Here is a 57,671-nt window from a genome sequence, read left to right as displayed (position 1 = left end):
CGGTTTACGATTTTGCCCCGACCATTATTCTCGGCCCCGGCGAAGCCGCCATGGCACACCAGACCGATGAGTACTGCTACGTGGACCGGATTCCCCAGGCGGTGGAGGTTTTCAAGGAACTGGCCAAGCAGTGGAATCAACAGTGAGTAGCGCCAATCAACTGTCACTGATTGAGGCCGTCCGCGCGATCTCCAGCGGACGGCTCACCAGCGAAGCCCTGCTGGCGAGCTGTCTCGAGCGTATCGATGAACGGGAAACCCAGGTGGGCGCCTGGAGGCATCTTGACCGGGCTAACGCAGAGGCATCGGCACGGCACCCCGGTGCCGGGCCACTCTGCGGCATCCCAGTCGGCATCAAGGATCTGATCGATACCGTCGATATGCCCACCGGATATGGCTCACCGATCTATAGCGATCATTTCCCATGCCGCGATGCCGCTTGCGTTTCGGAGCTTCGTAACGCAGGCGCTATCCTGCTGGGGAAAACAGTCTCGACCGAGTTTGCCTACTTCCAGCCCGGAAAAACGGCGAATCCTCAGGACCTGAAGAGAACGCCCGGCGGCTCGTCCAGCGGTTCTGCCGCAGCAGTCGCGGACTTTCATGTGCCTGCAGCGCTTGGCACCCAGACAGCGGGGTCGATCATCCGCCCCGCTTCGTTCTGCGGTGTCGTGGGTTACAAACCCAGCTACGGACTTTTGCCACTCACCGGAATTCGCGCCCTCGCGCCCTCCATGGATCACCTGGGCACTTTAACGCGAACCGTTGAGGACGCAGGTTTTCTGGCGGCTATTCTGGGCCGCAGGCCAGAGCTTGATATCCAGTCGGAGGACGACGATTGGGTACCGAAAATCGGCTTCTGTGAGACGCCGCAGTGGCAGCAGGCCGAGCCATCTACCCAGGCTCTTCTTCGTGATGCGGCGCAGTCATTGCGCAGCGCGGGAGCAGTCGTGCAAGAGTTCAACCTGCCCGAGGAGTTTTCAGACCTTGGCGAAGCACACCAGCTGGCCATGGACTATGAGGTCAGCGTTACCGGTCTGTTTGAAGTGACCAACCACGCCGACCAGGTCAGCGCGAGATTTCGTGAACGCTTTGCAGCGGGACAAGCCACGGCAACCCGCGACTACGACTCGGCACTGCAAAAAGCACAGCGGGCCAGAGCCGCTCTCACCATGGCGATGGACGCTGCCAGCAGCGGTTGTGATGTGCTGATCTGCCCCAGCGCACCAGGAGAGGCCCCTGAAGGGCTGGACGCCACCGGCGATCCGGTTTTCAACCGTATCTGGACCTTCTCAGGCGTTCCCTGCATTAACGTTCCGGGTCTGAAGGGCCCCAATAACCTGCCGGTAGGCTTGCAGGTTGTGGGGCGTTTTGGCGATGACACACGGCTTTTGAAAGCGGCACGCTGGATTCATAACCAGCTTGGCTGAAGCTTTTAGCCGGGTTTAACCAACTCAGAACCAGTGAGAGGGCAGCGCCTCTCAACGCTGGTTCTGAGCCTCTGCCGCCGCCTCGGGGGTCTCATCCGAGCCGCCCCGCTGCTGATAGATCACTGCACAGATAATCATCGCCAGGCCAATAAAGGTGGCCGGGGCGATCGGCTCGTTGAGGAAATAGCGGATGAACACCAGCGACAGGAAAGGTGACAGGAAGATCAGGTTGCTGACGCGGCTCACATGCACCGCCGAGCGCATGGCGCCCAGCCAGAGCATAAAGGTCACCCCCATCTCGAACAGACCCACATAGACCGCCCCAGCCAGCGCCTTAGGCTCAGGTAGATGCAGCTCGCCCTGCCAGACCATCAGCGCCCACACCAACGGCGTACCGACCATAAAGCAGGCCAGCAGAGACGCGGTGGCTGGCGCGGTGGCGCGGGTGTTGAGTATCCAGTACATCGCCCAGAACAGGGTACTGAGCATCGCCAGCAGTACGCCCTCGATACTATCGAAGTCCAGCGCCAGCAGGTTGCCGCGGGTGGCGATAATCAGCGCCCCGAAGTAACCGCCGGCCAGGGCGATCATATCCCTCGGGCGCAGCGACTGCTTCAGGAAAGGCACCGCCAGCAGCGACAGCGTCAGCGCCCAGGTGTAGTTGATGGTCTGCGCCTGCTGCGCCGGCAACAGATCGTAGGCGCGGAACAGCACCAGATAATAAACCGCCGGATTGATGACACCGAGCAGCACCGCATAGGCCGGTTGCTCGCGAAAAAAGGTGAACAGCGCGCCCCACTGCTTCTGCCAGCTGACCACCGCCATCAGAAACAGCATGGAAAAGAGGCTCGCCCAGGCCAGCAGTTGCAAAGGCGTCAGCAACGCCAGGGACAGCTTGAACGCGGTCGCGACGGTGGACCATAAAAAGACAGCGAGTCCGGCGAGCAGCATCGCTCGGGGCTGATTTTTCTCAGACATGAATTGAGCTCTGGGCTGAAAACTGGGGTGCAGTTCAGTTTCAGGCGGTCGCGGAAATCGACCGCCGGGACTGCGCAATAGATTCCAGCATCATACGTCCACTGGACATGAGTGCAACCTGGGCGAAATTATCGGCGGCAGACTGCGCCTGATTGGGGATGTGGGCCTGGGTATCCACATGACTGACCAGGTAGGCGAACTCACCGCGTTGACAGTTATTCACCGAACCATTGAGGCGCCCCACCACTTCACTGGTATAAAACTCATTGGGGTTGGGGTAGCTCAACGGTTTAGACTCGGGAAGTTCGAAACCACCCTCAGCTGTAACCGGCTGACGCAGCGGCGTATACGCCTCCTGATTCGAGGCGATCAGACTCAGCAGCATCGCGAAACGGGCGCCATTGGAGGACTGTACCGCCTGAGGCAGATCCGCCGTATAGGTCTCTATCCGTTGCTGAATATGTTCTGTCTGCATCATCGCTCCCAAGCCACCATTTCTCTATCGGCCGGACGGGGTTATCCTTTAATTCTTTTATTAATTCAGGAAGTTGCAATGTCCCGCTGGCGTCCACCCGCGCCCCGCAGCGCGCCCTATATCACCCAGGAAGGCTACGACCGCCTCAGCGCCGAGCTGAAGTACCTGTGGAAGGAAAAACGTCCTGAGGTGACCCAGGCGGTGAAGGAAGCTGCAGCCCAGGGCGACCGCTCGGAGAACGCCGAATATATCTACGGCAAGAAGCAACTGCGCGAGATCGACCGCCGGGTTCGCTACCTCTCCAAGCGGCTCGACAATATCAACGTGGTGAACCGGATACCGGAAGACCAGGGCACCGTGTTCTTCGGCGCCTGGGTTACCCTGGAGGATGAAGAAGGTGAGACTCGCGAACACCGCATCGTCGGCGCCGATGAGATCGGCGATAAACCTGGTTACATCAGCGTGGACGCGCCCCTGGCGCGACAGATGCTGAAGAAACAGGTAGGCGATGAGATCTGGCTGAAAAAGCCGGACGGCTCAGAAGAGTGGTTTGAAATTATCGAGATCAGCTACCGCTGATCCCTGATTATTAAGCGCAGTGCCGGCGTAGCTGTTCCAGCAATACCTTCATACGGGATTCTAGCTGGGACAGTGCCGGCCGCACATCTTCCGCCCGTCGGGCGCCCTGCTCAACTTCCAGCGCAAGCTGCACGGTGGATTCGGCCCCGAAGGTACCCAGCAGCCCCTTGAGGGTATGCGCAGCGGCTGATAGCTCTGCAGTATCGCCCGCCGCATGGCTGCGCTGCATGGCCGCCATATGATCGGGGGCTTCCTCGAGAAACATCTCCAGCACCGAAACCAGAAGTTCTTCATCGCCTCCGGTCAGTTCCAGCGCCTGTGTCCAGTCATAGTAAAGCGTCTGACTCATAACGGTTCCCGCATCGGTGTTCTATCTGAATGCCTGATCCCAATTTCCGCGAGTATAAATTATATACAGGAAATAGGGTTACTTATTTGCGACAAAAACCTAATATAGCGCCCGCTAATCGGGTCAATTTCCCCTTTTAAAAAGGGTTAATAGCAGACTTCGTACAAGCTAAGATAGTAATAAAAAACGCCCACCTCCATCCTGAGGATGGTGCACCAAGAGGATACCAAGATGAAACTGTTCACCGCGCTGGTACTCACCCTGACCTTTGGCATGGCTGCTAGCCTGGCTAACGCCGGTACACTGGAATCCCCTCAGGGTTCCGTCATTCTGACCGTATCAGGTGCTATTGAGAACACCAACGGCGACGGTGTGGCCCGTTTCGACAAGGCGATGCTCGAAGCCCTGCAGCAGCGTACCACCGAAACCGCCACCCCCTGGCATGAGGGCGTGGTGAGCTTCGAGGGACCTCTGGGAAGCGCCCTGCTTGACGCTGTGGGCGCCAGCGGCGAAACCATGCAGGTCACCGCCATCAACGACTATTCAGCCGAAGTACCGGTATCCGATTTCTACGATCATGAGGTCATTCTGGCCCTCAAAGCCGACGGTAAGTACATGCGCGTTCGCGACAAAGGCCCGCTGTTCATCATCTACCCCTTTGATGAAAAGCCAGAGCTGAGCTCCGAGATTATCCACAACCGCTCGGTATGGCAGATCAAAGCGATCGACATCAAGTAAACGCCTGACGCATACTTGATAACGCCGATGAGACTGAAGCTTCCACAGCTCGGCCTGTTAGGACGAAGCAAAGCGATATGGCTGCTCTCGGCCCTGTCGCTGGCTTTCCTGACGGTCGTGCTGGTGCTTTATGTCACCCTGATCAAACGCGAGACCGAACTGCTGGCCTCGATCCGCGAGGATATGCTCTGGGCCGCCTATCAGATTGACCGTGAAACCCAGCGTTTCCAGCGCGAGCTTCATGTCTTCACCTTTACCCCCGATGACAGCGACCAGTTTGACAGCGTTCTGCTGCGTTTCGATATCCTTTACAGCCGCATGGACCTGTTACAAAAAGGACAGCTGCAGAAGCTGTTCGCGGAGGATCCTGCCAGCGCCGACCTGATCAATAGCTTCATCCCGCTGGTACAGGCGATAGACGGACAGATAACCGAGATTCAGAACAATCCCGCCTCCAGGGAGTTTGTGCTGCAGAGGGCCAGCTCACTGGAGCCGGTCGCCGAAAAGCTGCTGCTGAAAACGCTGGAGCGACGCGCCGCCGACAAGACCTACGAGCGCGACTACACCCTCAGCATGTTCAACTGGCTTGCCCTGCTGATAGGCCTGATGCTGATCACGATGGTCAGCATCATCGTGATGGTGTTCCGCCGCCACACCGAAGCGCTGCGCCAGCGCAAACACGCCGAACATCTCGCCAGGCGCCTGCGCCGCACCGCTGAAAGGGCGGAAAAAGCCAACCGCACCAAGTCGGAATTCCTGGCGATGATGAGCCATGAGATCCGCACACCGATGAACGGCATTACCGGCATGACCAGCCTGCTGGAGCATACTCAACTTAGCCAGGAACAGCGCGAGTACAGCGAAACAATCCGGAAATCGGCTAACGCGCTGCTGGGCATCATCAATGACGTGCTCGATATTTCGAAACTCGAAGCAGGCCGGTTCGATCTCAGCGTCGAGCCTTTCGACCTGAGTCAATTAGTCCAAGATATTGCCCGGCTGCTGCGCCCCCGCACCAGTGAAAAACAGCTTGAGCTCAGCACCCACCTCAGTCCCAAGCTCAACCGTTTCTACCAGGGCGATCCCAGCCGGATACGGCAAATTCTGCTTAACCTGGTTGGTAACGCCATCAAGTTCACCGAAAAAGGCCAGGTGCTGCTGGAAGTCAGCCAGGGCGAACGGGGCCTGCTGTTCGCAGTCACCGATACCGGTATCGGCATCCCCGAATGCTCCAAAGACAAGCTGTTCGGCATGTTTACCCAGGTTGATACCTCGACCTCGCGAAACTATGGCGGCACCGGGCTCGGGCTGGCGATCAGCAAACGTCTGGTCGAACTGATGGATGGCCAGATCGGCTTTATCAGCGAAGAGGGCAAGGGCAGCCGCTTCTGGTTTGAAGTGCCACTGAAAGAGGCGCAGAGAGAGGAGGTAGAACCGGCACAACTGCCCACCAGCCAGCCGGTCGATGAAACCCAGCCCCTTAAAATACTGGTCGCTGAGGATAACCGGGTGAATCAGGCGGTGATCAAGGGTCTGCTGAGCCGCTGCGGCCATCAGGTGGAGCTGGCGGGTAATGGCCTGGAAGCGCTTAAAAAGGCGCAACAGGACCCGTACGACCTGATACTGATGGATATCCAGATGCCGGAGATGGACGGCCTGGAGGCCACTCGCAGGCTGCGCAGCATCGATTCCTGCGCGACCCTGCCGATCATCGGGCTTAGCGCCAACGCCATGCAGGATGACCATCACAAAGCCCTGGAAGCCGGCATGAACGATTATCTGACCAAGCCTGTGGATATCCGCAAGGTGAAGGATGCGATCGCGCGCAATGTCGTGCCGACAACACTGAATCAGGACTGAGGTCACTCAGATCTAAGCACAGCAGGCAAAACAAACAGGGCGGGGTAAATTCAGAAACAGCGGGAAGAATAACAGGATGGGGAAAGTGGTGGGTCGTATAGGATTCGAACCTATGACCAATTGGTTAAAAGCCAACTGCTCTACCAACTGAGCTAACGACCCATGGATAAGAGTTGAGAGTGGTGGGTCGTATAGGATTCGAACCTATGACCAATTGGTTAAAAGCCAACTGCTCTACCAACTGAGCTAACGACCCGCTCAAACTCTTTTTTACCTTTTCACTTTCCAACTCTCTAATTGCTAGAGAGTCAGGGGTTGGCTCCTCGAGCTGGACTCGAACCAGCGACCAATAGATTAACAGTCTACTGCTCTACCAACTGAGCTATCGAGGAATAACCCTTTGCTTATCTTTCAATAAGCCCGCTTGCTAGAAGCGCATCCTTAAATGGCGGAGGGACAGGGATTCGAACCCTGGGAGCCTCGCGACTCGTCGGTTTTCAAGACCGGTGCTTTCAACCACTCAGCCATCCCTCCGTAAGGATGGGCGCAAATATTACCTTCAAAATTTTGAGTGTCAACAGCTTATCTCAACTTTCTGTAACTCATTGTTTAAAGTGATCAATGAGTGTTCAGTTGTTCTCTCGCCAGGTCGTGTAAAAGGGCCGGTTTAGCGTAGTAATAGCCCTGAATCAGGTCACAGTGGTTCTTCCTCAGGAATGCCACCTGCTGCTCATTCTCGGCACCTTCCGCCACCACCTTGAGGCCCAGAGCGTGGGCCATGACGATCACTGTCTCAACAATGGTCTGGTCATCGGTGTCCTGGCCGATATCGGCCACGAAGGAGCGATCGATCTTCAGATAATCGATCGGCATACGCTTGAGATAGGACAAAGAGGAGTAACCGGTGCCGAAATCATCGATGGCAACCTCGATCCCCAGCTTCTTCATCTGCTGCAGCTGGGCATGGGCGCGACTAAAATCTTCCACCAGTGCGCTCTCGGTCACCTCGATACAGAGGCGGCGCGGGTCTACCGCCCCGGAGGCTACCGCGGCGTTTATCTGGCGCAGCCAGCTTTCACTGCGGAACTGTCGCGGTGACAGGTTGATACTGATCTTGGCAGCGTTCAGCGGCGCCTGGCGGCAATCCTCGGCCACCTGCCCGATCAGCCACTCGGTGAGATCTTCGATCAGCTCCGATTCCTCCGCCACAGCGATAAACTCCACCGGCGAGACAAAACCGATCTCGTTGCTGTACCAGCGCATCAAGGCTTCGTAGATCTTCACCTCACCGCTGACCGGATCCACCTCTGGCTGATAGGCCAGGCTCAACTCTCCCCTCGCCCGCGCGAGACGCAGGCCATTTTTGATCTGGATACGGCGCCGGTTACGGTCATCGATCTCGCTATCGAAGAAGGCGTGACATCCACGCCCACTCTCCTTGGCGTGGTACATCGCCGCATCCGCATTACGCATCAGCAGATCGCTTTCTTCACCGTCTGCCGGCGCCACCGCGATACCGATACTGCAGCCGATGAACAGCTCATGGCCATCAACCAGATAGGGCTCGCTGATCGCTGCTATGAGCTTGTTGGCGATCACCGCAAGGCCTTCGGTCTGATCCACGTGAGGCACCAGTACCGTGAACTCATCACCTCCCAGGCGGCAGGCGAGGTCCACTTCGCGCAGTTGATCACGCAGCCGGTCCGCCACCAGCTCCAGCAGACTATCGCCGCACTCATGGCCGAAAGAGTCGTTAACCTCCTTGAACCTGTCCAGATCGATAAACAGCACGGCAAACTGCTCGTCGTAGCGCTTCATCCGCTCCAGCGCTTCCTGCAGGTGGCGTTTGAACGAGGCGCGGTTGTAGAGGCCTGTCAGGGCATCGTTGTAGGCAAGCTGCTGCAGTGACTCCTCGGCCGCTTTTTCCGAACTGATATCCTGGTAGATGGCAAAGAAGCCATCCTGGCGGTTATGGCGATCGCGGATAGCGCTGACCGAGAGTCTTGCCGGGTAGGTGGAGCCATCGCTGCGACGGCAGCTCAATTCCCCCTGCCAGCTTCCTTTCACGGCAATGGCTGCCTCGACCCGCTCTTTCACCCCGGCACCGCTCAGCGAGCTGTCGACAAGCTCCATGCGGCGGCCGATCAACTCCTCCTTGCTGCTGCCATTCATCCTGGCAAAGGAGTCATTGACCTCCACGATACGCTGCTCCCGGTCGGAGATAACGATCCCTTCGGAGGTGTTCTCGAAGATGCGCCGGGAGATGTTGACCAGTTGCTCGTTGGTCTCCTGCTCGGTGATATCCAAGGAAACTGTACAGACCGAACGGACCTCCCCGCGCAACAGCGGAAATTTGACCATGAACCAGGTGGTTTCACGCCCCTCGAACTCCGTGGTCAGATGCAGCTGCATAGGGCCACCGCGGGCCAGCACCTGCCGGTTCAGTTCGCGGTGTCGTCGGGTGATGCCTGTGTTAAACGTGGCATCCAGGTCGAGCCCGTTCTTTGCGGGGTCCACCTTGTAGAACGCCTGGAAGCGCCGGTTGGCGTAAACAAAATGCCCATCTTCGCTAACGATGCTGACCAGCGCCGGAATATGCCGCATCACCTCATCAAACAGGGCATTCTGTTTTTTCAGCTCTTCCCGGCTGCTGCGGATTGATGTCGCCAGGCGGTTAAGTGCGTTGGCTATCTGGCCAAGTTCGTCGCCACCGCCGAGCTTGACCTCCCGGTCATAATCACCCGCTTCCATCGCCTCGATGCTACCCATGATCCGCGCCAGACGGCGGTTGATGTAGCGTTCACCGGCGTACCAGACCAGGGGCGCGCTGAGCAGAATGAAGCCCGCGATCCAGAGAAAGAAATTATCGATCCGGCCCAGCAGGTTATTCCCCAGTAAGCGCGTGTCCACCTCAATCACCACCGTGCCACGGGCCATCTGACGCGGCTTGTCTGCATCCGGCAGGGAAACGGGCGCGGCGCCGTAAATGGTGTCTTCTTCCGGTGAATCGTAAAAACTCAGGCTGCCGGAACTCTGGATCTGCTGGATAAAACTATCCGGGAGATGGAGGAAAAGCTGATCAAAGGTCTGGCCCCGGTCCGCCAGGCTAGAGGAGGCAAGTACCCTGTTTTCGTTATCGAGCACCACCAGATGCTTGACGTAGCGGCGCATGCTGGCGGCGGCAATCTCACGCTGCACCCCCTCCTCGTCGCCACGCAGCAGCATGTATTCCAGGGTTCCCTGCAGCCGGTTGACGGAATAGCTGATCTCGGTACGGGCGTTATTGTCGGTGAGATAAAGCAGGTAGGGACGTGCCACAAAGAGCACAAATAACAATGCCAGCGAGCCACCGATCAGAATCAGCAGCGGCAGCAACAGTCGTAGTGGAGGGTAGGCCAACTTCAATCCCATAGATCCTGGTCTGCTACGATGTCATCCAGATTGACGTCTTGGCTGAGTAATCCCTCTTTGCTCATGATGCTCTCCAGCCGCTCCGCCTGGGCACGAATCTCGCCCTTGTCATACAGCATGTCGCGTACCTGCGACCGACCTGGAATGGAGAGACCTTCCAGCGCTGCGGCGATCTGCAGCTCGGAAAGCCCCAGGCGCCCGCTCATCACGCCATAGGCCTGTTGCGGTTGCTGCTGAAGAAACCCAACGCCCTGATACCAGGCATCGACAAGGTGCCTGACAGACTCCTTACGGTCTTTCAGTATAGCACCGCGCACAACGAGCAGGTCGATGATTTCATTGGGGATATCCCTGCTGCTGAAGACCTCGCTGGCCCCCTTGGCCATCAGTTTTGAGCGCACCGGCTCAAAGGTAACTACGGCATCGACCTCGCCCTTCAGGAAGGCATTTTCATGCATATCCACCGACAGGGTGACAAGCTGGATATCGGACTCTCTCATCCCCGATACCGCCAGCGCCCGGGACAGGAAATAAGCTCCCAGCGCCGTCGAGTCAACACCGACCCTCTGCCCTTTCAGTTGCGCCATGGTGATCGCTTTAGAAGCCAGTATCGCATCGGCGCCATAGGAGGTGTCGGTCACCAGCAGTATCTGCAGATCGTCCACATCCTGGGCCAGCAGCAATACCTCATCGAGGGTCAGCGCCGCCAAATCCAGCGCGCCGTTGCGAAATCCGCGCATCACCTCACCGGCGGACATCAACTCCACAAGGCCGATCTGTTCTTCATCCAGGTAACCCTGAGAGCGTGCCAGAAACAGCGGCTCGTAACCGGGCCAGAGCACAGCCCCCAGCCGCAGTGGTTCGGCATCATCAGCGCAGCCCGACAACACCAGCATGATCAACAGAGGCGCCAGTAAACGGCGAAGAGTGCTCATCCGGAATTCCGTATTGTTTAACGCTGTAGATGGCCCGCTCGAATAAAACAGCGGCCAGGAACTTAAGTTAAATCTACCCCAGGCCAGGGGCTCCGGCCAGAGCTTCGTCCCCAATTCAGAACAAAGTTCTAATATAAAGATATGCACAGCATCCACTTTATCCCCTGACAAAGCCCAGGTAGATCTGGATATCCCGAGTTATCTACACCTGGATAACAGTGTCTCCAGGCGGATATTCACAGCTTCATAGCCTGTTATGACCTTCGTGTGAATCAATCCCCAGTTGCAAACAGAATCTGTGCACAACAGTGAGGATAAGTTTTGGACAGCACGAGGAATCAACAACCAAAGACCCGTAGTTACTGGCCTGAAGAAAAGCGGTTATTTATCATACAGCTTGGGAAAAGTTTTGCTGAGGGGGAAAATGTCAACCGCCAAATCGGTTCAATTTCGCTGTTTACAACCTCTTACCTTGTTGATCTATCCCCTTTATCCCCAAGGATTACTCACAGCAAAATCCAAGAAAGGTTATCCCCAGTGTAAAACCGGATATGAGGAGGTCGCCAAAGCCTGTTTACACTGCAGAAGATGAGCAAAGAATAGACGAATAAGCGGGTTATCCACCGGTATCAGTCACGCACGGCGAAACGACGAGAGGTCCAGTAGTGGCTGCGCCAATAGGGATTATCCAGAGAGGAGATGATGACGCCGCGGCTGGTGGAGGCGTGAAGAAACTCCCCTCCCCCCATATAGATGCCGACATGGCGGGTCCGCCAGCCGGTCTTGAAAAACACCAGATCCGCCACCTGCAACTCATCGCGATCGATGCTGTAGCCAAGGTCTGCCTGATGCTCGGTGGTGCGGGGAAGATCCATACCGTAAAGGTCATCAAAGACGCGGGAGACAAACCCGGAGCAGTCGACGCCGCGCCGGCTCATGCCGCCAAGACGGTAGGGCGTGCCTTTCCAGGCAAGGTACTGCTGTTCAAGATCGGCACGCAGGGAGTATTCCGACGCCGGCAGATCAGGCGAGTAATAGCGCGGCCCGTTACTGCTGCAACCGGCCAGCAACGCCAGAATCAAGGCGGCAATGTAGACTCGCATCAGACTCTCCCTGAGGTCCGTAGATTTAACTTTAATAACGGACGTCTAAGCTTTTGTATTCAAAAGTGCAGGGGAACGCAAGTTTGCACTCTTAGTGTCTATCATCGCCGGCGCGGCACCTCCTGCCTTGGAACGCATATTTCTCCCCGGTTAGCTCGCTAAGCATTGGATAACTCTTTCTTTAATAGTTCCCTGTTTGGATGCCAGGTTAGAGGTGCCTGGATTGACCGACCGACGAATGCCGGGATCCCTCATATCCGCTTCCTTGCCTAGGCCGGTTTCAGCTTCTGCCGACGGCTCTGGGCCAAAGGGGATGGATTGCTGCGCACTGGCAGCCATAAGAGATAGAGCCCCGTTATCAACAAGGCATGAGAAACGCATAGCCCCGACCCAACGAACACCACCTGCATAGAGGTGGTTTAAGAGCGACAACAAAAAACAGCGCCACCCGGGCGCTGTTTTCTATAGAAGGAGTAGCCTGCTCGTATTAGCGCGCCATCCAGTGTTCCAGCTCGTCGGCTCCGCCCACATGCTCGCCATCGATAAAGATCTGCGGCACGGTGCCACGGCCACTGATCGCCGTCAGCGTCGAATAGGTGATGCCGTGCTGGCCCAGTTCGATCTCTTCATAGGCCATACCCTTCTCTTTAAGCAGTTTCTTGGCACGCATGCAGTGCGGGCAACCCGGCTTGGTGATCATCGATACCCGATTCGGCAGCTCCGCCTTGGGGTTGATGTAGTCGAGCATGGTATCGGCATCAGAAACCTCGAACGGATCACCCGGCACATCCGGCTCGATGAACATCTTCTCGATCACACCATCCTTGACCAGCATGGAGTAACGCCAGCTACGCTTGCCGAAGCCAAGGTCGCGTTTTTCAACCAGCATCCCCATACCTTCAGAGAACTCACCGTTACCATCCGGCAGCATATCGATGTTGGCAGCGCTCTGATCTCCCGCCCAGGCGGCCATCACGAACGGATCGTTCACCGACAGGCAGATGATGCTGTCCACACCCTCACGTTTGAACACCGGCGCCAGTTCGTTATAGCGCGGCAGGTGAGTGCTTGAGCAGGTCGGTGTATAGGCGCCAGGCAGCGCGAACAGGATCACGGTCTTGCCGGCAAACAGCTCTTCGGTGGTGACATTAACCCACTCGTTGTTAACGCGGGTGGGGAAAGTGACTTCTGGGACGCGCTGACCTTCACGATTTTCCAACATCTGCTTCTCCTCGGATTCAATGATTTGCAACTGGATTCAGATTACCCATGGAGGTGATCAGGGAAAAATTAATTATAGATAAACCTACGATAGTTTTGAGCTATCACTATAAAGAAGCCGTTAAACTTATCCCCGTTATCTGTGGATAAGCACTGGAAGAGTACGGGGGCAACTCCGCCAAGCGCGCAAACCCGGCGCCTTGGCAAACTCTGTTCATCCATTGATCGGCGTTACGCCGCTTTTCTGCTAGGATTCGTCTTTACATACACAAAGCGCAGAGCCTCCTTCAGCGCTATCCCATTTTGCGGAGAAATACCCCCCCGTGTTCGATGAGTTATCTCTTCATGAGCGCCTGATGAAGGCGATCGATGCCCTGGGTTTCACCAAGCCCACCGAAGTGCAGGCCACTGCACTGCCCCCCGCACTCGAAGGCAAGGACCTGATGGTCAGTGCCGAGACCGGTAGCGGCAAAACTCTGGCGTTTCTGCTGCCGATTCTGCAGCGCTGCGTTGAAGTTTCAGCGCCGCGCAGCGGGACTCGAGGCCTGATCCTGACGCCGACCCGCGAGCTCGCCGAACAGGTTACGACCATGTGCGAAAAGCTCGCCGCTTTTACGCGCGTCACAGCCCTGTCGGTCTGCGGTGGCGAGAACTATGACAATCAGGCGGCCAAAATCCGCAAGAACCCGGAGATCATCGTCGGCACCCCGGGACGCATCAAGGAGCACCTGGAGCGCAGGACCCTGGATTTTGACGATCTCGAATTCCTGGTTCTCGATGAAGCGGACCGGATGCTCGACATGGGCTTCCGCGAAGAGGTGCTGTTCGTCACCGACGCCTGCCGCCCAGAGCGTCAGAGCATGCTGTTCTCCGCGACCCTGACCCATCGTGGCGTGGGCGATATTCTTGACCGCGTGCTGCGCGATCCGGAAACGATTCAGCTCAGCACCGCCCAGACGGAACTGACCCACATCCGTCAGCAGGTTATCCTGGCGGACGACGCCAAGCTCAAGGAGCGCCAACTTGAGTGGCTGCTGAAGAACGAGCAGTACGACAAGGCGATCGTCTTCACCAACTACCGCGCCCTGAGCGAGTCACTGAATTCCAAGCTGCAGACCAAGGGACTGCGCGTGGGTGTGCTGCATGGTGAACTCAGTCAGCCGGAACGTACCCGCGTACTCAACCTGCTGCGCGAGGGCCGCATCAATATCCTGATCACCACCGATGTGGCGGCACGTGGCCTGGATATCGAAGGGATCGACCTGGTCGTTAACTTCGACCTGGCCCGCAGCGGCGACGAACACGTGCACCGCGTCGGCCGCACCGGTCGCAGCGGCCGCGAAGGCCTGGCGATCAGCCTGATCGCTCCGAACGAATGGAACCTGAAAGCCAGCATCGAACGCTATCTGCGGGTTAAATTCGAATCCCGCACGCTGAAGGGCATCGAAGGCAGCTACCGAGGCCCGAAAAAGCTCAAGAGCAACGGCAAGGCCGCCGGTACGCGCAAGAAGAAGGACAGCAAAAAGGCTGGGGATAAGCCGAAAGAGAAGAAACGCGCCCGGGATAAAAAGCAGATCGGCAAACGCCGCGCCGAGCCCGCAGCACCGACTCCGATCAGCAATGACGGCTTTGCTCCGCTGAAGAAGAAGTAATTTCAGCAGCCATGCCGCAACACCAAGCCCTGCCTGAAAAGGCGGGGCTTTTTGTTACCTGTCTACAGGTTCGAAAGCCCATCACGGCAGCAACACTTTGATGCAAAAAACAGCACAATGTCGACAATTTTGTTGCATATTTAGACTAATAGACTAGGCAACAGCCCTAGAGCCTGGACCCCAGCCCTTTATAATCGCACTTCTAATAACTACCCCTTCGTCGACATCAATAACTCCAACTCCACAATTGTCGACAATCCATAAGATCTGAGGAAAGTCCTATGTCTTCCGAATCACGCATTCGTTGCGCGGCTCTGCGCGATCGCGTCATGAGCGCCGAAGCTGCGGCCGAGCTGATCCCTGCGGGTATCAATGTGGGCATGAGCGGTTTTACCGGCGCGGGTTATCCCAAGGCTGTTCCTGGCGCCCTGGCCGAGCGTATCCGTAAACTGAACGCCGCCGGCGAACCGCCGTTCCGAATCAGCGTCTGGACCGGCGCATCCACCGCGCCGGAACTGGACGGTGTGCTGGCCGAAGTGGACGGTATCGAAATGCGCCTGCCGTTTCAGAGCGATCCAATCTGCCGCGACCGCATCAACACCGGCAAGATGGATTACGTGGATATCCACCTTTCTGAAGTGTCCCAGTACGCCTGGTCCGGCTTCCTTGGCAAGATGGATCTGGCAGTAATCGAAGTGGCCGGAATCCGCGAAGACGGCAGCCTGATCCCCTCCTCATCCGTGGGCAACAACAAGACCTGGATCGAGCAGGCGGACAAGATCATCCTCGAGGTCAACAGCAAGCAGAACGCCAAGCTGGAAGGGATGCACGACGTTTACTACGGCACCGCGCTGCCGCCGAACCGCAAGCCGATCATGATCACCGATCCGGCCGACCGTATCGGCGAGCCTTACCTGGCCTGCCCGATGGATAAAGTGATCGCCGTGGTGGAAACCTCCGCCCCTGATCGCAACACCCCGTTCAAGGCACCGGACGAGACTTCCCGTAAGATCGCGGAGCACATTCTCAACTTCTTCCACCGCGAGATCGAGCTGGGTCGCCTGCCGAAAGAGCTGCTGCCGATTCAATCTGGTGTGGGTAACATCCCCAACGCTGTGCTCGAAGGGCTGGACGCAGGTCCGTTCAAGAACCTGACCGCCTTCACCGAGGTGATCCAGGACGGCATGCTGAAAATGCTCAAATCCGGCACCCTGGCGACCGCATCGGCCACCGCGTTTTCACTGAGCCCGGAAGGAATCGCCGAGTTCGATAACAACATCGACCTCTACCGCGACAAGATCATTCTGCGCCAGCAGGATATCAGCAACCATCCGGAGCTGGCCCGCCGCCTGGGCGTGATCGCCATGAATGGCCTGATCGAGGCGGATATCTACGGCAACATCAACTCTACCCATGTGATGGGTACGCGGATGATGAACGGTATCGGCGGTTCCGGCGACTTCGCCCGTAACGGTTATCTGTCGATCTTCGTATCACCGTCCACCGCTAAAGATGGCGCTATCTCCGCTATCGTGCCTATGGTTTCCCATGTGGACCACACCGAGCACGATGTAAAGATCGTCGTCACCGAACAGGGTCTGGCGGACCTTCGCGGCCTGTCACCGCGCCAGCGCGCCCACGAGATCATCAACAACTGCGCTCACCCGGACTTCCGCCCGGCGCTGATGGACTACTACGAACGCGCTCTGCACTCCGGCCGCGGCATGCACACCCCGCACCTGCTGGAAGAAGCACTGAGCTGGCACGTGCGTTACGAAACTCAGGGGCAGATGTAACACGTCCCGTCAGGCTGCCAGCCGTTCCGGTATCGAGGCGGACCGGCTATCTCCTGACACTGGGTTGCTGAGCGGACCCTGATCGCGGCGCCACTTTGAAGTCAGGCTGGAGGCCTGTCGAAAAGCGGTAACCAAAACCCCGGCCCTGCCAGGCTTACGGGCTGGTTCGCTATCAAGGCGGACTTTTGAAGGCGTAGTGGTGCTACGTCGAGAAAGTCCAACGCAGAGAGCGGGACAACCATCTCCTGACACTGGGTTGCTGAGCGGACCCTGATCGCGGCGCCACTTTGAAGGCAGGCTGGTGGCCTGTCGAGAAGCGGTAACCAGCAACCCGGCCCTGGCAGGCTTACGGGCTGGTTCGCTATCAAGGCGGGCTTTTGAAGGCGTAGTGGTGCTACGTCGAGAAAGTCCAACGCAGAGAGCGGGACAGCCCGTAAGCCTGACAAGAGTTTGCTCTAAGCCTTGAGCGCTCTCTATGAGCGCCATTTTTTTCTACGCTTAATATAGAAAAAAAGAGCCAGGCAAGGAGCCCCACCCATGATCGATCAACCGATTGTCCAACTGCTCACCGCTCTGGCCCTCGGGCTGCTGATCGGCCTGGAACGCGGCTGGCATGAACGCATGATGCGCGCCGGTGGCCGCGTTGCCGGTATTCGCACCTTCGCGCTGGTGGCGGTAGCCGGTCAGGTGGCCGGTATGCTCGGCACCCTGCTGACTCCCTGGATTCCGGTCGCAGCTCTGTTGGGGCTGTCGCTGCTACTGGCTCTGGGTTACCGGCTCAACAGCGACGAAGATCGGGATTTTGGCACCACTACCGTCATCGCGGCGCTGCTCACCTTTCTGCTTGGCCTGCTGGTCTCCATCGGCGAATCCACACTGGCGGTGGGTGCTGCGGTGATCGTCACCGTGCTGTTGCACTTCAAGGAAACCCTGCACGGCTGGATCTACGGCCTTAACGCCGAAGAGCTGCGCGGCATCCTGCAGTTGGGACTGATCTCGGCGGTGCTGCTACCGGTGCTGCCCAACGAAACCTTCGGCCCCTGGGACACGCTGAACCCCTACGAAATCTGGCTGATGGTGGTGCTGATCTCCGCTATCAGCCTGGCGGGATACTTCGCCATGCGCCTGGCGGGTGCCGGTAAGGGAATCATGATTACCAGCGCCTTTGGTGGCATCGCCTCCAGCACCGCTACCACGCTAAGCCTGGCCCGCATGAGCCAGCAACTGCCGATGTATCGGCTGCTGGCCGGCGGTATTCTGCTGGCCAGCGCCATCATGTACCCACGTATTCTGCTGCTGGTGGCGGTATTGAATGTGGAGCTAGTACAGCAGCTGTCGATTCCTCTGGGCGGCATGAGCCTGACCAGCTTCGCCATGGCACTCTGGCTCTGGCGTAAAACCGAAGCCGACGGCGAATTCGACAGCAGCCAGTTGAACCAGAAGCCGTTTCAGATCGGCCCCGCGCTGAAATTCGGCGCACTGCTGGCAGTCATCATGCTGGCTGCAGAGGGGATCAGAGCGGAGATGGGCGAGCAGGGGCTGTGGATAGTTTCCCTGGTAGCCGGGCTCACCGACGTGGACGCCATTACCCTCACGCTGACCCGTATGACCGATAACGGCATCGGCCAGCAGATTGCTATCGTCGGTATCACCCTGGCAGCGATCAGCAATACGCTGGTGAAGGGGATTCTCGCCGGCGCGGCCGGTGGCGCTACGCTATTGAAGACGCTGGTACCAGGGCTGGGTCTTAGCATGCTGGTCGGCGGCCTTCTGCTACTGATCTGAGCCTGGCCCAATGTGCAATTCACCCTGCGCTTGATCTGCGTAAACTGCATCACAGAAATGTCACCCGCACCCGGTTAACTGATCTACGCTTTGTCTGTAGGTCGTTGAACAGGATGGGATAAGGGATGGCTGCGAAAGATCTGAAACCGCTGGGAGTGGAGCAACTTTACCACCGCTGTGATCTGAGCCGGTTTGGCTTCAGATCCACGGCCGATCTGTCGCCGGACTTCTCCGCGCTGGGCCAGGAACGGGCCATGGACGCAATCAATTTTGCCGTCGGCATGCCCCATCCCGGCTACAACCTGTTTGTCAGCGGATCCACCGGCATAGGCCGTCGTGAGCTGGTGGCTCGCACCATCAATGAGCGTGCCGCAAAGGGCGAGGCGCCACTGGACTGGGTCTATGTGCATAACTTCGAGCGCAGCCATGAACCCTGCATGCTCAGCCTGCCCCAAGGGCTGGGCCGTGCACTGTCACGGGATATGCAAAAGCTGGTTGAGCAGCTACTGATACAGATTCCCGCCACCTTCAAAAGCGACGACTATCGCAACCGCGTTCAGGAGCTCACCGACGAGTTTGAACAGCGCGAGGAAAACGCCTTCAAGGGCCTGGGCGAGAAAGCCCATGAAGAACAGATCACCCTGATGCGTACCCCTTCCGGTTATACCCTTGGCCCTCTCAGAGAAGGCAAGCTGATGACGCCGGATCAGTTCAAGGCGCTGCCGAACGAGGAGAAAGAGCGGATCAAGGCAGCGCTGGAACGCCTCAACGCAGAGCTGACCAGCCTGGTGCGGGATCTTCCCAAGCTACAGCAGGAGCAACGCGAGGCGATCAAGGCGCTGGAGGATGAGATCACGCACTCGATCATCGACCCGGCGCTGTCGGTGCTGCGTGAAAAATATGGCGCCCAGACCGAGGTGCTGACGTTTCTCGATCAGGTGCATCAGGACATGATCGAAAACGTGGACGACTTTTTCGCACCGGAGAAGGACGACAACGCCAAGACACCGTTACACAAACTCGCCAAGAGCGACGCCTTCCGCCGCTACCATATCAACCTGCTGGTCAGTCACGACAACGACGGCGGCTCGCCTGTGGTGGTCGAAGATATTCCCAGTTACCAGAACCTGGTGGGGCGGATCGAGTACCGCTCCTCTTTCGGTACCCTGAGCACCGACTTCAGCCTGATCCAGCCGGGCGCCCTGCACCGTGCCAACGGCGGCTATCTGATCGTCGACGCGCAGAAGCTGCTCACCTATCCCTTCGCCTGGGAGGGCCTGAAACGGGCGCTGCGCAATCACGAGATCCGCATCGACCCGCTGGAAAAGATGTACGGCATCAGCGGCACCCGCTCACTGGAGGCGGAACCGATACCGCTGAAGGTCAAAGTAATTCTGATCGGTGAGCGGCGTCTTTATTACCTGCTCAAAGCCTACGATCCGGAGTTCAGTTCGCTGTTCAAGATCTACGCTGACTTCAACGAACAGCTGGACCGCTCCCGGGAGAATGTCGAGAGCTACCTCGGTCTTATCACCCAACTGGTGCAGGAGGAGGCGCTGGCACCCTTCACGCTTACGGGCCTGGAGCGAATCGTCGAACAAAGCTCCCGCCGCGTCGACGACAGCGCCAAGCTGTCGCTGAACCGCGGTCAACTCGTCGATCTGCTGCGTGAGGCCAGTTACTGCGCCACCCAGGTCGGCGCCAGCGAAGTTGATGCAGCCCATGTCAGTCGCGCCCTGAAACTGGCGCGCACCCGCAGCGCCCAGTATTCCGAACTGATGCAGGAGCAGATCGAGCGCGGTACCGTAATGCTTGCCTCCAGTGGCGCCGCAGTGGGCCAGGGCAACGGCCTGACGGTATTCCAGCTGGGCGACCAGCGCTTCGGCAAACCGGCGCGAATCAGCGCCACCGCGCGCCTGGGCAGCGGCAAACTGATCGATATCGAGCGTGAAACCGAGCTCGGTGGGCCAATCCACACCAAGGGCGTGATGATCCTGGCCAACTGCATCGGTGCGCGCTACGCCCGCAACGCGCCCCTGTCGCTGCATGCCAGCCTGGTGTTCGAGCAGTCCTACGGTATGGTCGATGGCGACAGCGCCTCCGCCATGGAACTCTGCGTACTGCTTTCCGCCATTTCCGGCCTGCCGATCAAGCAATCCTTTGCCGTCACCGGCTCGATCAACCAGCAGGGCGAGATCCAGGCGATCGGCGGCGTGAATGAGAAGATAGAGGGCTTCTTTGAGCTTTGCCGTAACCGCGGCCTCAGCGGCGACCAGGGCGTGATCATTCCCAAAACCAATGTGGATCACCTGATTCTCGATCAGGAGGTGGTTACAGCCTGTGCCGACGGTCAGTTCAACATCTACGCGGTCAGCACGCTGGACGAGCTGATCAGCCTGCTATTCGGTCGTGAACCGGGCAAGGCCGATGATGACGGCCGTTACCCGCCCGCCAGCGTCAACGGCCGGGTACAGCAGCAGCTGCTCGACTGGACCGAACAAGCGCGCAAGCTGAGTGGCAAAAGTGAACAATAACAGGCCCCGGCGGACGAGGAGGAAGGCATGATCCGGCAACTGCTGATTCGGCTCGACACCCGCCTGCCGGACCCTAAAGAACTGACCGACTGGGTGGCGCTGGCCCAGGCTCTGGATGCTGACCTGCTGGCACAGCTGGAAGAGGATGAAGCGCTCAGCACCCTGGCAGGGCTGCCGTTCAGCACCGAGATCTGTCGCGCCAGCGCGACCACCCGCCCTTTGAATACCGCCAATCTCGACCGCCGGACAGAACGCAATATCAGGGTGCTTAATCAACTGCTGGCGGAGATTGCCCGCAATCAGCCGCTGAACTGGCAGGTTACGCGGATCAGTCACCAGAGTTCAGTTCGCCCGGCCGCCGACACCGCTCTGCTGCAGCTTCGCAGCGGCCAGCCACTGTTTAAGGCCGGCGTGCTCGCCAAGTCAGCGAGCCAGCCGCATATTGCGGTTATCCACAACGGAGATGAAGCCTCGGAGCACGCCCTGGAGAGCGCCCGCAGAATCGCCTCCCAGCTGGCGTTGCCGATCGTCCTTCTCGCCCTGCCCGCCTCCCCCTGGCATCAGACACACGGTCTGCCTGCCGGGGTTGCCGTACGCACCGATCTGGCGGTGCCGCAACGGGAGCAACTGCTACCCCTACTGCGCGCCTGGCAGGTCAGCCTGCTGGTGCTGCCCGCCAGCCTGCTCAATGAGGATGAAAGCCTGCCGCCGGTGGCCACCTTGATCACTCCCTGATCGACCCAGATCAGGACAACAGTTCGAACTAGCCGGTAAGATCCGAGAACCACCACAACCGGAACGCTCCCTTGCCTGAGCTACTTTTGCCTGAATACGATCTGCCCCGGGCACCGAAAAGCGCCCTGCTGTCGCTGAATCGCTGCAACCTGCCGGCGCGGGTGATCGCCAGCCTGGAATACCAGCAAAAACCGGCGCCGCTGGAGCTCGATGGCGTGCGCGCACTCTACGCCGATCTGCTGGAACACCTGGCACAGGAGGAAAGCCCCGAACCCCGCCTCCAGGCCTTTCGCAACTATATGACATTGAGATTCCGCCTGCCGGCCGATGACCTGCCAGAATCGGATCTGGCGGAGCCCCAGCCCAGGCCGAAGGCGAACTATAACCGCCTGCTGCGAGGCTGGTTTTTCGACTCCGACAGCCGCGAAGGTGCTGTCTGGAAGGGCTGGGTGGAATCACGCTTCGGGCTGCTGACCCGGTTTCACAAGGAGCCGATCCCGGGACCGGAAAGCGATGCCTACGACCGTTTCATGGAGGAGCGGATACGCGGCATCTATAACACCAACGCCCTGGATACCCAGCTCGACCTGCTCTACACCTTTTGCCAGCATGAACTGGTGCGGCAGTATCCTGGACGCACTCATCTGCGGCTTTACCGTGGCAGCGTCGGCAAACTGTTCGGCGAGCTTTCAGATAACCAACCGCTGAAGCTGTTCAACAATTTAAGCTCGTTCAGCCTCGACCCCGAAGAGGCGCTGCGCTTTGGCCATAAGATTCTTGAGGTGGAAGTTCCGCTGACCAAAATCGTCTGCTTCGACAGTCTGTTACCCGGACAGCTGCACGGCGAAAAGGAGTACATGGTTCTCGGTGGCCTTTACCGGGTGGCACCTTATCGGGGCGTCACCAGCGCGGAACAGCACCAGTAAGATTAAGCGACTGTTTCCGGTAACGAAAAAACATCAGGTAACAGACGTTACAAAAAGAAACATTTATATCCCGACCCTTTTACTCAGGGAATTTCCCCTCCGTTCCCGGCATTAAAAGCTATCTTTTCTGGAAATACCCACCAAACTAAAAAAGTGCGCCTAAGGCCCAAAAACAGTGCATTTCTGCCTAGACTGGATGAAACAGAAAACGGCTTTCTGGCTGAAACAGCTGTATCACGTTGGTTCATATCAAACTGGTACGCAGATTGCCTTTCAACTAGATCGTAAGTACACCATAGCTGCAGCAACGCGCTTCCACGGATAGCAAAGCAATGTAAGGGGTTACTCAGTGTCAGGTTCCGACGTCAACGACAAATACGTTCGCTTCATCAATGTGAAGAAGAGCTACGACCAGAAGAATCTGGTGGTGAAGAACTTCAACCTGGATATCCGTAAAGGTGAATTCGTCACCCTGCTGGGCCCCTCAGGTTCAGGTAAGACCACCTGCCTGATGATGCTGGCCGGCTTCGAGGACGTCACCAGCGGCGCCATCGAGATCAACGGCAAATCGGTTCAGGATGTGGCGCCCTACCACCGCAATATCGGCATGGTGTTTCAGCACTACGCGCTGTTCCCGCACATGACCATCGCCGAGAACCTGGCTTATCCGTTGAAGGTGCGCAAGCTGCCGACATCCGAGGTTAACCAGAAGGTCAAGGACGCCCTGGCACTGGTGGAGCTTGATGCCTTTGGCAAACGCTATCCTGGACAGCTCTCTGGCGGCCAGAAACAGCGTGTCGCCCTGGCCCGCTCGCTGATCTTCGAACCCAGCATCGTGCTGATGGATGAACCGCTCGGCGCACTGGATAAGAACCTGCGTGAACACATGCAGTACGAGATCAAACGTCTGCACGAGCAGCTCGGTTTTACCGCCATCTACGTGACTCACGATCAGACCGAAGCGCTGACCATGTCCGACCGCATCGCCGTGTTCAACGACGGCGTGGTGCAGCAGTGCTCACACCCTTCAGCGCTGTACGAAACACCGGCCAACTCCTTTGTCGCCGACTTTATCGGTGAGAACAACCATATTCACGGCACCGTTGAAGATTGCAACGAGCAGACCGCCACCATCAGCCTGTCCCGCGGCGACAAGGTCAGCGCGCTGAATATCAACTGCCCGCCCAAGGGTGAGCCCTGCATCCTCGCGGTACGTCCCGAGAACCTGTTCATAGCGGGGCCGGGACGGGAGTTCGATAACGTCATCAGCGCTGAATTCATCACCCGGCTCTACGTGGGCGACTCGATCCGCTACTTCTTCAAGATGAGCGATGGCGCCCAGCTGATGGTGAAAATGCTCAACGATCAGGATGCACCGGTCATCGACCCCGGCTCCCAGGCTCGACTGACCTGGGCCACAGACCGCGGTCTGGCGCTCGATAAACCGGCAGATAAGGATAGTGTCGCGGCGGCATGAGGCAGCCCGACGTCTATGGACCAATGACTCAATGTCTGGAAGAGGTGATCCAATGAAGAAGAAACTGTTAACCCTGGCGGCCGCTGCAGCTGTCGGCATGACTGCCAGCCTGGCAAGCGCTGACGAACTGACTGCGGTGTCCTTCGGGGGCTCCTACGGAGCAGCGCAGCAGAAGCATATGATCGACCCGTACATGGAGAAAACCGGTAATAACATCCTGTTCGAGAACTACTCAGGCGGCGTCGCCGAGCTCAAGGCCCAGGTCGAGAGCGGCAATGTTCTCTGGGATGTGATCGACATGGAAGTGATCGATCTGGAGCGCGCCTGCTCCGAAGGTCTGCTTGAAGTCTTCCCTCAGGATCAACTGCCTCCTGGCGATGACGGTACCCCCGCCGCCGAGGATTTCAGTGAAGAGGCCCTGGCCAACGAGTGTGGCGTCGGCAACATCGTCTGGACCGTACTCTACGCTTACAACCACGACACCATCGAAGGCGGCGAGCCGACCTCGATGACCGACTTCTTCGACACCGCCACCTTCCCGGGCAAGCGCGCCATGCGTAAGCGTCCGCAGGTCAACATGGAATGGGCACTGCTGGCTGACGGCGTTCCCAAGGCCGAAGTCTACGACGTACTGGCCACCGACGAAGGTCAGGCGCGTGCGTTCGCCAAGCTCGACAGCATCAAAGACGACATCGTCTGGTTCGACAGCTGGTCTCAGGCTCCGCAGCTGCTGAACGACGGCGGCGCAGTCATGGTTCAGTCCGCTAACGGCCGTTTCTTCGCCGCTATCCAGGAAGAGAACAAGCCGTTTGAAATGGTTTGGGACGGTCACGTCTTCGACCTGGACGTCTGGGCCATCGTCAAAGGCACCGACAAGAAGGATCTGGCGATCGACTTCATCAAGTTTGCCACCGGTTCCAAGCCGCTGTCCGGCATGCCTGACGTAGCCTACGGCCCGACCCGTCAGTCCTCCTACGCGTATATCGATGAATCGATCGTACCGAAACTGCCGTCTGCCCACCTGGATGAAGGTCTGAAAGCCTCTTCCCTCTTCTGGGCTGACTACGGCGAGTCTCTCGGCGAGAAGTTCAACGAATGGCTGCTGCAGTAATTCGCTGAGCCATAAAGCTATCAAACGCGCACTAAACCGGGCTGCCCCTTCGGGCGGCCCGGCCTGACAGGGTTCTAACGCATGTCCAACCCAGAGTTGACGCAAGACGAGATCAGGCAGGCCGACCGCAATATCCGCCGCCGCAAATGGCTGGCGATCATGTTCGTCGCTCCGCTGCTGCTGTTTATTTTCGTCACCTTCGTCGCCCCGATCGGGACGATGCTGTACCGCAGTTTCTACCATCCCACCGTAGCGGAGCTGATCCCGGATACGCTCACGCAGCTGGATGAGTGGAGCGAGGAATCGGGTGACCTGCCACCACCGGCAGCACTCAATGCCTTTGCCGTGGAACTGCAGGCTCTGGCAGCTGAACGCCTCTCCGGCAAACTGGCCGAGGAGGTCAACCGTGGCTATCCCGGCGCCTCCAGCCTGATCAAATCCACCGCACGCGCCGTGCGCCGCGTGGATCTGGCCGAACTGCAAAGCAGCGGCGGACAACTGGTGCTGGATGCCAACAAGAAGTGGTCGGACGTAAACGTCTGGCGGGCGATGAAAAAGTCCGGCTCCGTCTTTAAGGACGACTTCTACCTGACTGCCCTCGACCTGGAGCGTAGCCCCCAGGGAGAGATCATCCAGCGCGACACACAGATCTATCTGGACCTGTACTGGAAGAGTCTCAAGATCGCTTTCTATATCACGGTGTTAACCGCGATCATCGGCTTTCCGCTGGCCTGGTATCTGGCCAACGCACCCTCGCGAATCGCCAACACCCTGATGATTTTCGTGCTACTGCCGTTCTGGACCTCGCTGCTGGTACGTACCACGGCCTGGATCGCGCTGCTGCAGACCAACGGCGTGGTCAACTCGATACTGATGTCTCTGCACATCACCGATGAGCCACTGGAGATGCTCTATACCCAGTTCGCTACGGTGATCGCGATGACCCACATTCTGATGCCGTTTATGATTCTGCCGCTGTACAGCGTCATGAAGGGGATCGACCCGAGCTATTTCCGTGCTGCCCTGTCACTGGGCGCCAAACCTATACCGGCGTTTATCCGCATCTATATGCCGATGACGATTCCGGGACTCAGCGCCGGTGCGCTGCTGGTGTTCATCATCTCCATCGGCTACTACATCACCCCGGCACTGGTCGGCGGCACCGACGGACAGATGATCTCCAACATCATCGCTTTCCATATGCAGTCGTCCAACAACTGGGAGCTCGCCGCCGCGCTCGGTTCTCTGTTGCTACTGCTGATCACCCTGCTCTACTGGCTGTACGACCGCCTGGTAGGCATCAGCAACCTGAAGCTGGGCTGAGGAGCACGAGACCATGGGTAAATTTCCACGCTATTTCACCATCTGGCAGAAGCTGGGCCTGTCCGGGGTCAAGCTCACCGCCTACCTGGTGCTGCTGTTCCTGATGGCGCCGATCCTGGTGATCATTCCTCTGTCGTTCAATGCCGAGCCCTATTTCACCTTCACCGAAGGGATGCTGGCACTGGACCCTAGCGCCTACTCGATGAAGTGGTACGAGGAGATCCTGGCGGATCAAAAATGGATTCTGGCGATCAAGAACAGTTTCTACATCGGCCTGATGGCCACACTGATCGCCACCGTACTCGGCACCACCGCAGCCATCGGCCTGACCAGCGGCCAGATGCCGTTCCAGCGCATGATCATGGCGCTGCTGCTGTCACCGATGATCGTACCGCTGATCATCACCGCGGCGGGCATGTTCTTCTTCTACACCCAGCTGGATATCGCCGGCAGCTATATGGGCGTCATACTCGCCCACGCTGCCCTGGGGACACCCTTTGTGGTGATCACGGTGAACGCGGCATTGGCGGGCTTCGATTACTCGCTGGTCCGCGCCTCGCTGGGGATGGGCGCAAAACCTGTGTACACCTTCTTCAAGGTGATCATGCCGCTGATCCGTCCCGGCGTTATCTCCGGCGCACTGTTCGCCTTCGTTACCTCCTTTGACGAGGTCATCGTCGTGCTCTTCCTTGCCGGCCCTGAGCAGCGCACCATCCCGCGCCAGATGTTCTCTGGCCTGCGAGAGGAGATCAACCCGACCATCCTTGCCGTCGCCACCCTGCTGGTAATCATCTCCGGTCTGCTGCTGCTGACCATGGAGTACCTGCGTGCCCGCGGCGAGAAGATGCGTGCTGGGGATGTGGATTGACTGAGTGATCAGGCATAAAAAAACCGACCCTTAGGTCGGTTTGAAAACAGTGGATCGGTTAGGAGGCAGAAGGGCTATCTCAGCCCCCTCTGCCGGTGCTCTTTGCAGCCAGTCCTGAAAATTACTCCGACTGGGCGATCAGGCTGGCGTTACCGCCGGCGGCAGTGGTATCCACACAGAGGTGACGCTCGATCACGTAACGCTCGGCCAGCAGATGTTCGGTCAGCAGCGGCAGCAGCGCGCCTGTGCGCTCGGCCAGTGCCTGGCGGTACTCTTTAAGCATCTCAGCCCCTGCGCAGCTGATCACCGCCTCAAAGCCGTTGGCACGGATCAGGGCTTCCGGCTGCAGCTGGCCATCCAGACCCACCACCGGCAGACCAGCCTTGCTGGCATCGGCCAGCAGTTTGTCGGCACCCGGCGCGATCACAACCGCCTTGTTACCCTGAGACAGGGCAACGGCAGCCTGCTCCATGGCGCTCGCCTTGTCAGGGCCAAGGCAGAGAATCAGGCCACGGGCGCAGTTGGACAGGCGGTTCAGCTCACCGGTCGGTCCCGGGAGTAACTCAGGTTCGGCATCCAGCGCCGCAGGTACCTGGTTGAAGAACGGCTTCAGAGCCTGGGCCCGTGCCTCGGCCAGCGGCGCTTCCAGGGCGGAGAGCTGACCGATCGCCATACTCAGAGCATCGCTGCCGACCATCGAAGTGCTCTCGGCAGTGCGTGCAGCAGTTGCGCTGTTCTTGAAGCGGCGCACATAGTGCGGCCCCCCCGCCTTAGGACCGGTACCGGAAAGGCCTTCGCCACCGAACGGCTGGGAGCCGACAATGGCGCCGATCTGGTTACGGTTCACGTAGGTGTTGCCCACCTTGATCCGGTTTACGATGCGGTTCACACGGCTATCCACACGGGTGTGCAGACCGAAGGTGAGCCCAAAGCCCTTGGCGTTGATATCGTCCACCACCTTGATCAGCTCGTTGGCTTCAAAGGTCGCCACATGCAGCACCGGTCCGAAGATCTCCTCTTCGAGTTCTTCGATACCCTCAAGACGTATCACCGTCGGCGCAACGAAGATCCCCTCTTCCGGCTTCGCCAAAGACTTCAGCACACGGCCTTTCTGAGCGAACTTCTCGCAATGAGTCTCGATCTTCGCCTGAGCGGCCTTGTCGATCACCGGGCCCACGTCGGTGGAGAGCTCCCAGGGATTACCCATGCGCAGCTCATCCATGGCGCCGAACAGCATCTCCAGCAGATGATCGGCGATATCTTTCTGTACATAGAGCATACGCAGCGCGGAGCAGCGCTGGCCGGCACTCTGGAAAGAGGACGCCAGCACATCGCGTACCACCTGTTCCGGCAGCGCCGTGGAGTCAACGATCATGGCGTTGAGGCCACCGGTTTCCGCCACCAGCGGTGCGTCCGGCGCCATTTTCTCGGCCATCACGCGGTTGATGATCTGTGCTGTACCGGTAGAACCGGTGAAGCAGACGCCGTTGATGCGCGGATCGGAAGTCAGCGCGGCGCCCACCGATGCACCGGCACCTGGCAGCAGCTGAACCACTTCTTTCGGAATGCCCGCCTCGTGCATCAGTTCGACAGCGCGGGTCGCGATCAGCGGTGTCTGGTCGGCCGGCTTAGCCAATACGGTGTTACCCGCCGCCAGCGCGGCCAGTACCTGACCGGTGAAGATCGCCAGCGGGAAGTTCCACGGCGAGATACAGGTGATCACACCACGGGCGTCGCCTTCACCTTCAATACGTACGCCTTCGTTGGCATAGAAACGGGCGAAGTCCACAGCCTCGCGCACCTCGGCGATAGCGTCGAGCAGCGTCTTGCCCGCCTCGCGGGAGGTCAGGGCAAACAGCTCGTGGGTGTTCTGTTCATACAGGTCGGCAACGCGATCGATACTCGCGGCACGCTCCTTGGCAGAAAGCTTGGACCAGCTCTCATAGCCTGACTGCGAAGCGACAATCGCGGTCTCTATATCTTCAGGCGCAGACAGGGTCAGATGACCAACCAGGTCGTTCGGATCGGCCGGGTTGCGTACCTCTTTCTGCTCGCCACCTACCACTTCACCGGCCAGTACCGGGCCGCCTTTCCAGATGGAGCTGCGGAAAGCGCCACGCTGGGCTTCCATAAACTCCACTTCCACCGGATCGGTCACATCCCAGCCCTTGGAGTTACGACGACCTTCACCGAACAGGTCCTGCGGACGGACAATCTTGTTGCTGGAGACGTTTTCGCCCAGCGACTGCACCAGCGCCACGGGATCACGGGCGATCTGTGCCGGCGTGATACGGGTATCGACAATCTGGTTCACGAAGGAGCTGTTGGCACCGTTTTCCAGCAGACGACGCACCAGGTACGCCAGCAGATCCTGGTGTGCACCTACGGGTGCGTAGATGCGGCAGCGTTTGCCGTCACCGTTCATCAGCGCTTCGTGCAGGGATTCACCCATGCCGTGCAGACGCTGGAATTCGAAGCAGTCACGCCCCTTGGCCAGCTCAACGATAGCGGAGACGGAGTGAGCATTATGTGTGGCGAACTGCGGATAGATGCGATCGGTCATGCCCAGCAGCTTTTTCGCACAGGCCAGGTAAGACACATCGCTGCACGCCTTGCGGGTATAAACCGGAAACCCATCCAGCCCCATCACCTGGGCACGCTTGATCTCTGCATCCCAGTACGCGCCCTTAACCAGACGCACCATGATGCGGCGATCCAGTTTTTCCGCCAGGGCATAAAGCCAGTCCAGCGCGTGGGACGCGCGCTTGCCGAACGCCTGGACCACGACACCAAAGCCGTCCCAGCCGGCCAGTTCCGGATCGGAAAGAATCGCTTCGATCACATCGAAGGAGAGATCCAGACGATCCGCCTCTTCCGCGTCAATATTGAAGCCCATGTTGGCGGCTTTGGCCTGTTTCACCAGCTCCAGCGCACGCGGCACCAGCTCGTTCATCACACGGTCGCGCTGACCATATTCGTAGCGTGCATGCAGGGCGGAAAGTTTTACAGAGATACCAGGATTATCACGGATATCATCATGCTTGCAGTTCAGCGCCAGCGCCTTGATAGCGCTGGCGTAGTCACGCTGGTAGCGCAGTGCATCGGCATCGGTGCGTGCCGCTTCGCCGAGCATGTCGTAGGAGTAGGTGTAACCCTTGGATTCATACTTACGGGCGTTTTTCTGCGCCTCTTCAATGGTGCGGCCGAGCACAAACTGGCGCCCCATCTCTTTCATCGCCTGATTCGCCACGGTGCGCACCATCGGATCACCCATGCGCTTCACCAGCTGGCGCAGGGTTTCTACCAGGCTGCGGGTATCGGACGGGCTGATCACCTTGCCGGCCATCATCAGGCCCCAGGTGGTGGTATTGATCAGGGATGAGTTGGATTTGCCTCGGTGTTCGCTCCACTTGCCGGAGGAGATCTTATCCTCGATCAGCTCATGGATGGTGACGTTGTCCGGCACACGCAGCAGCGCTTCGGCCAGGCACATCAGCGCCACGCCCTCCTTGGTAGTCAGGCCGTACTCAGCGAGGAACTTCTCCATCATGGTCGGCTTGGAGTTACCGCGCACATCGCGGACCAGATCGGCCGCGCGGTCGGAGATCGCCTTGCGCACCTGTTCCGAGAGGTTTGCACCGGCAATCAGCTCGCTGATGACACGATGCTCGTCGGCCAGATAGTTGGCCCGCATCGCTTCGCGGCTTGCTTCCATTGTCGGTTGTGTAGTCTGCACCTGAGCCATGATCGTCGCTCCTCCTTATACGTTCTCTTGCCGATGCATTCTACGCAAGCTATCGCATACACTTTTCCTATATAGAAAACATCAACGTCGTATATCGACTTTTATTCAAATATCAAAAATACTTTCGTCCTGTAAAATTAGCTTAAATAGTCTATTTCACCAGTGAGCAGTACCAACACCATGAACGATCTGGATAAATTCGACCGGGCCATCATCAAGGAGCTGCAGCTCGACGCCCGGATTACGGTCACCGGCCTGGCCTCAAAGGTGGGTTTGTCCAAGACTCCCTGCCAGATCCGCATGCGACGCCTGGAGGAACAGGGTTATATCCGCGGCTATACCGCGCTGATCGATCAGAAAAAGATGGGGCTGGATCATATCGCCTTTGCCCAGGTGACGCTGAACGACACCAGCACCGCCGCGCTGGAAGCGTTTAATGCGGCCGCCAGGAAGATCTCAGCAGTGGAGGAGTGTCATATGATCGCCGGTAACTTCGACTATCTGTTGAAGGTCAGAACCCGCAACATGGAGGAGTACCGGGCTGTGCTGGGTGAACAGATCTCCTCTCTGCCCCACGTGCTTCAGACCAGTACTTTTGTGGTGATGGAAAATGTGAAGGACACACGTGGTTAATCACAGTGTCCGAAGATCGGGTTGCAGGCGCCCAGGGCGTTAAGCTGCTCGATCGCCAGCCTGAGCCATTCGCACATCGCTTCGACCCGGGCCAGACGCTCTTTGCGACGTGGTATATACGCCTTGTACCAGCGATCCTGGGGCGGAAAATGCTCCAGCAGCGGCACGATGGTGCCTGCATCCAGCCCCTTGCGGGCGATATAGCGCGGCAATACCGAGATTCCGAGTCCACGCTCTACTCCGCGGCTCAGGGTATGGTTGTCATCCGATGCCAGCCGCGCCTGCACATCCACATACAGCGGCCCGCGCTCGGACTCGAACGCCCAGGTGGTGCCCTGGGGGCTGAATATAAGACAGGTGTGGTCCACCAGATCACTGGGATGATCAATCGGCGGCGCCTTGGCCAGGTATTCCGGCGAGGCGCAGAGCAGCACATTAGTGGGCGCCAGCGGCACCTGGCTGACACCGTCATAGTGGGCCAGGCGGCCACTGACCATGATATCCACATCCTCCTCCAGCGGGCTCACCGAGCGATCCGCCAGCACAGTTTCCACCGTGATACGGTCATGCACCCTCATGAACTCGACGATGGCATTGGACAGGTGCGCCATCGATAGTGTCGTCGGCAGCATCAGTCGCAGGTGCCCCTCCAGCTTGCCATCATCACGCCGGGCATCCTTGAGCAGTTCCTCAAACTCCATCAGCGAATGACGCACCCTTGGCAGCAGCCGCTGGCCGGCATCGGTAATGGTGATGGTACGGGTGGAGCGCTCGAAAAGACGCGAGCCCACTGACTTCTCAAGCTGCGCTATCCGCTTCGCCACCACCGAGGGCACCACGTGCAGATGCCGTGCAGCCGAGGCAAAACTGCCATGGCTGGCCACGGCGAGAAAGGTACGCAGATTGGTAATCATGTCCATAAGCAGTCCCTCAGCTAAGCCTCTGTCTACCTGCAAAGATCTCCGCTGAAACGGAGCACTAGAACATATTAATTCCTTTTCGCGCTCAATGAATGCGCAAATAAGACATTTTGATTCCAGCGGTGATCGATTAGGCTTTGACCCAGATCAATAAATATAACAATCAGCTTCCCGGAGGGGCCCCATGCAGTCCACTCTGAGCACCAACCCCGATTTCAAACCCAACATGCGTCGCCTGCGCGCCGTAGTCACCGTCGCCGAGATCGGCGGCGTTATGCGTGCCGCCGAAGCGCTGCACCTGTCTCAGCCATCGGTGACCCGTGCTGTTCGCGAACTGGAATCATCCCTTGGCGTTGAGCTGTTCCAGCGCCACCGCAACGGCATGATCTGCACCGAGATCGGCGAGATCGTGGTGCGCCGCCTGCGCCGCGCACTGGGCCACCTGACCGATGCCGAAGCAGGCCTCGCCGCGCTGGAGCCCACAGGCAACTTCGAGCGCCTGGCGCAGCGGCTCTCCTACCGGCAGCTTACGGTACTGGTCGCCCTGTCCGACTTCCGGGTGGAACCTATGGCCGCCGCCCACCTGAACCTGACCCAGCCCGCCATCAGTAGCAACCTGCGCGATCTTGAGCGGCAGCTTGGCATCGCCGTGTTCCTGCGCACCCAGCAGGGGATGCGCCCTACCCAGTGCGGTGCACTGCTGACTCACCACGCCAAGGTGGCGCTGCGCGAACTCTGCCTGATCTCTCAGGACCTGCACGCCTGGCAGGACAAAGGCCGCGGCCAGTTGGTAATCGGCGCGCTGCCGATGTCCAGCTCACTGCTCGTGCCTCGCGCCCTGGACCGACTGACCCGGGAGATGCCCGGCGTGAAAGCCACGCTGATCGATGGCACTTATGAATCCCTGCTCACCGCCCTGCGCAACGGCGAGATCGATATTCTGGTGGGCGCCCTGCGCGAGACTCCGGCCTACCCGGAAATCACCCAGACGGCGCTTTATGAGGATCGCCTGGCCGTGGTCGCCCGCCATGACCATCCGCTGGCCCGCCGTGATGATCTGACCCTGAAGGATCTGCGCAACGCCCAGTGGATCGCACCACGTCTGGGTACGCCGGCACGCAACTGCTTCGAAAAGGAGTTTCACTACGCCGGTCTCGAAGCGCCGGAGATCGGTATCGAAGCGGGCAACCTGATCACCATCCGCTCGCTGCTACTGGACAGCGACCGGATCACGCTAATCTCACCGCACCAGGTTCACTTCGAGGTTCACGGCGGCCAGCTGACCCTGCTACCGGTGCCGCTGAAGGGCAGTCAGCGCGAGATCGGCATGCTGATCCGCAACGACAGCAAGCCGTCCCAGCCGCTGAACACCCTCTGCCAGATTCTGGCCGATATCGGCAGCAACCTGAGTCTGACCGGTGGTGATAAGCGCCGCTTCCACTAGAAATCGACGCTACTTTCTAACGCTCAAACACCCCGGCTAGGCCGGGGTGTTGCCCTCGTTCTCCAGCGCCAGCACCGCCATACCGGTGGTCATCGGTGCGTAGTAGAAGCGATGCCTCTCTTTCACCTGCTCTGTCATCGCGCCGCGCATCACCAGCCACATGATCACCTCGCCACCTTCAGCACCCGCGGCGGTCATCACCTCTTTATGGGAAAGCTGCGCCAGCGCCTTGGGGTCGTCCTGGATGTTCTGCAGCCAGGCCTTATCCCACTCCTCATTGATCAGGCCAAAGCGCTCACCATTGAGCTGGTGAGACAAGCCGCCGGTACCGACGATCGCCACACGCAGATCCTCGGGGTAGGACTCCACGGCACGTCGCAACGCCTGGCCAAGCTTGAAGCAGCGTTGTCCGGTGGGCAGCGGGTGCTGAATCACGTTCACCAGCAGCGGCACCACTTTGACCGGCCATTCATTTTCGCCCGGCTCCCAGAGCAGCGGCATGGCGGTTAGGAAGCCGTGATCCAGCGCCATCTCCTGGCACAGGGTCATATCGAACTCATCCGCCACCAGCGAGTTGGCCAAATGCTCAGAGAAGTTTGCATCCCCCGGAAAGTCCGGCAGCGGCCGCTTGCCATAACCCTCATCGGCCACCTGGTAGCTATCCGCCACGCCCAGGGCAAAGGTAGGGTAACGGTCGAGGAAGAACTCGGTTCCGTGGTCGTTGTAGACCAGGATCACCACATCGGCTTTCACCTCCTCTTCCAACCAGCGTTTGACCGGCTCATAGCCGTCAAACAGCGGCTGCCAGGCTGGGTCTGCCTGCTTGTTTTGATCGTAGGCCCGGCCAATTGAAGGCACATGGGAAGAGCCTATACCTGCCACTATCTTCGCCATCAGGTTGCCTCCGGTACATTGCGCGTTTTAAGAAAATCCTCGTAACTCTCACCGCGCATCTGAGCGCCGATGGGATAGAGTCCGTGCCCAACCGTGGCACCTAGCTTGAGAAAGAAGAACAGGTTGCCGCCGAGGCGGGTCAGCTGTAGCCAGTCGCGATCACGGATCGCCTGCTTCTGCTCCTCTGACAGGTTGTAACGTGCCATGTACGCCTCTTCATCGGCGAGATAAGCCTCGCGGTTTTCGGCGTAACGCAGTGAGTTGCACATTTTGTTCACGGCATATCCCTTGCGGGATAAATTCAGGTCGAACACGTACGTACCGGGTATTCCCCAGCGGTCCTGGTCTGCTGACATGGTTTGCTCCGAAACTGAAACGCGTTGCTTTCTTTGCTTAAAAGCAGCCTGCGTTTACAGGGGTTGATGCAGAGTAAAGCTGGCCCGACGCTCGGCGATCAGCCAGCGGCCCGCTTCGAATACACAGAGATCATCGAATTCACCCAGCATGATTTTCGCCTCCGCCGGAGGTCCAAGGTGATCGCCGGCATCTTCACGTTTGTCGGCGCCAAACACCTGGGCATAGCAACGCACCCGTGCGCTTTCGGCGTTTTGGATATCGATACGGAAGTTGCTGCAGAGATGCCGGGTCAAACGGTGTTCGGGTCGGGCGTTGTAGGATTCGAAGATCGCTTCGCGACCCAGCAGCGGTTTTTCCGGTGCCGTCGGGCGGTAAAGCACGCCCTCCTCCACAAACAGTTCCGCCAACTGCCGGAACTCGCGGCTGTCGGCGAAATGCGCCGCATCCAGCACCAGCCGAGTCAGATCGCGCTCAATCTTGAGCAACTGCAGAAGATCCAGATCGCTCATAGCTCGGTCTCCAGCCACTGCTTGATCGCTGCGGACACCTCATCAGGGCGCTCCATGGTGCTCATATGGCCGGCGTCTTCGATAGCGCCCAACTGGGCGTTGGCCACAAGTTCCGCCATCTCTTCATGCCGCTCCAGCGGGCTCCAGCTATCCTGACGACCGCACAGCAGCAACGTCGGGCAGCTCAGCGATTCCAGCACCGGGGTGGCATCGGGGCGATTCAGCAATGCGTTGATCTGAGCAGCGAAGATCTCCGGCGTTTTGCGCTCGATCATCGCCAGGATCTCCTCGACGAGAGCCTGATCGTCTAGACGCTCGGGATGCACCATGCCCTGAACCCACTGCTGGCCCATGACACGCATCCCCTCTTCCCGAGCCTTGTTCAGCAGTGCAAAGCGGCCCGCCTGCTCTTTATCGCCCGCCTCGCCTGCGGCGCGGGGTTTGTAGCCGGTATCCATCAGGATCAGATGACTTACGCGTTCCGGCGCCTTACGGCACACTTCCAGCGCCACGCGACCGCCCATGGAGTGCCCTGCAAGGACGAACCGCTGCGGCGCGCTCGCCAGCACCAGATCCGCCATTGCTTCGATACTGTCGGCCATGCCGTAATCTGCGATCTGACAATCGATCATCGGCGCCAGCGCTTTTACCTGTTCTGTCCAAACCGCGCCATCGCACATCAGCCCCGGCAGCAACATCATCTGAGGAAGCATTCCCAACCCTCGTCCTGTTCAATTCATCGACCCAACGCGCGGGCCCTGCTTCATTGTTTCCATTCTGGCACCGCTGCCTTTCCATACTGTCACCGCGATACGCCAGAGGACCAATAGTTTTCCCCATCGGCGCTATTCATTTTTCTTATTAACCGCGACCGCGCTACGCCAAATAGGAAAAACGTATATCTGATCGATGTTTTTGCATTGGTTATTGCTAACCTCCAGAGAGTAGGCTCGAAAATAGGCGCAAAGCTGTGAATGAGAACCGGCCTCTTATGCCGGGAGCCTCACCCTAGACGCCCCATCCTGACAACTACAAAAACACAGGAGCCACCTCAATGGACCTATCTCTGCGTAAAGCCCTTCTCTGTCTTGCTTCCAGCGCAGCATTGCTGACCGCTAACGTAGGTCAGGCCGCCGAAGAGCTGAAGCTGGCCCACTTTGTTTCCACTACCCATGTACTCAACAAATCCATCATCGATCCGCTGAAAGAGCAGGTCGAATCGCGCACCAACGGCGACCTGACCATCAAGGTTTACCCCGGCGGTGAGCTCGGCAGCGGCCCGATGGAACAATATGTACGTGCGCTGCAGGGCGTGGCCGACATCACCTGGGGCCTGTCTGGCTATACCTCATCCCAATTCAAGAAATCGATGGTTGTAGAGCTGCCCGGCGTTATCCCGGACGGCACCAGCGGCTATGACATGCTTTGGAACGCTTACGATTCTGAGCTGAAAGGCGAGTTTCCCGGCACCAAGCCGTTGGCACTTTGGGTCAGCGAACCCAATGTGCTGATCATGAAAGACAAGGAGATCCATTCACCGGAAGATCTCAAGGGCCTGAAGATCCGCGTTTCCGGCGCGATGACCGGCAAACTGATCGAAGCCTATGGCGCTACCCCGGTACAGATGAGCGCCGGCGAGATCTACAACTCACTTCAGACTGGGCTGATCGACGGGGTCGCCACCGGCGCCAGCGCGATCAACGACTTCAAGCTGGATGAGGTGGCCAACTCCTACACCGTCGGTGCGCCCCTTGGCCACATCATGTTCTACCTGGTGATGAACCAGAAGAAATACGACAGCCTTTCCGACGAACAGAAGGCCGCCATCGACGCAAGCAGCGGTCGAGAACTCTCCAAAAGCGGCGAGATGGCCTGGAACAAGCTGGCCGGTGAAACCATGGATCGCCTGCGCGCCGATACCGGATCCACCGTTGTCGACCTGACGCCGGAGCAGGTCCAGGCGTTCAGCGCAATCGCCGAGCCGTTTGTCGAAAAGAGCCTGGAAGAGATCGATGGCGGTAAAGCCGTGCTCGACGCCATGCTCAAGCACTAAGCCGGACAATCAAAGCTATGGCATCGCTTACAAAACCCTTAATCGTGATGACGGACAGGCTTATCAGCCTGTCCAGCATTTTCTCCACCGCAGTGCTGCTTTTGGTGCTGCTGACTATCCTCACGGACGTGATCGGCCGATTCTTCGGCTCTCCCCTGTCAGGCTCTCAGGACCTGACTCAGATGGCGATGGTGTTGATCGTCTTTGGTGGTATGGCTTACTGCGAGAAGAACAGTGGTTTTATCGCAGTAGACCTGTTCGAAAGAATGTTCCCGCCAATGATGAACCGACTCCTCGACATTGCGGGGCACCTGATCGGCGGACTGCTATTTGCCGCGATCGGCTACACCGTGATCGAGGCTGCCGAGATCTCCCAGATGCTCGGGCTTAGCACCAACATTCTTGGTCTCGAAAAAGCTCCTTTCCAGTACGCCCTGGCGGGTTTTGCACTGCTGACCGCCCTTAGCCTGCTGTTGAAATGCCTCAACCGCCTGCTGTCTCTGTTTGTCGCCCAAGACGTGGATAACGGGGTGAATAAAGAGATGAATGACGAGGTCAATAAATGAGTAGTGAAATTATTGGTGCGCTGGGCATCCTGGCGCTCCTGCTGTTGATGGTACTGCGCATCCCTGTGGCCTTTGCCATCGCCGTTGTCGGCCTGGTGGGCATCACCATCCTGGACAGCAGCACCTCGGCCATGAGCGTGCTCGCCAGCGAAAGTTTTACCCTGGCCTCCAACGCTGATTTGATCGTTGTCCCACTGTTTATCCTGATGGGCAACATCGCCACCGAAACCGGCATGAGCCGTAAACTTTACGATGCGGCTTACGCGCTGATCGGCTCCGTCCGCGGTGGTCTGGCCTCTGCCACGGTCATCGGTTGCGCCGGCTTTGCAGCGCTCTGCGGATCCTCGGTAGCCTCGGCGCTGACCATGGGCAAGGTGTCTCTGGCGGAGATGCGCCGCTTCAACTATTCGCCCAAGCTGTCGGCCGGCGCCGTGGCTGCAGGCGGCACCCTGGGTATTCTGATCCCGCCCTCCACCGGCTTTGTGATCTACGCGATTCTTACCGAACAATCGATCGGCCGCCTGTTCCTGGCTGGCGTGCTGCCGGGGATACTGCTCTGCGTACTGTTTATCGCCTGGATCTTCGTGCAGTCCTACCTTAAACCGGAAAGCGCTCCGGCGGGCCCGAAAACCACCTGGCGCGAAAAAGGCGACGGGCTGCTGGGCGCCGTGCCGATCCTGATGATCATTCTGCTGACCATCGGCGGTATCTACACCGGTATTTTCTCCCCGGTAGAAGCCGCAGCCGTGGGCGCGGGCCTGGCGATCGTGTTCGGAATGGCGATGCGCAAGCTGAGTCTTAAAGCGACCTGGCGCGCCGCACAGAGCACACTCACCACCACCTCCACGGTGATGATCATCCTGATAGCCGCCCATCTGCTGAACCCGTTCCTGGCACTGAGCCATATTCCGCAGAACCTGGGGCACTTCCTCACCGGTCTGGATGTAAGCCCGATCCTGATTCTGTGCCTGATCCTCGCCTGCTATGTCGTGTTGGGCTGCTTCCTGGAAGGGTTCTCCATGCTGGTGCTGACCATGCCGATCTTCTTCCCGGTCATCTCTAGCCTCGGCTTCGACCCGATCTGGTTTGGCGTCGTCGTGGTACTGGCGCTGGAGATGGGGCTGATCAGCCCACCGGTGGGCATCAACGTATTTATCGTGAAATCGGTGGCACCGGATATCCGCCTGCAGGATATCTTCTCCGGCATCATACCGTTCTGGCTGGTGATGATTCTGGCCATGGTGCTGCTGGTGGCCTTCCCGCAGATCGCACTGATACTGCCGGACACCATGATGAACTGATCGCCCAGCGGATAAATATACCTTCCCCTGCCCCGGGTAATTCGGGATGCAGCTTTCCGGCCGGACTCTAGAGTCCGGCTTTTTTCTGCCTTTTTATCGGTTCTGAACTATCGTTACTCCACCGAGAGCGCCACCTATTGGATCCAAAACAACTCTCTCATACACCAAACTAAAAAATTTATACCTAATACTTAATTACTATGGATCCATTCTGGCCTTTTCTTCGGTAGATGGGGCAATATAGGTTCAAGTTGGATACATAAATACAAGAAACACCAATCGAAGGAGTCTGTCATGTTCACCAAGAACTGCTGGTACGTGGCCTGTACACCCGATGAATTCGCCGAGAAACCGCTCGGCCGACAGATCTGTGGCGAACGTATCGCATTTTTCCGCAACACCGACGGCAAGGTCGGCGCCGTTCAGGATTTCTGCCCCCACCGGGGCGCACCTCTCTCTCTGGGGTATGTTGAAGATGGCGGACTGGTCTGCGGCTACCACGGCCTGAAGATGGGCGCGGACGGCAAGACACTCTCCATGCCGAAACAGCGCGTAGGCGGGTTCCCCTGCGTCAAAAGCTATCCCGTTGAAGAGCGCTACGGCTTTGTCTGGGTCTGGACCGGCGATGCAAGCCTGGCCAACACCGACGATATCCCCGTGCTGCACTGGGCCGAAGATCCCGAATGGGCCTACGGTGGCGGCCTCTACCACATCAACTGCGACTACAAGTTGATGATCGATAACCTCATGGATCTGACCCATGAGACCTACGTCCACTCCACCAGCATCGGCCAGAAAGAGATCGACGAGGCACCGGTCAAAACCAAGCTGGTCGATGGTGAGGTGCAGACAGTACGCCATATGGAAAACATCAAGGCTCCGCCCTTCTGGCAGGCTGCGCTTACAGCCAACGGCTTGGATGCTGACGCCGATGTGGACCGCTGGCAGATCTGCCGCTTCAACCCACCCAGCCATGTGATGATCGAGGTGGGTGTCGCCATCGCCGGCAACGGCGGTTACGAGGCCGAGGCCCAGCACAAGGCCAGCAGCATCGTGGTCGACTTTATCACCCCGGAAACCGAGACCAGCCACTGGTACTTCTGGGGTATGGCGCGCAACTTCAAGCCGGAAGACAGTGCGCTTACCGACCAGATCCGCCAAGGCCAGGGCCAGATCTTCTCCGAAGACCTGGAGATGCTGGAGCGCCAGCAGCGCAACATTCTCGAGTTCCCCGAGCGCAATCTGCTCAAACTCGACATCGATTCTGGAGGCGTTCAGGCGCGCCGAATCATCGACAAACTGCTGGAAAAAGAGCAGCAGGACAGCAAGATCACCAGCGTCAGCGTCAGCGCCTGACGCTGGCTGCCAGGATCGGCTATATAACTAGAAAAAAGCCCGCCCGCATGTCGGGACAGGAGACAGTGCTGTGATAGATGTAAAGGTCGTCAGTAAACGCTACGAAACCGACGATATCTGCCTGCTTGAACTGGCCCGGCCGGACGGTTCCGCGCTGCCGAGCTTCAGCGCAGGTGCACATATCGACCTGCACCTGCCGGGCGGGCTGGTGCGCCAGTATTCCCTCTGCAATCACCCCGGCGAGAGCCACCGCTATGAGATCGGCGTACTGCGCGATCCCGAATCCCGCGGTGGTTCAAGCACCGTGCATGACCAGGTCAATGCGGGCGATACGCTGCAGATCAGCGAGCCGCGTAACCTTTTCCCGCTGGAGCACAGCGCCGAGCATCATCTGCTGATCGCCGGCGGTATCGGCGTCACGCCGATTCTCTGCATGGCGGAGCGCCTGGCCCATCAGGGCGCCTCGTTCGAGATGCATTATTGCACCCGCAACGCCGAGCAGACCGCATTCCGCACACGCATTGAGCAATCGGATTTTGCTGACCGGGTGAGCTTCCACCACAGTCGCGACGAGCCATCCACTCGCATGGATGCTGCCGCACTGCTGGCCTCCCCTAAACCGGGCACTCACCTGTACGTTTGTGGCCCCAATCCGTTCATGGACCACGTATTGGAGACTGCCCAGGCTGCCGGCTGGGGCGATACCCAGCTGCATCGCGAATACTTCGCCGCCGAGGCGATCAATCACGATGACGACGGCGCCTTTGAGGTACAGCTCGCCAGCAGTGGCGAAGTGATCGAGATACCGGCCGACAAATCGGTGCTCGAAGTGCTGCTGGAGAAGGATATGGATGTACCCTTCTCCTGCGAAGAGGGCGTCTGCGGCACCTGTGCCGTGCGCCTTCTCGAAGGGGAACCGGATCACCGCGATGTGTTCATGACACCCGCGGAACATGCCAGCAACGAGGAGTTCGCACCTTGCTGCTCGCGCGCCAAAAGCAAACGACTTGTTTTAGATATTTGAGAGCATTGGATATCTAAGGAAAGCATGAAGCTGTTCATGCAGCCTTAAGCCCCCATGCTTAAAGTGACTTCAACCGATAACGACAACCCACAATTACAACCCCATAACAACAACGCGCCCGATCGCTCACACCTTTTGAGCAGGGCTCTATAACAATAAACAGGATCAACGAATGAAACTGACACAGCTTGCTGCCGCCGTCGCCACCACCGCTACTCTGACCCTGGGCGCTGTCCAGGCTCAGGCCGCGGACGTCACCCTGCGCTTCGGCCATATCTGGCCCGCCGTGGCCGGCACCCACAAGAACATCTTCCAGCCCTGGGCAGACCAGGTGCAGAAAGAGTCCGACGGTCGCATCGAGGTAGAGATCTACCCGTCAGGCACCCTGGCCAAGCCGGCTGCCCAGTACGACTCGGTTAAAAACCGCATCATGGACGTGACCGCTACCGTCCAGGGTTACTCCGCCAACCGCTTCCCTCTGACTCAGGTTGTCGAACTGCCGGGCGTGGTCAAGACCGCCGTGCAGGGCTCCTGCGTACTGCAGAGCCTGTACGATGAAGGCCTGATCGCCTCCGAGTATGAAGATACCCACCCGCTGTTCTTTTTCACCCACGGCCAGGGCCACCTGCACTCCACCGACAAGCTGGTTAAGGTACCGGCCGATCTCGAAGGGATGCGCATCCGCCGCCCGACCACCGTGGTGGGCGACATGCTCTCCCGTCTGGGTGCACAGCCGGTCGGCATGCCGGCTCCGGAAACCTACCAATCCGCACAGCGTGGCGTGATTAACGGCATCATGTTCCCCTGGGAAGGTCAGCTTTCCTTCCGCCTGAACGAACTGACCCCTTACCACACCGAAGTGGGCGGTCTGTACTCCCTGTCGTTCATCGCCACCATGAACAAAGATGTCTACAACGGCCTGCCGGATGATCTGAAACAGGTGATTGACCACGCCTCAGGCCAGGCCTGGGCCAAGATCGCCGGTGTTAACTACGACAACTCCGACGATACCGGCCGCCAACAGGCGCTGGACGCTGGCGACGAGATCTACACCGTTGAAGGCGGCGCCGAAAACCCGGCCTGGAAACCGGTGCTGGATGAAGCCACCGAGAGCTACCTGGCTTCCCTCGAAGAGAAAGGCCTGCCAGGCCGCCAGGTTTACGCCCGTGCGCTGGAGCTGAGCAACAGCTGCCCGACCGAGTAAACGAGCCTTTAAACCGGCAGGAACACTCCTGCCGGTTTCTACATCCAAACGCCCAGTTCCCGCCTAAAGCAAAGCTTGTTACCGCAGATCACGCTCTACAAACCAACACTTTCCAACCGTCCTCCCGTAAAACACGCCATAAACAAGGCCCCATGCGGGCAGCCGATCAAGCTTCGGTTTTTCCTAATCACTACCCCGCCAAATGCTCATTTCTTCTCTCGCCTAGCGATGTGAAGCTTGACTTGAATCAATCTCAACGAGTCAAGAGCTATGCCCACCCATACCCGTATTCGCATGTTCAACACCAAGGACACCTACCCAAACCAGTCGCTGGATAACGATCTCTGCCAGGCGGTACGGGCCGGTAACACCATCTATGTGCGCGGTCAGATCGGCACCGACTTCGAAGGTAACCTGGTGGGTCTGGGTGATCCGCAAGCTCAGACTGAGCAGGCGATGAAAAACGTTAAGCAACTGCTGGAAGAAGCAGGCTCTGAGCTTTCCCATATCGTCAAGACCACCACTTACATCACCGATCCGCGCTATCGCGAGGCGGTTTACCGCGAGACCGGAAAGTGGCTCAAGGGGGTCTTCCCGATCTCTACCGGCCTTGTGGTCGCGGGCCTCGGTCAACCCGAGTGGCTGATGGAGATCGACGTAATCGCTGTTGTACCGGATGACTACACGCCGGCCTGACGCCCTTTTTCTCTTTTACTGGAGCGCCCATGACCTCTGCACAGGCAACTGCATTTACCTCTGACACCACTGTTGACGCTCACTCATCGGCACGTAGAACCACACCCGCGGTTCAACTGGACGGTGTACTGAAACGCTTTGGCGATTCTATCGCGCTGCAAAAGGTGTCTTTAAAGATACAGGAGGGTGAATTCATCACCCTGCTGGGCCCTTCCGGTTGCGGCAAGACCACACTGCTCAACCTGATTGCCGGCTTTGCCGAGGCCGATACCGGTGAGATTTTTATCGACGGTCAACTGGTCACCGATACCCCGCCTTACCAGCGCGAGATAGGCATCGTCTTCCAGAACTATGCGCTGTTCCCCCATATGACCGTGGCGAAGAACGTGGGCTATGGCCTGCGCATGCGCGGCGTGCCCAAAGCGGAGATCGAAGAGCGCGTCGCCCAGGCTCTCGCGCTGGTCAAGCTCGAGAGCTACGGCGGGCGCAAGCCCAGCGAGCTTTCCGGTGGCCAGCAGCAACGCGTGGCGCTGGCTCGTGCTCTGGTGATTCGGCCCAAAGTGCTGCTGCTTGATGAGCCGTTCTCCGCCCTGGATAAAAACCTGCGTATGTCGATGCAGATCGAGCTCAAGGAGATCCAGCGCAAACTGGGCGTAACCACCGTCTTCGTCACCCATGATCAGAGCGAAGCGCTGAGCATGAGCGACCGTGTCGTGGTGATGTCTGCCGGGCATATTCGCCAGATTGGCGACCCTGATTCCATCTATCGAAAGCCGGAAGATCCGTTCGTCGCCAGCTTTGTTGGCGACGTCAATATCCTCCCCGGTCGTTATTCGAGCCGCAGCGACCAAGCCACGCTGGAGCTGAGCAGCAGCCAGTTCCGACTGCCAAGCGAACGGGTTAAGGCCGATGTCGGCGACCGCCTGGATATCTACGTACGCCCGGAAAACATTCAGTTGGATACGCTGGGCCCTCAATCACTGCTCAGCGCCACCGTCGTGACCCATGTATTCCAGGGGGATCACGTGGATATTTATCTGGACGTGCCGGCGCTTGGCGATACGCGGCTGTTTGTGCGCCAGTCCGGACTCAACGCCCTTAGTCGCTGGCCGGTTGGATCAGTGGCGGGGCTCAGTTTTGACGATGAGGGCGTCTGCGCCTTTGCCGCGGCGCAGCCAAACTGACCCGGTTGAGCCACGCGTCACACGGACGGCCTGCCGTGCTGGCAGGCGGATCCACACCCATATGGAGTAAACAAAACCATGAGCCGACTCCCCGAAATGATGAACGCCATCATCGCAACCGAGCCGGGCGGCCCTGAGGTACTTACGCAGGTCGAACGTGCCCTGCCCTTGCTGCAAAGCGATGAGGTACTGATTGAGGTTGCAGCTGCCGGCGTTAACCGTCCAGACCTGATGCAGCGCAGCGGTATGCCAGCGCCAGCGGGCGTCACCGACATACTCGGCCTTGAGGCATCAGGCACAGTCGTCGCCGTAGGGGCTGAAGTCAGCACTTTGGCTATTGGCGATAAAGTGATGGCACTGCTCAGCGGCGGCGGTTACGCCGAATACTGCACCGCCAAGGCGGAACACTGCCTGCCAGTGCCAGAGACACTCTCGCTGCAACTGGCCGCCGGCGTTCCTGAGGCGGCCTTCACCGTCTGGCACAACCTGTTTGAGCTGGGCCGTCTGAACAAGGGCGATACCCTATTGATTCACGGGGCCGCCAGTGGCGTTGGCAGCTTTGCCATTCAGTGCGCCCAGGCCGCCGGAGCGCGAGTCATTGCGACTGCAGGTGGCAGCGAAAAGATCGCCGCGTTAAATAAGCTGGGCGTCTGGCGTGCGGTCGACCGCTACAGCGAGGATTTTGTTGAGGTTGTAGCGGAATGCACCGAGGGCCGTGGCGTCGATGTGGTGCTGGATAACGTGGGCGGGGCCTACGTCGCGCGTAACCTCTGCTGCATGGCCGCTGGCGCCCGCCACGTCAGTCTCTCCTTTTTGCTCGGTGCCAAGGTCGAAGTCGATCTGCTGTTGGTGATGCAGAAAGGCCTCAGCCTCACCTCTTCGACGCTGCGTCCTAAAAGCCACCCAGAAAAAGCGCGACTGGCCGGGGCCATTCGTGAACACCTGCTGCCCTGGATCGCATCAGGCGCCGTGCGCCCACTGGTGCATAAGCAACTGCCGTTGGCACAGGCCAGCGAAGCCCACCGTATCCTTGAGGCCAACGAAAACGTGGGCAAAGTCCTGCTAAGCATTAAGACCGCCTGAGTGGCGCTAATAAGGAACCACCATGTTTAAGCTGTTTTACGCATCGACTTCGCCCTACGTGCGCAAAGTCATGGTGACGGCCCACCAACTGGGCCTGGTTGAGCAGATCGAGAAACTCGACTCGGCGGCCCATCCGGTCGAGCGAGACCAACGGATCGCCGAGTTCAATCCGCTGGCGAAAGTGCCCGCCATGCAGACAGCCGACGGCATTGCACTCTACGACAGCCGAGTGATCTGTGAGTATCTGAACACCTACGCAGGCGGCACCCTTTTCCCCGAATCAGCACCGCAACGCTGGGCCAGCCTCACCCGTCAGGCGCTGGGTGATGGAATGCTGGATGCGGCGCTGCTGGCCCGCTATGAGAGCGTCGCCCGCCCCGCCGATAAACAGTGGCATACCTGGCGCGAGTCGCAGCTGATCAAGATCCGTGCGGCACTGGCCGAGATCGAAGCTCAGGTGGCTCGGTTCAGCACGGAGCCAGAGGATATCGGCCTGATCACGATCGGCTGTGCACTGGGGTACCTGGACTTTCGTTTTCCGGAACTGGACTGGCGCAGCGATTGCCCGGCAGCCGCGCTCTGGTTTGCCAAGTTCGATCAGCAGCCATCCATGGCGGCAACCCGTCCGTTCGTCTGATTTTCCACCTTTCACTCTTTTGGAGCAGCCATGAGTCGCACCGTCTACTTTCTTAACGGTCCCAATGCCAATCTTTACGGGCTGGACAAAAACGGCACCTACGGCAGCGAGAGCTTCGCCAGCATTGAAGAAGGCTGCCAACAGCATGCCGCGAAGCTGGGGCTGAATCTTGAGTTTCGCCAGAGCAACCACGAAGGCGTGCTGGTGGACTGGATTCAGGAAGCCCGCCTAAACGGCGATGCCATCATCATCAACGCCGCCGGCCTGACCTACAGCTCAATACCGATACTCGATGCCCTGCTCGCCTTTGACGGCCCCATTATCGAGGCCCACATGAGCAATGTCTGGAAGCGCGAGAGCTTCCGCCACCACTCCTATGTCTCCAAGGCGGCAACCGGGGTGATCGCGGGCCTCGGCGCGCGCGGCTATCGTCTCGCCCTTAGCGCTGTTGCTGAGCTGCTGGAGGAGCCGGCATGACCTCAACGCTGGTGTTTTATAGCAAGGTAGATAGCTTCGATGACTGGAAAGCGCTGCTCGCGCCGCTGCTCCCTGAGGTGAGGATCTGCACGCCAGAGCAGGTGGAAGACCCGGAGAGCGTGCACTACGTGCTGGCGTGGAAACCACCGCATGGCTTTTTCGCCAGCTACCGCAATCTGAAACTGCTGGTCAATCTCGGTGCCGGTGTCGATTCGCTGGTGAACCGTGATGATCTGCCTGCGGTGCCGATCACCCGCATCTCCGACCCCGACATGGGCCGAATGATGGCCAGCTACGTGCTCTTTGCCGTACTGCGCTATGCACGCGATATTCCCGCCTTTGAAAAGGCGCAGCGAGAGCACCGCTGGCACTATCTGCATCCCCGCCTCCCCTCAAGTACCCGCGTCGGTGTCCTGGGACTTGGCGAACTCGGCGCTTATGCCGCCAATGAACTGGCGCGTCAGGGCTTTGATGTACGCGGCTGGTCACGCTCGCCCAAGCAGCTGGAAAACCTAACCTGCGTTAACGGGATGGATAATCTCGATGGGTTTATCGCCAGCAGCGATATCCTCGTGGTGATGCTGCCGCTGACACCACAAACCCAAGGACTTTTAAACGCCGAACGCCTGGCGCTGCTGCCTGAGGGGAGCTGTTTCATTAATGTCTCCCGCGGTGCAATCGTCGATCAGCAGGCGCTGACCGCGGCACTGGCCTCAGGGCGAATTGGCGCTGCCACACTGGATGTGTTTGACCGTGAACCCCTGCCGCCAGAAGATCCGCTCTGGGCGATGGAGAATGTGCTGATCACGCCTCACCTGGCCTCAGTGGCGATCCCCGCCAGTGCTGCACAGCAGATTGCGGATAACATTCGGCGCCTGGAACAGGGTGAAAGCATATTGCATCAGGTTGATCCGGGGCGCGGCTATTAAGCCACGCCCTTGATGCTGCGCACGGTATGCGGGTCGAAAAAGCTCGGCGCCGTCATTCCCGGAATGTACTGGTCAGAGACAAACATGCGGCAACGCTCGGCAAACGCACTGACGACACGAGACAGATGGGTGTTTTTTGCCGTGATATAACCGATACGCATCGCCCGGTGCTCTCCCGCCAGACGTACACGTATCAAGCGCTTGCCATCCTGGGAAAGATTGGCCTTGGGACGCACATTGGCGATGCTGTACCCGGCGCCGTTAGCCACCATCGAGCGCACAACATCCAGATTGCCGGACTGCATGGCGATATTGGGCGTCACCCCCGCCTGCATGAAAAGCCCGAGAAAGTACTCCCGGCTCCAGGGCATATCCAGCAGCACCATCGGATAGGTTTCCAGGTCATTCATCGTCACCGCCTTCATGGTCGCCAGCGGATGGTGTTCACCCACCATCACATGCGGTGGCAGCTGCGCCAGCGGCTGAAAGTCCATATCGTCACTGCTCACCAGATCGTACGTGAGGGCGATATCGATATCGGCGCTGCGCAGCTTTGACAGCAGCTCTTCGTGATCCCCTTCAGTCTGGGTGATCCGCACCCCCGGAAACGCCCGGCCAAAGCCATACACCAGCTCAGGCGTCAGCATCGGCGCCAGCGAATTGAGACAGCCCACACGCAAAGGGCCACGCACGGTATTCAACGATTCCGAAGCGATGGTGTACAGGTTATTGACCTGGTCGAGAATAATTTTGGCTTCTTTCAACACCTGCTGGCCGATCGCCGTCAGCGTTATCCCCTGGGCGTGGTGACGTATGAACAGCTGTACACCGAGCTCCTGTTCAATATGGGTGATGGCTGCGGAAATGGAGGGGGACGAGACATGAATACGTTCAGAAGCCCCGAGGATACTTCCAGCCTCTCCAGAGGCGACAAAATATTCTAATTGGCGTTGGGTAATACGGCTGAGCATAAAGCACTCCAGAAACAAACCGGGCAAAAGACGTAAATCAGCAAGCAGCTGTCGCATCTCAGCAAGCAAAGAACGCACCAAGCAAAGGAGTTTCCATTGTTGCTTTGCGCATGCAGTTATTAATGAGTACCAGAAACCCGGCAGATCAGCAGTACGGGCTTGGATCAGAAATCCTGACGCAGTAGCACGGTAAAGCCTGTTTTACCCCACGCGGCTCACCATTCCATTATTGATCCACATCAAGCCACAACGATCTTTGCCCCGTAACAGGGCAGTCGTGGTAGCAAAGAGTCTCGCCTTTATACCGCGGGAGCTCCTTGGAAAGGTCATCGACTGTTTGCACAAAAACAGATTGCAACATCCAAATAACCTAACCGCTGTACCACTCAGTAGGAGTACCAATATGCTACGTAACACCCTTGCTTTGACACTGTTAAGTGCCAGCCTGCTTTCCGCAGCGAATGCCAGCGCGGCAGACAAACTGATCGTCAGCACCTGGGGCGGCAGCTTCAAGGACCTGATCGATAAAGCGATCGGCCAGGAGTTCACCAAGCAGACCGGCGTAGAAGTCGAGTACGTTACCGGCGGCACCATCGATCGCCTGAATAAGGCCAAGCTGGCCGGTACAGCGGAAACTGACCTGACCTTCACCACTTCCCACGTAGGCTGGTTGTACACCAATGATGGACTGTTCGAAGATCTGGATATGAGTAAGATCCCGAACGCCAGCAACCTGGTGCACCAGGCACAACTCAGCCCGAACCATATCGGCGTCTGGGGTTACGTCTACACCATCGGCTACCGCCCGGAGCTGGTACCTGAAGGTGAAACCTTCGAAAGCTGGGAAGATCTCTGGAAGCCTGAGATGAAAGGCTCCCTGGCTCTGCCGGACTGGGATCCGAGCCACATCATCGCCGTTTCCGCCAAACTGGCAGGCTCTGACGCCGAACACTGGGAAGCGGGGCAGGACAAGCTCAAGTCACTGATTCCGAACATCAAGGCGTTCTACACCAACGATGCCAACAGCCAGCAGCTGATCGCCACCGGTGAGACTCCCGTTCAGGTTCTGCTGTCCATGAACGCCTACCACATGATGGAGGAAGGCGTAGACATCAAGCTGGCGATGCCGAAAGAAGGTGCGGTTCTGGGTATCGATGCGATGGGTATCAATAAGGGTACCGAGCATGCTGACCTTGCCTACAAATTCATGGACATCGCCCTGTCTCCGGAAGTCCAGGCGAAAATCGCCGAGATCAACCGTGGTAGCCCGGTTGTCACTAACGCAACGGTTGACCCGGAAATCGCCAAACTGCCAGGCATGCTGACAACAGCTGAGCAGTGGGATGCCACCCTGGACACCGATCCGAAACTGCGCGCAGAAAAAACCTCCGAATGGCGTAAGTGGTTCTCTGAAAACATCATGGCGAACTAAGTGCCAGTTGGGTGCGAGGCAACGCCTCGCACCGCTTTCAAAGACACGATTTTCCAGTGGCCTGCTTAAACGGCCTTTTTAACGGAAGCCCCTATGACTCGAAAACCCGCCTTTGTCCCGTGGTTTGTGCTGCCTTCAGCGCTGACCGCACTGGGCCTGACGATCGCGATGCTGACAGTGCTGCAGTACAGCGTGCGCGCCTACATCCCCGGATCCCTGGACGTCGGTGGCTTCACGCTCAGTAACTTTGAGGATCTGTTCAAAAGCGTCTATTTCAACGCCTTCCTCAACACGGTTTCTCTGAGTTTCAAGACCGCTCTATTCGGCCTGTTGATGAGCTATCCGCTCGCCTATGCGCTGGTGAAAACCCGCAGCGGCTGGTTGAAATCCACCATTCTGATCATCGCCATCACGCCGCTGTTTCTCGGCGAGGTGGTACGCACCTATTCCTGGATTATCGTGCTCGGTAACAGCGGCTTTCTGAACAGTGCCCTGATCGGTATCGGATTGATCGATCAACCAGTGCAACTGATGTTCACCGAGACCGGCGTAGTGCTGGCACTCGTCCACGTCACCATGCCGATCATGGTGCTGATGCTCGCCACCGGCCTTTCCCATATTGACCCGGCTTACGCCCGTGCCGCGACCAGTCTTGGCGCCGGACCTATCCGCTCATTTCTTACCGTAACACTGCCACTGTCCATCCCTGGCATCATCGCCAGTGTCACCACGGCTTTCGCCTGGACGTTCAGTGCTTTTGCGACACCGCAGCTGATCGGCGGAGGCAAGGTCAGCACCATCGCCACGATGGTGTATCAGCTCGGGTTCTCGTCAATGAATTTCCCGTTCGCTGCGGCACTGAGTATCGCCGGCCTGATCCTGACGTTCCTGCTGCTATCCGCGTTCAAACGGATGACTCAACCCCTGCAAAGAGTAGGAGCCCATTGATATGACCAATACCCGTGATAAATGGCTTGGCTATGCTGGCCGCACGCTGGTCGCACTGATTCTGCTGTTTGTGCTGCTACCCACTATCGTGGTGATCATCTCGTCGTTCAGCAGCACCTCGGTACTTTTCTTTCCGCCGAAGGGCTGGTCGCTGCGCTGGTTTGAGCGCGCAGTGACCTATGACGACTTCAAGGATGGCTTCTACGCGGGCCTGATCGTTACAGCCTGGGCCTCAACCCTCGCCGTCGTTATCGGCACCACCCTGGCCATCGCCATCAACCGCTACGAATTCCGCTTCAAGCAGCTGCTCGAGGGCATTCTGCTGTCGCCACTGTTTATTCCCCACTTCACCATCGGTCTGGGCCTTTTGATGCTGGTCGCCCAGCTCAATATTGGCCGTGGCTATCCGCTGGTGATCTTCTGTCACATCGTCCTGGTGCTACCCTTTGTTCTGCGCAGCCTCTATGTATCGCTGCAGAACCTGGAACAACGTATCGAACAGGCAGCCGCAAGCCTTGGCGCCTCGCCGCTGCGAGTGGTCTGGACCATTACCGTGCCGTTGATGATCCCGGGTCTGTTTGGCGGCTGGTTGTTTGCGGCCATTCTGTCGTTCAACGAGTTCACCGCGTCACTGTTTGTCACCACACAGAACACTCAGACACTGCCCGTCGCGATGTACAACTACGTGCGTGAGTTTGCCGACCCCACCCTGGCCGCCCTGTCGGTGATCTATATCGCGGTAACCGCAACGCTGCTGATCCTCGCAAACAAGTTCCTCGGACTGGGACGGGTACTGAACGTAGACGCCTCCCGTTAACAGCGGCTCAAAGCAGCAATTTATGTAACAGCAGGTGCTGCCTGAATTGGTTAATACGAGCCAGGCAGCGCCGCAAAGGAAACAGGTCATGACATTTTCTATCGTCGGCCGCTGCGCCGAAACAGGACAGATCGGTATCGCCATCAGCTCATCCAGTATCGCCGTGGGCGCACGCTGCCCCTGGCTGCGGGCTGGTGTCGGTGCCGTATCAACGCAGAACATCACCCTGCCTGCTCTAGGTCAGGAGACACTCAACGCTATGGAGCGGGGCCTGGAGGTGGAAGCGGCGCTTGAAAAGGCACTTGGCAACGATAGCTTCAGCGCCTACCGCCAGGTAACCGCACTCGACAATCAGGGGAATGCGGCCCACTTCAGCGGCAGCGAAACCCTCGGATGCCACAACGCCGTGACAGGAATCCAGTGTGTCGGCGCCGGCAATATGCTCGCCGATCAGGCAGTTATCGCTACGCTGGTCGACACCTTTGAAAACACGAAAGGATCTCTAGGCGATCGCCTGATCGCCGCCATGCAGGCGGCGGTGGCGGCTGGCGGTGAGGCAGGCCCGGTTCACTCCGCTGCGCTGAAGATTGTGGACAGCGTGAGCTGGCAAGTAGTCGATCTGCGCGTTGACTGGGCAGATGAAGATCCAATCGCAGTGCTGGCCAAACTCTGGGAAGACTATAAGCCGCAGATGCAGGACTACATCACCCGGGCACTGGATCCCACCTCAGCGCCAAGCTATGGCGTTCCGGGTGATGAGTAGAGGGACAAATCGATGAACAGCAAAGAACTCCTCTCGGCCCTGATCGCGTTCGACACCACCAGCCGCGAATCGAATCTGCAGCTGATTGAGTTCGTCTGCGACTACCTGGCCAAGCTCGATGTGTCGTGCCAGTTAATCTTCAACGATGAGCGCAGCAAGGCCAATCTGCTCGCCACGATAGGCCCGGATGACCGACCCGGTATCGTGCTCTCCGGACATACCGATGTGGTTCCAGTGGATGGCCAGAACTGGACCGTTGCCCCCTTCTCGTTGAGTGAAAAAGAGGGGCGGCTCTATGGTCGCGGCACCGCCGACATGAAGGCTTACATCGCCTGTGTGCTCGCCGCCGTTCCCGCCCTGCTCAAGGCACCGCTGAACAAGCCTGTGCATATCGCCCTCTCCTATGATGAAGAAGTGGGCTGTCTGGGCGTACGTTCCATGCTGTCCGAACTTGAAAAGCGTCCCCATAAGCCACTGGTCTGCATTATCGGCGAACCCACCGAGCTCAAACCGGTACTGGGTCACAAGGGCAAACTGGCCATGCGCTGCGATGTACACGGCGCCGCCTGCCACTCCGCCTATGCCCCTCAAGGGGTTAACGCGATCGAGCACGCCGCTGAGCTGATCGGAGAGCTTGGCCGCCTGGGCATGGAGCTGCGCGCCCCTGAACTGTGCGATGCCCGTTTCGACCCGCCGTTCACAACGGTTCAGACCGGGGTTATCAACGGTGGCAAGGCACTGAATATCGTGCCTGCGGACTGCCGCTTCGACTTCGAAATTCGCGCCCTCCCCGCCCAGGATCCCTGGCAGGTTGCCAAGCAGCTGGAGCAATATGCCGAGCTGCAGGTGCTGCCGAAGATGCACACCGTCGATGCGGAAAGCAGCATCAGCTTTGCGGAACTTTCGGCCTATCCCGGACTGGTCACCGATGCCAACAGCGAGGCTGCGAGGCTGGTAGCAAAAATCTGCGGATCAGAGGAGTTCTCCACCGTCGCCTTCGGTACCGAGGGTGGCCTGTTCGACGCGATCGGCATTCCTACAGTGATCTGCGGACCAGGCAGCATGGATCAGGGCCATAAACCCGACGAGTTCGTCAGCGTTGAACAACTGGATGCCTGTGACGCCATGCTTGCTCGGCTAATACAGACACTGAGTTCACATTAACCCAACCAGCCAGCGTTACCGATAGCCAAGCGTCTATTTGGCTATACCTAGTGCCTGTGCGTCGCTCAACCAGCGAACGGCTTAAATATTTTTTACTTAACAAATAGATACGAGATTTACGCAATACACACCGAAGCCTGACACAGGAAGGAAAAGTGGCTTTCTGTCCAAACAGGACGCGAAAGTGACGGTTTGTTTTTTCCTAAGCTCTGGCTTCGAAAAGCGTGATGTTCAACCGCTCAGGGTTTGCTCAGACTTTTAAGGTCGATGCGAGATCCAGTCAGGGTTCCTGAGCGTCGTCGACAGGCTGTCGATCGGTAAAACGTCGGCGTAATTAATCAGGGCCTACCACTTTTAGGAACTTCAAATGTCAGCGGAAAAAATTAACACCTTAGTTATTGGTGCAGGTCAGGCAGGCATCGCGATGAGCGAGCACCTCACCGAGATGGACGTCCCTCATATCGTCCTGGAGCGGAACCGGATTGCAGAGCGCTGGCGTTCAGAGCGCTGGGACTCTCTGGTAGCCAATGGTCCGGCCTGGCACGATCGTTTTCCTGGTTTGAAATTTGAAGGTGTGGATCCGGAAGCTTTTCCGCCGAAGGAGCGTGTCGCAGACTACTTCGAAGAGTACGCTACCATGCTCAAGGCGCCGATCCGCACCGGCGTAAACGTTACCCAGGTTGTGCGCAACGAAGGGCGTCCCGGCTTTACCGTGACCACGTCCGAGGGTGTGATCGAAGCCGATAACGTGGTGGCTGCCACCGGCCCTTTCCAGCGCCCCTGCTATCCGAACATCGTTCCTGAAGAGAGCGGGATCCATCAGCTCCACTCGTCGACCTACAAGAACCCGGAACAACTTCCGCAAGGCGCTGTACTGGTCGTCGGCGCAGGCGCGTCCGGTACCCAGATCGCCGAAGAGCTGCGTCAGGCCGGCAGAAAAGTCTACCTGTCGGTGGGTGAACACTACCGCCCGCCCCGCTCTTACCGTGGCCGCGACTACGTCTGGTGGCTGGGTGCGCTGGGCCTTTGGGATGAGGTCCGCATCAAGCCTAAAAAGCAGCACGTCGCCTTTGCCGTCAGCGGTTACGAAGGCGGGCGCACCGTGGACTTCCGCCGTCTTGCACAAATGGGTATCAACCTGGTGGGGATCACTCAGGCCTACAAAGACGGCATCCTTGAGTTTCAAGAGGGGCTGACCAAAAACATCGCCGCAGGGGATCAGGCCTATTTTGATGTCCTGCGTGACGCCGATGCTTACATCGAACAGAACGGCCTGCCTTTCCCGCAAGAGCCAGAGGCCTGGGAGCTGTTGGACGACCCTGAATGTATCAAGGAACCGATTCTTAGCCTGGATATGAAGGCAGCCGGCATCACGACGGTACTCTGGGCCACCGGTTTTGAATTTGATTTCAGCTGGCTGCAGGTCAACAACGCTTTTGACGAGAATGGCCTGCCGTTCCATAAGCGCGGTATCAGTGCAGAGGGCGGTATCTACTTCCTGGGTCTTCCGAACCTGGTTAACCGCGCTTCGTCGTTCATTTACGGTGTCTGGCACGATGCCAAATATATCGCCGACCATATCGTGCTTCAGAACGGCTACATGAACTACGAAAAGCCTTGAGACTTTTTCCCACTGATAGCTAACCACCTGAGCTGCTGCGTCCACCGGATTCAGCAGCTTTTATTTTTCTATCCTTTACCGTCTGGAGCGTCGCTGATCTATGTCCGAAATCACCTGCATTGAAGACCTGCACCGCCTGGCACGCAAACGTGTACCTCGCATTTTCTACGATTACGTCGATGGCGGCTCCTGGACAGAATCCACCTACAGAGCCAATGAAGCTGATTTTCAGCAGATCAAATTCCGTCAACGCGTCGCCTGCGATATCACTCACCGCAGCACCGCCACAACCATGCTGGGCCAGCCAGTGGCCATGCCCGTGGCGATAGCGCCCACGGGGCTGACCGGTATGCAGCATGCCGATGGAGAAATACTGGCGGCACGAGCCGCAAAAGCGTTCGGTATCCCTTTCACCCTCTCCACCATGAGCATCTGCTCTATTGAGGCGGTGGCCTCAGCCACCGGATACCACCCCTTCTGGTTTCAGGTTTATGTCACCAGAGACAGAGGTTTTACCGCGGATCTGATCGAGCGTGCCCGTCAGGCTCAATGTTCTGCTCTGGTGGTCACCATGGATCTGCAGGTGTTCGGCCAACGGCACAAGGATAAGAAGAACGGTCTTTCCGTGCCGCCCAAGCCGACTCTGACAAACATCCTCAATATCGCCTCCAAGCCGCACTGGTGCCTGAAGATGCTGGGTACCAAGCATCGTCAATTTGGCAATATTCTCGGTCACGCCAAAGGTGTGGATAACATCGCCTCTTTGGTTGAGTGGACCGAAGAGCAGTTTGACCCCACCCTGTCCTGGTCAGACGTGGAATGGATCAAACAGCGCTGGGGCGGCAAATTGATCGTCAAGGGGATAATGGATGCGGAAGACGCTCGTCTCGCGGTCCAAGCAGGCGCTGACGCAATTGTTGTTTCTAACCATGGCGGTCGCCAACTTGACGGCGCGCCCTCCTCGATCTCGGCCCTGCCGGCCATTGTCGCTGCTGTCGGAAACGATGTAGAGGTACACCTTGATGGCGGTATCCGCTCCGGCCAGGACGTACTCAAAGCCACCGCACTGGGTGCTCAAGGTACCTATATCGGCCGCGCAATGCTTTACGGGCTCGGCGCGATGGGTGAAAAAGGTGTTACCCAAGCTCTGGAAATCATCCGAAACGAACTCGATCTTTCCATGGCATTCTGCGGCAGAACTGACATCAACGCAGTTGATCGGGGGATACTGCTGAGCCGTCGGCTTGAGTAATCAAGGCTCAGCGACACTTGGGTCTCGAAGCGGCGCACCTGTTGCTCTGTGGCAAAAAACACAGGTTGAGATAGAAGCACTACTTCCAGCGATAGTTAGTATCTTGAATCCATAAAAGCTCGATCTGCCTCTTGTTAAAGATTACCCAGCAAAAGCGCAGAAAAGTCAGTGTAATCGAATATACCTCGTTGGTTATTCATCCTGATCACATATTGGGATAGTTCGGCCCACCACTACCCTCGGGTACCACCCAGGTGATGTTCTGGGCAGGATCCTTGATATCGCAGGTTTTGCAGTGCACGCAGTTCTGCGCATTGATCTGGAAGCGCGGGCCTGATGCCTCTTCGACGATCTCGTAAACCCCGGCCGGGCAGTAGCGCTGCGCCGGTTCTGCGAAGATCGGCAGGTT

The 57,671-nt window shown here is 58.3% G+C and carries 51 protein-coding genes and 4 tRNA genes (1 of these 55 running past the window's edge); 36 read left to right on the top strand and 19 right to left on the bottom strand.

Going from position 1 to position 57,671, the window contains the following annotated elements:
- Together C4S72_RS22850 and C4S72_RS22845 are read left to right on the top strand one after the other, a co-directional pair.
- On the top strand, window positions 1-146 hold the 3' end of the coding sequence (locus C4S72_RS22850; protein ID WP_104005520.1) for a M20 family metallopeptidase. It extends 988 nt beyond the left edge of the window; only the last 146 of its 1,134 coding nucleotides appear in the window; its start codon lies off the left edge, out of view; the stop codon is at window positions 144-146.
- A complete protein-coding gene (locus C4S72_RS22845; protein WP_160115577.1) occupies window positions 143-1,426 on the top strand; it encodes an amidase in 1,284 nt (427 codons plus the stop codon). The genes C4S72_RS22850 and C4S72_RS22845 overlap by 4 nt, the downstream gene beginning before the upstream one ends.
- Before the next feature lie 51 nt (window positions 1,427-1,477).
- Here C4S72_RS22845 and C4S72_RS22840 read toward each other — a convergent pair whose 3' ends face one another.
- Together C4S72_RS22840 and C4S72_RS22835 are read right to left on the bottom strand one after the other, a co-directional pair.
- Window positions 1,478-2,404, bottom strand: a complete 927-nt coding sequence (locus C4S72_RS22840) for a DMT family transporter (protein ID WP_104005518.1) — start codon at window positions 2,402-2,404, stop codon at window positions 1,478-1,480.
- Window positions 2,405-2,444: 40 nt separating this feature from the next.
- Window positions 2,445-2,879: a hypothetical protein gene (locus C4S72_RS22835; protein ID WP_104005517.1), complete on the bottom strand. Its 435-nt coding sequence runs from the start codon at window positions 2,877-2,879 to the stop codon at window positions 2,445-2,447.
- Window positions 2,880-2,957: 78 nt separating this feature from the next.
- Here C4S72_RS22835 and greB point away from each other — a divergent pair, with 78 nt between their 5' ends.
- The gene (greB, locus tag C4S72_RS22830) at window positions 2,958-3,458 is read left to right on the top strand and encodes a transcription elongation factor GreB (RefSeq protein ID WP_104005516.1); all 501 of its coding nucleotides are present in this window, start codon (window positions 2,958-2,960) and stop codon (window positions 3,456-3,458) included.
- Between the two features lie 10 nt (window positions 3,459-3,468).
- On the opposite strand, the gene C4S72_RS22825 is transcribed toward greB, so the two are convergent.
- Window positions 3,469-3,807, bottom strand: coding sequence for an Hpt domain-containing protein (locus C4S72_RS22825; RefSeq protein ID WP_104005515.1), 339 nt, complete (start codon window positions 3,805-3,807; stop codon window positions 3,469-3,471).
- Window positions 3,808-4,038: 231 nt separating this feature from the next.
- On the opposite strand from C4S72_RS22825, the gene C4S72_RS22820 reads away from it, so the two are divergent.
- The gene (locus tag C4S72_RS22820; protein ID WP_104005514.1) at window positions 4,039-4,545 is read left to right on the top strand and encodes a hypothetical protein; all 507 of its coding nucleotides are present in this window, start codon (window positions 4,039-4,041) and stop codon (window positions 4,543-4,545) included.
- A gap of 27 nt (window positions 4,546-4,572) precedes the next feature.
- A complete protein-coding gene (locus tag C4S72_RS22815) occupies window positions 4,573-6,405 on the top strand; it encodes an ATP-binding protein (protein WP_104005513.1) in 1,833 nt (610 codons plus the stop codon).
- Window positions 6,406-6,491: 86 nt separating this feature from the next.
- On the opposite strand, the gene C4S72_RS22810 is transcribed toward C4S72_RS22815, so the two are convergent.
- The 8 genes from C4S72_RS22810 to C4S72_RS22775 all read right to left on the bottom strand — a co-directional run bounded on the left by C4S72_RS22810 (window position 6,492) and on the right by C4S72_RS22775 (window position 13,076).
- Window positions 6,492-6,567, bottom strand: a tRNA-Lys gene (locus C4S72_RS22810).
- An 18-nt stretch (window positions 6,568-6,585) separates the two neighbouring features.
- Window positions 6,586-6,661, bottom strand: a tRNA-Lys gene (locus C4S72_RS22805).
- Between the two features lie 60 nt (window positions 6,662-6,721).
- Window positions 6,722-6,797, bottom strand: a tRNA-Asn gene (locus tag C4S72_RS22800).
- Window positions 6,798-6,851: 54 nt separating this feature from the next.
- Window positions 6,852-6,939 (bottom strand) — tRNA-Ser (locus C4S72_RS22795).
- An 84-nt stretch (window positions 6,940-7,023) separates the two neighbouring features.
- Window positions 7,024-9,810, bottom strand: a complete 2,787-nt coding sequence (locus C4S72_RS22790; protein WP_160115576.1) for an EAL domain-containing protein — start codon at window positions 9,808-9,810, stop codon at window positions 7,024-7,026.
- Window positions 9,807-10,751, bottom strand: a complete 945-nt coding sequence (locus C4S72_RS22785) for an ABC transporter substrate-binding protein (RefSeq protein ID WP_104005511.1) — start codon at window positions 10,749-10,751, stop codon at window positions 9,807-9,809. The genes C4S72_RS22790 and C4S72_RS22785 overlap by 4 nt, the downstream gene beginning before the upstream one ends.
- Before the next feature lie 629 nt (window positions 10,752-11,380).
- On the bottom strand, window positions 11,381-11,854 hold the full coding sequence (locus C4S72_RS22780; RefSeq protein WP_104005510.1) for an NlpC/P60 family protein: 474 nt from the start codon (window positions 11,852-11,854) through the stop codon (window positions 11,381-11,383).
- A gap of 487 nt (window positions 11,855-12,341) precedes the next feature.
- A complete protein-coding gene (locus C4S72_RS22775; RefSeq protein ID WP_104005509.1) occupies window positions 12,342-13,076 on the bottom strand; it encodes a glutathione peroxidase in 735 nt (244 codons plus the stop codon).
- Between the two features lie 322 nt (window positions 13,077-13,398).
- Here C4S72_RS22775 and C4S72_RS22770 point away from each other — a divergent pair, with 322 nt between their 5' ends.
- The 10 genes from C4S72_RS22770 to C4S72_RS22725 all read left to right on the top strand — a co-directional run bounded on the left by C4S72_RS22770 (window position 13,399) and on the right by C4S72_RS22725 (window position 27,282).
- Entirely contained in the window at window positions 13,399-14,727 is a 1,329-nt protein-coding gene (locus tag C4S72_RS22770; RefSeq protein WP_235009241.1) for a DEAD/DEAH box helicase, read from the top strand.
- A 281-nt stretch (window positions 14,728-15,008) separates the two neighbouring features.
- Window positions 15,009-16,523 (top strand): acetyl-CoA hydrolase/transferase family protein, encoded by a 1,515-nt coding sequence (locus tag C4S72_RS22765; protein ID WP_104005507.1) that lies wholly within the window; start codon window positions 15,009-15,011, stop codon window positions 16,521-16,523.
- A gap of 537 nt (window positions 16,524-17,060) precedes the next feature.
- Entirely contained in the window at window positions 17,061-18,308 is a 1,248-nt protein-coding gene (locus C4S72_RS22760; protein ID WP_104005506.1) for an MgtC/SapB family protein, read from the top strand.
- Window positions 18,309-18,433: 125 nt separating this feature from the next.
- Window positions 18,434-20,842: an AAA family ATPase gene (locus tag C4S72_RS22755; protein ID WP_104005505.1), complete on the top strand. Its 2,409-nt coding sequence runs from the start codon at window positions 18,434-18,436 to the stop codon at window positions 20,840-20,842.
- A gap of 27 nt (window positions 20,843-20,869) precedes the next feature.
- Complete coding sequence (locus C4S72_RS22750) at window positions 20,870-21,577, top strand: hypothetical protein (RefSeq protein WP_104005504.1); 708 nt, start codon at window positions 20,870-20,872, stop codon at window positions 21,575-21,577.
- Window positions 21,578-21,648: 71 nt separating this feature from the next.
- On the top strand, window positions 21,649-22,503 hold the full coding sequence (locus tag C4S72_RS22745; RefSeq protein ID WP_200826881.1) for an NAD(+)--dinitrogen-reductase ADP-D-ribosyltransferase: 855 nt from the start codon (window positions 21,649-21,651) through the stop codon (window positions 22,501-22,503).
- A gap of 349 nt (window positions 22,504-22,852) precedes the next feature.
- Window positions 22,853-23,980, top strand: coding sequence for an ABC transporter ATP-binding protein (locus tag C4S72_RS22740; RefSeq protein ID WP_104005503.1), 1,128 nt, complete (start codon window positions 22,853-22,855; stop codon window positions 23,978-23,980).
- Window positions 23,981-24,032: 52 nt separating this feature from the next.
- Window positions 24,033-25,091: an ABC transporter substrate-binding protein gene (locus C4S72_RS22735; RefSeq protein WP_104005502.1), complete on the top strand. Its 1,059-nt coding sequence runs from the start codon at window positions 24,033-24,035 to the stop codon at window positions 25,089-25,091.
- Between the two features lie 81 nt (window positions 25,092-25,172).
- The gene (locus tag C4S72_RS22730; protein WP_104005501.1) at window positions 25,173-26,414 is read left to right on the top strand and encodes an ABC transporter permease; all 1,242 of its coding nucleotides are present in this window, start codon (window positions 25,173-25,175) and stop codon (window positions 26,412-26,414) included.
- A 13-nt stretch (window positions 26,415-26,427) separates the two neighbouring features.
- A complete protein-coding gene (locus tag C4S72_RS22725) occupies window positions 26,428-27,282 on the top strand; it encodes an ABC transporter permease (protein WP_104005500.1) in 855 nt (284 codons plus the stop codon).
- Window positions 27,283-27,403: 121 nt separating this feature from the next.
- On the opposite strand, the gene putA is transcribed toward C4S72_RS22725, so the two are convergent.
- Complete coding sequence (putA, locus tag C4S72_RS22720; RefSeq protein WP_104005499.1) at window positions 27,404-31,027, bottom strand: bifunctional proline dehydrogenase/L-glutamate gamma-semialdehyde dehydrogenase PutA; 3,624 nt, start codon at window positions 31,025-31,027, stop codon at window positions 27,404-27,406.
- A 180-nt stretch (window positions 31,028-31,207) separates the two neighbouring features.
- Here putA and C4S72_RS22715 point away from each other — a divergent pair, with 180 nt between their 5' ends.
- Entirely contained in the window at window positions 31,208-31,660 is a 453-nt protein-coding gene (locus C4S72_RS22715; protein ID WP_104005498.1) for an Lrp/AsnC family transcriptional regulator, read from the top strand.
- Here C4S72_RS22715 and C4S72_RS22710 read toward each other — a convergent pair.
- Window positions 31,657-32,580 carry a LysR family transcriptional regulator gene (locus C4S72_RS22710; RefSeq protein ID WP_104005497.1) on the bottom strand — a complete coding sequence of 308 codons (924 nt, stop codon included), beginning with the start codon at window positions 32,578-32,580 and terminating at the stop codon, window positions 31,657-31,659. The genes C4S72_RS22715 and C4S72_RS22710 overlap by 4 nt on opposite strands.
- Window positions 32,581-32,764: 184 nt before the next feature.
- Between C4S72_RS22710 and C4S72_RS22705 the strand changes: the two genes are divergently transcribed.
- Window positions 32,765-34,024, top strand: a complete 1,260-nt coding sequence (locus C4S72_RS22705) for a LysR family transcriptional regulator (RefSeq protein WP_104005496.1) — start codon at window positions 32,765-32,767, stop codon at window positions 34,022-34,024.
- A 36-nt stretch (window positions 34,025-34,060) separates the two neighbouring features.
- On the opposite strand, the gene C4S72_RS22700 is transcribed toward C4S72_RS22705, so the two are convergent.
- From C4S72_RS22700 to C4S72_RS22685, 4 genes are read right to left on the bottom strand one after another with little or no spacing between them, the layout of a single operon-like run.
- Complete coding sequence (locus C4S72_RS22700; protein ID WP_104005495.1) at window positions 34,061-34,918, bottom strand: class III extradiol dioxygenase family protein; 858 nt, start codon at window positions 34,916-34,918, stop codon at window positions 34,061-34,063.
- Window positions 34,918-35,274, bottom strand: a complete 357-nt coding sequence (locus tag C4S72_RS22695; RefSeq protein ID WP_104005494.1) for a protocatechuate 3,4-dioxygenase — start codon at window positions 35,272-35,274, stop codon at window positions 34,918-34,920. Before C4S72_RS22695 ends, C4S72_RS22700 begins: the two co-directional genes overlap by 1 nt.
- Window positions 35,275-35,328: 54 nt before the next feature.
- A complete protein-coding gene (locus C4S72_RS22690; protein ID WP_104005493.1) occupies window positions 35,329-35,784 on the bottom strand; it encodes a nuclear transport factor 2 family protein in 456 nt (151 codons plus the stop codon).
- Window positions 35,781-36,497 (bottom strand): alpha/beta fold hydrolase, encoded by a 717-nt coding sequence (locus C4S72_RS22685; RefSeq protein WP_104005492.1) that lies wholly within the window; start codon window positions 36,495-36,497, stop codon window positions 35,781-35,783. The genes C4S72_RS22690 and C4S72_RS22685 overlap by 4 nt, the downstream gene beginning before the upstream one ends.
- A 341-nt stretch (window positions 36,498-36,838) precedes the next feature.
- Here C4S72_RS22685 and C4S72_RS22680 point away from each other — a divergent pair, with 341 nt between their 5' ends.
- The 12 genes from C4S72_RS22680 to C4S72_RS22625 all read left to right on the top strand — a co-directional run bounded on the left by C4S72_RS22680 (window position 36,839) and on the right by C4S72_RS22625 (window position 48,294).
- A complete protein-coding gene (locus C4S72_RS22680; RefSeq protein ID WP_104005491.1) occupies window positions 36,839-37,837 on the top strand; it encodes a TRAP transporter substrate-binding protein in 999 nt (332 codons plus the stop codon).
- A gap of 17 nt (window positions 37,838-37,854) precedes the next feature.
- Window positions 37,855-38,403, top strand: a complete 549-nt coding sequence (locus tag C4S72_RS22675; protein ID WP_104005490.1) for a TRAP transporter small permease — start codon at window positions 37,855-37,857, stop codon at window positions 38,401-38,403.
- Window positions 38,400-39,704 carry a TRAP transporter large permease gene (locus C4S72_RS22670; RefSeq protein WP_104005489.1) on the top strand — a complete coding sequence of 435 codons (1,305 nt, stop codon included), beginning with the start codon at window positions 38,400-38,402 and terminating at the stop codon, window positions 39,702-39,704. The genes C4S72_RS22675 and C4S72_RS22670 overlap by 4 nt, the downstream gene beginning before the upstream one ends.
- A 294-nt stretch (window positions 39,705-39,998) precedes the next feature.
- Window positions 39,999-41,060, top strand: a complete 1,062-nt coding sequence (locus tag C4S72_RS22665) for an aromatic ring-hydroxylating dioxygenase subunit alpha (RefSeq protein ID WP_104005488.1) — start codon at window positions 39,999-40,001, stop codon at window positions 41,058-41,060.
- A gap of 70 nt (window positions 41,061-41,130) precedes the next feature.
- Window positions 41,131-42,084 (top strand): PDR/VanB family oxidoreductase, encoded by a 954-nt coding sequence (locus C4S72_RS22660; RefSeq protein ID WP_104005487.1) that lies wholly within the window; start codon window positions 41,131-41,133, stop codon window positions 42,082-42,084.
- 172 nt (window positions 42,085-42,256) lie between these two features.
- On the top strand, window positions 42,257-43,288 hold the full coding sequence (locus tag C4S72_RS22655; RefSeq protein WP_104005486.1) for a TRAP transporter substrate-binding protein: 1,032 nt from the start codon (window positions 42,257-42,259) through the stop codon (window positions 43,286-43,288).
- 270 nt (window positions 43,289-43,558) lie between these two features.
- Window positions 43,559-43,984, top strand: a complete 426-nt coding sequence (locus tag C4S72_RS22650) for a RidA family protein (protein WP_104005485.1) — start codon at window positions 43,559-43,561, stop codon at window positions 43,982-43,984.
- A gap of 29 nt (window positions 43,985-44,013) precedes the next feature.
- Window positions 44,014-45,168, top strand: coding sequence for an ABC transporter ATP-binding protein (locus tag C4S72_RS22645; RefSeq protein ID WP_104005484.1), 1,155 nt, complete (start codon window positions 44,014-44,016; stop codon window positions 45,166-45,168).
- Window positions 45,169-45,246: 78 nt separating this feature from the next.
- Window positions 45,247-46,251: an NAD(P)H-quinone oxidoreductase gene (locus C4S72_RS22640; protein WP_104005483.1), complete on the top strand. Its 1,005-nt coding sequence runs from the start codon at window positions 45,247-45,249 to the stop codon at window positions 46,249-46,251.
- Window positions 46,252-46,273: 22 nt separating this feature from the next.
- Window positions 46,274-46,888, top strand: coding sequence for a glutathione S-transferase (locus C4S72_RS22635; protein ID WP_104005482.1), 615 nt, complete (start codon window positions 46,274-46,276; stop codon window positions 46,886-46,888).
- A gap of 30 nt (window positions 46,889-46,918) precedes the next feature.
- Window positions 46,919-47,365 carry a type II 3-dehydroquinate dehydratase gene (locus tag C4S72_RS22630; RefSeq protein WP_104005481.1) on the top strand — a complete coding sequence of 149 codons (447 nt, stop codon included), beginning with the start codon at window positions 46,919-46,921 and terminating at the stop codon, window positions 47,363-47,365.
- Window positions 47,362-48,294 (top strand): 2-hydroxyacid dehydrogenase, encoded by a 933-nt coding sequence (locus tag C4S72_RS22625; RefSeq protein ID WP_200826880.1) that lies wholly within the window; start codon window positions 47,362-47,364, stop codon window positions 48,292-48,294. Before C4S72_RS22630 ends, C4S72_RS22625 begins: the two co-directional genes overlap by 4 nt.
- On the opposite strand, the gene C4S72_RS22620 is transcribed toward C4S72_RS22625, so the two are convergent.
- Window positions 48,291-49,265 (bottom strand): LysR family transcriptional regulator, encoded by a 975-nt coding sequence (locus tag C4S72_RS22620; protein ID WP_104005480.1) that lies wholly within the window; start codon window positions 49,263-49,265, stop codon window positions 48,291-48,293. The two genes, C4S72_RS22625 and C4S72_RS22620, sit on opposite strands and share 4 nt — an antisense overlap.
- 403 nt (window positions 49,266-49,668) lie before the next feature.
- Here C4S72_RS22620 and C4S72_RS22615 point away from each other — a divergent pair, with 403 nt between their 5' ends.
- The 7 genes from C4S72_RS22615 to C4S72_RS22585 all read left to right on the top strand — a co-directional run bounded on the left by C4S72_RS22615 (window position 49,669) and on the right by C4S72_RS22585 (window position 57,262).
- The gene (locus C4S72_RS22615) at window positions 49,669-50,697 is read left to right on the top strand and encodes a polyamine ABC transporter substrate-binding protein (protein WP_104005479.1); all 1,029 of its coding nucleotides are present in this window, start codon (window positions 49,669-49,671) and stop codon (window positions 50,695-50,697) included.
- A 93-nt stretch (window positions 50,698-50,790) separates the two neighbouring features.
- Window positions 50,791-51,645 carry an ABC transporter permease gene (locus C4S72_RS22610; protein WP_104005478.1) on the top strand — a complete coding sequence of 285 codons (855 nt, stop codon included), beginning with the start codon at window positions 50,791-50,793 and terminating at the stop codon, window positions 51,643-51,645.
- A 1-nt stretch (window position 51,646) separates the two neighbouring features.
- A complete protein-coding gene (locus C4S72_RS22605; RefSeq protein ID WP_104005477.1) occupies window positions 51,647-52,462 on the top strand; it encodes an ABC transporter permease in 816 nt (271 codons plus the stop codon).
- Between the two features lie 88 nt (window positions 52,463-52,550).
- Window positions 52,551-53,225 carry a DUF1028 domain-containing protein gene (locus C4S72_RS22600; protein ID WP_104005476.1) on the top strand — a complete coding sequence of 225 codons (675 nt, stop codon included), beginning with the start codon at window positions 52,551-52,553 and terminating at the stop codon, window positions 53,223-53,225.
- A gap of 12 nt (window positions 53,226-53,237) precedes the next feature.
- Complete coding sequence (gene argE / locus C4S72_RS22595; protein ID WP_104005475.1) at window positions 53,238-54,389, top strand: acetylornithine deacetylase; 1,152 nt, start codon at window positions 53,238-53,240, stop codon at window positions 54,387-54,389.
- A gap of 367 nt (window positions 54,390-54,756) precedes the next feature.
- The gene (locus C4S72_RS22590) at window positions 54,757-56,010 is read left to right on the top strand and encodes a flavin-containing monooxygenase (protein ID WP_104005474.1); all 1,254 of its coding nucleotides are present in this window, start codon (window positions 54,757-54,759) and stop codon (window positions 56,008-56,010) included.
- A 100-nt stretch (window positions 56,011-56,110) separates the two neighbouring features.
- Window positions 56,111-57,262, top strand: coding sequence for an alpha-hydroxy acid oxidase (locus C4S72_RS22585; RefSeq protein WP_104005473.1), 1,152 nt, complete (start codon window positions 56,111-56,113; stop codon window positions 57,260-57,262).
- Between the two features lie 205 nt (window positions 57,263-57,467).
- Here C4S72_RS22585 and C4S72_RS22580 read toward each other — a convergent pair.
- Window positions 57,468-57,671, bottom strand: a 204-nt coding sequence (locus C4S72_RS22580) for a 4Fe-4S dicluster domain-containing protein (protein ID WP_200826879.1), incomplete at its 5' end; no start/stop codon positions are given.

The organism is Marinobacterium lutimaris, assembly GCF_900108065.1.
In the GTDB taxonomy this organism is placed as follows: Bacteria; Pseudomonadota; Gammaproteobacteria; order Pseudomonadales; family Balneatricaceae; genus Marinobacterium_D; species Marinobacterium_D lutimaris.
Note: the sequence above shows the minus strand (reverse complement) of the source record. Positions and strands in the feature narration are given on the sequence as shown.

Excerpts from the sequence above, each read along its gene's own strand:
- C4S72_RS22615 (WP_104005479.1), top strand. The coding sequence starts at position 49,669 with ATGCTACGTAACACCCTTGCTTTGACACTGTTAAGTGCCAGCCTGCTT.
- C4S72_RS22620 (WP_104005480.1), bottom strand. The coding sequence starts at position 49,265 with ATGCTCAGCCGTATTACCCAACGCCAATTAGAATATTTTGTCGCCTCT.
- C4S72_RS22735 (WP_104005502.1), top strand. The coding sequence starts at position 24,033 with ATGAAGAAGAAACTGTTAACCCTGGCGGCCGCTGCAGCTGTCGGCATG.
- C4S72_RS22680 (WP_104005491.1), top strand. The coding sequence starts at position 36,839 with ATGGACCTATCTCTGCGTAAAGCCCTTCTCTGTCTTGCTTCCAGCGCA.
- C4S72_RS22685 (WP_104005492.1), bottom strand. The coding sequence starts at position 36,497 with ATGCTTCCTCAGATGATGTTGCTGCCGGGGCTGATGTGCGATGGCGCG.
- C4S72_RS22630 (WP_104005481.1), top strand. The coding sequence starts at position 46,919 with ATGAGTCGCACCGTCTACTTTCTTAACGGTCCCAATGCCAATCTTTAC.
- C4S72_RS22705 (WP_104005496.1), top strand. The coding sequence starts at position 32,765 with ATGCAGTCCACTCTGAGCACCAACCCCGATTTCAAACCCAACATGCGT.
- C4S72_RS22765 (WP_104005507.1), top strand. The coding sequence starts at position 15,009 with ATGTCTTCCGAATCACGCATTCGTTGCGCGGCTCTGCGCGATCGCGTC.
- C4S72_RS22700 (WP_104005495.1), bottom strand. The coding sequence starts at position 34,918 with ATGGCGAAGATAGTGGCAGGTATAGGCTCTTCCCATGTGCCTTCAATT.
- C4S72_RS22645 (WP_104005484.1), top strand. The coding sequence starts at position 44,014 with ATGACCTCTGCACAGGCAACTGCATTTACCTCTGACACCACTGTTGAC.
- C4S72_RS22635 (WP_104005482.1), top strand. The coding sequence starts at position 46,274 with ATGTTTAAGCTGTTTTACGCATCGACTTCGCCCTACGTGCGCAAAGTC.
- greB (WP_104005516.1), top strand. The coding sequence starts at position 2,958 with ATGTCCCGCTGGCGTCCACCCGCGCCCCGCAGCGCGCCCTATATCACC.
- C4S72_RS22610 (WP_104005478.1), top strand. The coding sequence starts at position 50,791 with ATGACTCGAAAACCCGCCTTTGTCCCGTGGTTTGTGCTGCCTTCAGCG.
- C4S72_RS22625 (WP_200826880.1), top strand. The coding sequence starts at position 47,362 with ATGACCTCAACGCTGGTGTTTTATAGCAAGGTAGATAGCTTCGATGAC.
- C4S72_RS22690 (WP_104005493.1), bottom strand. The coding sequence starts at position 35,784 with ATGAGCGATCTGGATCTTCTGCAGTTGCTCAAGATTGAGCGCGATCTG.
- C4S72_RS22750 (WP_104005504.1), top strand. The coding sequence starts at position 20,870 with ATGATCCGGCAACTGCTGATTCGGCTCGACACCCGCCTGCCGGACCCT.
- C4S72_RS22775 (WP_104005509.1), bottom strand. The coding sequence starts at position 13,076 with ATGTTGGAAAATCGTGAAGGTCAGCGCGTCCCAGAAGTCACTTTCCCC.
- C4S72_RS22665 (WP_104005488.1), top strand. The coding sequence starts at position 39,999 with ATGTTCACCAAGAACTGCTGGTACGTGGCCTGTACACCCGATGAATTC.
- C4S72_RS22585 (WP_104005473.1), top strand. The coding sequence starts at position 56,111 with ATGTCCGAAATCACCTGCATTGAAGACCTGCACCGCCTGGCACGCAAA.
- putA (WP_104005499.1), bottom strand. The coding sequence starts at position 31,027 with ATGGCTCAGGTGCAGACTACACAACCGACAATGGAAGCAAGCCGCGAA.
- C4S72_RS22670 (WP_104005489.1), top strand. The coding sequence starts at position 38,400 with ATGAGTAGTGAAATTATTGGTGCGCTGGGCATCCTGGCGCTCCTGCTG.
- C4S72_RS22825 (WP_104005515.1), bottom strand. The coding sequence starts at position 3,807 with ATGAGTCAGACGCTTTACTATGACTGGACACAGGCGCTGGAACTGACC.
- C4S72_RS22600 (WP_104005476.1), top strand. The coding sequence starts at position 52,551 with ATGACATTTTCTATCGTCGGCCGCTGCGCCGAAACAGGACAGATCGGT.
- C4S72_RS22815 (WP_104005513.1), top strand. The coding sequence starts at position 4,573 with ATGAGACTGAAGCTTCCACAGCTCGGCCTGTTAGGACGAAGCAAAGCG.
- argE (WP_104005475.1), top strand. The coding sequence starts at position 53,238 with ATGAACAGCAAAGAACTCCTCTCGGCCCTGATCGCGTTCGACACCACC.
- C4S72_RS22605 (WP_104005477.1), top strand. The coding sequence starts at position 51,647 with ATGACCAATACCCGTGATAAATGGCTTGGCTATGCTGGCCGCACGCTG.
- C4S72_RS22820 (WP_104005514.1), top strand. The coding sequence starts at position 4,039 with ATGAAACTGTTCACCGCGCTGGTACTCACCCTGACCTTTGGCATGGCT.
- C4S72_RS22755 (WP_104005505.1), top strand. The coding sequence starts at position 18,434 with ATGGCTGCGAAAGATCTGAAACCGCTGGGAGTGGAGCAACTTTACCAC.
- C4S72_RS22725 (WP_104005500.1), top strand. The coding sequence starts at position 26,428 with ATGGGTAAATTTCCACGCTATTTCACCATCTGGCAGAAGCTGGGCCTG.
- C4S72_RS22675 (WP_104005490.1), top strand. The coding sequence starts at position 37,855 with ATGGCATCGCTTACAAAACCCTTAATCGTGATGACGGACAGGCTTATC.
- C4S72_RS22840 (WP_104005518.1), bottom strand. The coding sequence starts at position 2,404 with ATGTCTGAGAAAAATCAGCCCCGAGCGATGCTGCTCGCCGGACTCGCT.
- C4S72_RS22760 (WP_104005506.1), top strand. The coding sequence starts at position 17,061 with ATGATCGATCAACCGATTGTCCAACTGCTCACCGCTCTGGCCCTCGGG.
- C4S72_RS22730 (WP_104005501.1), top strand. The coding sequence starts at position 25,173 with ATGTCCAACCCAGAGTTGACGCAAGACGAGATCAGGCAGGCCGACCGC.
- C4S72_RS22835 (WP_104005517.1), bottom strand. The coding sequence starts at position 2,879 with ATGCAGACAGAACATATTCAGCAACGGATAGAGACCTATACGGCGGAT.
- C4S72_RS22655 (WP_104005486.1), top strand. The coding sequence starts at position 42,257 with ATGAAACTGACACAGCTTGCTGCCGCCGTCGCCACCACCGCTACTCTG.
- C4S72_RS22780 (WP_104005510.1), bottom strand. The coding sequence starts at position 11,854 with ATGCGAGTCTACATTGCCGCCTTGATTCTGGCGTTGCTGGCCGGTTGC.
- C4S72_RS22695 (WP_104005494.1), bottom strand. The coding sequence starts at position 35,274 with ATGTCAGCAGACCAGGACCGCTGGGGAATACCCGGTACGTACGTGTTC.
- C4S72_RS22640 (WP_104005483.1), top strand. The coding sequence starts at position 45,247 with ATGAGCCGACTCCCCGAAATGATGAACGCCATCATCGCAACCGAGCCG.
- C4S72_RS22650 (WP_104005485.1), top strand. The coding sequence starts at position 43,559 with ATGCCCACCCATACCCGTATTCGCATGTTCAACACCAAGGACACCTAC.
- C4S72_RS22590 (WP_104005474.1), top strand. The coding sequence starts at position 54,757 with ATGTCAGCGGAAAAAATTAACACCTTAGTTATTGGTGCAGGTCAGGCA.
- C4S72_RS22710 (WP_104005497.1), bottom strand. The coding sequence starts at position 32,580 with ATGGACATGATTACCAATCTGCGTACCTTTCTCGCCGTGGCCAGCCAT.
- C4S72_RS22785 (WP_104005511.1), bottom strand. The coding sequence starts at position 10,751 with ATGAGCACTCTTCGCCGTTTACTGGCGCCTCTGTTGATCATGCTGGTG.
- C4S72_RS22715 (WP_104005498.1), top strand. The coding sequence starts at position 31,208 with ATGAACGATCTGGATAAATTCGACCGGGCCATCATCAAGGAGCTGCAG.